Origin of the sequence: Porphyrobacter sp. ULC335, assembly GCF_025917005.1 — a bacterium.
In the GTDB taxonomy this organism is placed as follows: domain Bacteria; phylum Pseudomonadota; class Alphaproteobacteria; order Sphingomonadales; family Sphingomonadaceae; genus Erythrobacter.
This window is the reverse complement of record NZ_CP078091.1, coordinates 618514-674543: the sequence shown is the minus strand read 5'-3', so window position 1 is coordinate 674543 and position 56030 is coordinate 618514. Positions and strand designations below refer to the sequence as shown.

The window sequence follows — 56030 nt, the reverse complement described above, 5'->3', positions numbered from 1 at the left end:
TCGTTTCAAAGCAGCCGCCCTGATCGATCGCGATATCGACCAGCACCGCGCCGCGCCGCATGGCGCGGACCATGTCGCGGGTGACCAGCTTGGGCGCGGCAGCCCCCGGCACCAGCACCGCGCCGATCACCAGATCGGCCTCGCGCACCGCATCGGCAATCGCCGCAGACGAGGCAAAGGCGGTCTTGATGCCGTTGCCGAACTGCGCGTCCAGCTCGGCCAGACGGCGGTTGGAGATATCGAAGATCGTCACATCGGCGCGCAGGCCCACGGCCATCTGCGCCGCGTTCACGCCCGCAACTCCGCCGCCAAGGATCACGACCTTGCCAGGCTCCACCCCCGGCACGCCGCCCAGCAACACGCCGCGCCCGCCCTGATGCTTTTCGAGGTAATGCGCACCGCACTGCACCGACATGCGCCCGGCGACTTCCGACATCGGCTTCAGGAGCGGCAGGCTGCCATCAGGGCCGGTGACGGTTTCGTAGGCGATGCAGGTCGCGCCGCTTGCCATCAGCCCTTCGGTCTGCGGCTTGTCGGCGGCGAGGTGGAGATAGGTGAACAGCAGGTGGTCAGGGCGCAGCATGGCGATCTCGACCGCCTGCGGCTCCTTGACCTTGACGATCATCTCGGCGGCTTCGAACACCGCCGCCGCATCGGGAAGGATCGACGCGCCGGCCGCCACATAGGCGCTATCCGCGAAATCGACGCCGAGACCTGCGCCGCTCTGAACCACGACATCGTGACCCGCGCGGGTCAGTTCCGCCACCGCTGCCGGGGTCAGGCCGACGCGGTATTCGTTGTTCTTGATCTCGGTGGGAACGCCGACGCGCATGATCTCTCTCCTGCTTGTTCTCTGGCGCGCGGTTTAGCAGGAAGGGCCCGCGCATTCTTCGCAATGATCGGCTTGGGCCGGCCTCTGCGCGCGCAAATCTTGCGTGGTGCGGGCAAATGTCGCATGGATTTCGCGCATGGACCGCATCGACCGGAAAATTCTTGATCTGCTGGCGGCTGACTCGCGCCTCACCGGAGAGCAGCTGGGGGAGCGCGTCGGCCTGTCGCCCTCTGCCGCGCACCGGCGGGTGAAGGCGCTGGAGGAAAGCGGGGCGATCACCGGATACCGCGCGCGGTTGTCCAAGGCGGCGCGGGGTAATCCCTCGACCGTGTTCGTGCAGGTCACTCTCACCGACCAGCGGCAGGCGACCATGCTCGCCTTCGAAGACGCGCTGGCGGACACTCCGCAGGCGGTGGAGGCCTATCTGATGAGCGGCCAATCGGACTATCTCGTCAAGGTGCTGGTGCGCGACGACGACAGTTACGAGCGCATCCACCGCGAGATTCTGTCGGCCCTGCCCGGTGTGCAGCGGCTGGTCAGCCAGTTCACGATCCGTACATTGGAGGGCGGCGAGTAGCCGATCCCGCCCGGGCCGTTGTCGTAGGAAGTTCTGGCAAAACGTTCGTCGCACGGTGGCCATGCCCGACCGCACGCATCCTTGTTTTCGCGCGCGGAAACCCGATGTGGCCCCGATGTCGAGGCGCCGAAGCGTTACAGTTCCGGGTCAAGATTGCGGTAGAAAGTTAGTTTTCCGACACGTATAGGACGAGCATGGCCACCCCGATCTATGAATTTGCGCAAATCCCGCGGGTCGATCCCGCAGGCAAAACGCGTGTCCGCCGGGTGCGCGATGCGGGGCAGGCGCCGACCGTGGGTGTGATCTACAATCCGCGCAGCCACCGCAATCTGGGGGCCGATTTCGACTGCGGCTTGTGCCCGCACGTGCACATCGCCCAGCCCCGCGCCCGCGCGCAACTGCCCGAAGCGCTGGCCGAATTCGCCGCCAAGGGCATCGACCTGCTCGTCATCAACGGCGGGGATGGCACTGTGCGCGACGTGCTGACCTGCGGACAGGCGATCTTCGGCGATGACTGGCCGACCGTCGCCGTGCTCCCCAAGGGCAAGACCAATGCGCTGACCGTCGACCTCGGCGTGCCCGACGACTGGAGCCTGCAGGACGCGATCGACGCGCTTGATCACGGCACCCGCGTGTACCGCCGCCCGATTGCGGTCTCCCCCGCCGACGAACCCGGCAAGCGCGTGGCAGGCTTCATCATGGGCGCAGGAGCCTTCACCAAATCGATCCAGGCGGGGCAGAGCGCGCACAAGCTTGGCGCTTTCAACAGCATGGTCGTGGGCGTCACCGGCATGTGGGCGCTGCTGCAATCGCTGTTCGCAGGACGCAACAATCCATGGCGTCGGGGCGCGCGGATGCGGATCGGCCTCGGCGCGTCGGATGCGCCGATGGCGCATAGCGGGTCGGGCGATCCGGAACGGCGCCAGCTCTTGTTCGCTTCGACGCTCGAACGGCTTCCGGCCGGGATCAAGCCTTTCGGCGCGCTCAAGAGCGGGTTGAAGCTGGTGGCGGTTGACCAGATCTCGCGCCGCACCACAGCGCTGGTGCCGCTCGTGCTGATCGGCAAGATCAGGAACGGGCTGCGCGAGCGCGGCATCCACCAGGTCGCGGCGACCCATTTCAACCTGTCGATCGACGACCAGTTCATCCTTGATGGCGAGGCCTTCCCGCCGGGTGATTACCGCATCGAACAGGGACCGGAGCTCGCCTTCGTCGCACCATGACCGGTGAACCTTCGGCGCTCGGCGAACGGATTGCCGCGCGCCTCACTGTCCCCGTCGATCCTGCCGTTGCCACCTTTGCCCGCGCCCTGGCGGATGCCGCAGGCGCGCGCGCGGTGCTGTTCTACGGATCGAACCTGCGCACCGGATCGCTCGAAGGTGTGCTCGATTTCTACATCCTACTGCCCGGCCAGCGGGAGAGCGCGATCTGGCCCACGGTCAGCTATCACGAGCGCGAGCATGAGGGCACGACCCTGCGCGCCAAGGTGGCGACCATGACGCTCTCCACCTTCGCCAAGGCGGCCAGCGGCGATCTGACCGACACCACCATCTGGGCGCGCTTCGTCCAGCCGAGCGCATTGATCTGGGCGGCGGATGATGCCGCCCGCGGCGAGGTGATTGCCGCCATCGCCTCGGCCGCCACCACCGCCGCGCGGCTTGCCGCCGCCTTGGGCCCGGTCAGCGGCACGGCGGAGGAATATTGGCGCACGCTGTTCCGCGCCACTTACAGCGCGGAGTTCCGCGTCGAGAAAGGCGGGCGGGAGAATGATATCCTCAGCGTCAATGCCGATCACTTCGCGGGCTTGCTGCCGCTGGCGCTGGAGGCGGGGGGCATTCCGCCCGGCCAGCACGGCACGATCCTGACACCGCGCCTGATGCCGGCCGAACGCGCGCGCATCTTGAGCTGGTGGAGCCGCCGTCGCCGTCTCGGCAAGCCGCTCAACCTGCTGCGACTGGTCAAGGCCAGCACCACTTTCGAGGGTGCGGCCCGCTACGCCGCGTGGAAGATCGAGCGGCATACCGGGATGCCGGTCGCCGTCACCCCGTTCCGCGAGCGCTTTCCGCTGCTGGCGGCACCGCAGGTGCTGCTCGACCTGAGGCGTCACCGCCGCCGCCAACGCAGCGGCGGCTAACCGCCTTACATATACTGTATGGCGATCGTCATGCTGGTGACCCCGGCGCCTGCGCTGAAGCGCACCTTCTCAAGCCCCGGCGGACGCGGAACCAGGCCGAGGATCTTCTTGATCTTCGGATTGTTCGACATGCCCGCCCCGTCGGTCGAGAAATCGGTCTTGCGGTTGCCATTGGCGTCGTGCTGCACCGCGATGGCATAATCGCCAGCCGCGGGCAGCGGCACGCACACTGTCGTGCTGCCCTTCTGCGGCCGTGCATCCACGCGAATTGTGTAACGCTTGCTCACCAGCCAATCGCCGCTCCGGGCGTAGTAGGTGCGCACGAACAGATGGCCGTCCGAAGACTTCAGGCCCGTCACCGTGATCCGCACCGCCGGACCCTTGCCCGCGGCGCATTGGCCAAGGTCATTGGTCACGATGCGTCCATAGCTGGCACCCTGCGCTGCCAGCGGCGCGGTGATCGCACCTGCCAGCGCAATACCCGCCACCACACCTGCCACCGCCGGGCGGCGGGCAAGGTCGGACAGGCGGGAGTTAAGCGGTAAACCGGTCATGGGCGTCTCATGGTTAAGCGGAAGAGGGGTGGCGCGCAAGCAGGGCAGCAATGTCGCAGCCATCGGGATATCGCCTGCGCAATGGCGCAGTGCGCCTGAATTGCGGCTTAATTGGCAACGCACCTGCCATTCACGGTGGAAAAGACTGCGGTTACGCCTTGTTTGCTGATTCGCGGCTCCCGTATGGCTGGCAGAGCGTCACAGAGAGGCTTCCTGCCAACGCCATGCCTGCACCCTTGATTTCCCCTTCGATCCTGTCGGCCGATTTCGCTCGGTTGGGGGAAGAGGTGCGCGCAGTCGATGCGGCGGGGGCAGACTGGATCCATATCGACGTGATGGACGGGCATTTCGTGCCGAACATCACCATCGGCTCTGACGTCGTGAAGGCGCTGCGTCCGCACACGACCAAGCCGTTCGACGTCCATCTGATGATCGCACCAGTCGATCCCTACCTTCAGGCCTTCGCCGATGCCGGGGCCGACATCATCACCGTCCACCCCGAGGCCGGACCGCACATCCACCGCACGCTGCAGGCGATCAAGGCGCTGGGCAAGAAGGCGGGCGTGGTGATCAATCCGGGTACGCCGGTTGAGGTGCTCGACAATCTGATGGACCTTGCCGACCTTATCCTGGTGATGAGCGTCAACCCCGGCTTCGGCGGGCAGAGCTTCATCGCTTCGCAGCTGGAGAAGGTCGCGCGCATCCGCTCGATGATCACGCGCTCGGGCCGCGGCATCCATCTCGAGGTTGATGGCGGCGTGAATGCCGAAACCGCGCGCATGTGTGTCGAGGCGGGGGCCGATGTGCTGGTCGCAGGCTCGGCCACCTTCAAGGGCGGGCCGGATGCCTATGCCGCCAATATCGCGGCGCTGAAGGGCGCGAGGTAATGGCGACGCTGCTGCGCACCCCGGCCGGCACCCGCGCCGATGCGCTGGTGGAGCGGGTCGGAGAGGCGCCGCTGCTGACACTGGCTGCCGGGGCCGAACCGGGCGCCGAACCTGCCCCGCCCCCGCCGCCCGAAGAACCGTCGCGCGCGCTGGCCCTGTCCGATGTCATCGCGGTCAAGTCCGGCCCGGGCGAGGCGCTGATCCGCTTCGCCTATCGCATCGGCATTCCTGGTCATGCCATCGCCGCCCCGTTCCGCCGTCCGCAGGCCTTGCGCGTGCTGGCGACGGTCGAAAGCCCCAATCGCGGCGACCGGGCTGCCGGCACCGCGCTGCGCGCCGGACATTTTCTGATCCACGGTGCGCGCCTGCCGATTGCGAGCTTCGATTTCTCGCCCTCGGCCCACCATGCGCCGGGCGTGGAGCGGGTGGTGCACGCCTTCAGCTGGCTCGCCGATCTGGCGGCCAGCGCTCCGCGTGCCGATGGCGCTGCTGTGGCCGAGCGGATCGCCAAGCAGTGGCTCCACGCGCACTCCACCCCCGGCAAGGGCCCGGCGTGGGAAGCGGAGCTGGCAGGCTTGCGGCTGGTCGCATGGCTGGTCCATGCTCCGCTGATGCTGGGAGGCACGGACAAGGCGCTCAAATCCCGTCTCCTGTCGGCGATTGGCGAGACTGCAAGCTGGCTCGACAAGCGCGCCGCGCGCGAAGCTCCCGGGTTCGGGCAGGTCGCCGCTTGGGCAGGCGTGGTGGCGGCCGGATTGCTGCTCCCGCACGGAAAGCCGCGGCGGATCTTTGGCGAGGCGGGCCTCGTCAAGGCGCTGGGCGATATGGTGGGCGAGGATGGCGGCGTGCTGTCGCGCTGCCCCGCCGCGCAGCTCGATGCGATCCGCCTGCTGACCGATCTGATCGCCTGTTACGAAGCGGCAGAGACTGCCCCGCCCGACGCGCTGGCGGTGATGCGCGAACTGCTGGTGCCGCCGCTGCTGGCGCTGCGCCATGGCGATGGATCGCTGGGCAGCTGGCAGGGACAGGGTGCGATTTCCGCCGACCGGGTGAACGCCGTGATCGAAGCGAGCGGCGTGCGCACCCGTCCGCTCGGTGCGGCGGCGGGCTGGGGCTACCAGCGCATCAAGGCGGGCGAGACCCTGCTGCAATTCGACACCGCTCCGCCGCCGCGCGCCAAGCATGCGCGGGTCGGCTGCGCTTCCACGCTTGCCTTCGAGCTGTCCGATGGGCCGCAGCGGATCATCGTCAATTGCGGCGGCGCGGCGCTGGCGGGCGGTCAGGTTCCCGCACGCATCGGGCAGGGGCTGCGGGCGACCGCCGCGTTTTCGACGATGGTGCTCGACAATGCCAATTCCACCGCCGTCCTGCTCCACGGGCAACTCGGCAAGGGGGTCGAGACGGTGGAGTTTGATCGCCGCGCAATCGCCCGGCCCGGCACGCGCGACGCGACCCGGATCGAGGCCGCGCATGATGGCTATGCCGGGCGCTTCGGCCTGACCCACCAGCGCATTCTGACGCTGTCGGGCGACGGCACCGAATTGGCGGGCGAGGACATCCTTGTCCCCTCGTCCAAGAACGGCAAGCGCGGCAAGATCGCCTTCGCCATCCGCTTCCATCTGGGGCGCGGGGTGGAGGTGCAGATGTCGGGTGACAAGCGCGGCGCAAGCCTGCTGCTTCCCGACGGTCGGCTCTGGCAATTCCGGCTGGGCGGCGATAGGGCGGGCGCCGGCGAGATCACCCTGTCTGCCGAGGACAGCCTGTGGGTCGACGGCGACGGCCGGCCCCATGCCACCGAACAGCTGGTGATCGAGGGACTGGCATTGCGCAGCGGGGGGCAATTCTCCTGGCGCTTACGGAAAACAGGATAGATTTCAGCCATGAGCGACAATGTGATCCGGCGGGCGCTGCTGTCAGTGTCCGACAAGAGCGGTTTGGCTGAACTGGGCGCGGCGCTCGCCGCGAAGGGTGTCGAACTGGTCAGCACCGGCGGCACCGCCAAGGCGCTGCGCGACGCGGGGCTGGCGGTGAAGGACGTTTCCGACCTCACCGGTTTTCCCGAGATGATGGACGGGCGGGTCAAGACGCTCCACCCCACGGTGCATGGTGGCCTACTCGCCCTGCGCGACAATCCCGAGCATGTCGCGGCGATGGAAGCCCACGGGATCGGCGCGATCGATCTGGTGGTGGTCAACCTCTACCCCTTCGAAGCGACCGTGGCCAAGGGCGCGAGCCGCGAAGAAGTGATCGAAAACATCGACATAGGCGGGCCTTCGATGGTGCGCTCTGCCGCGAAGAACCACGGTTTCGTCACCATCCTCACCGATCCCGCCGACTATGCCACGCTGGTCGCAGAAATGGACGCCAATGGCGGCGCGACGACGCAGGCCTTCCGCACCCGCATGGCGGGCAAGGCCTATGCCCGTACCGCGGCCTATGATTCTGCGATTGCCAGCTGGTTCGCCTTCTCGCCCGCCGCGAGTGACACGCCGACGCTGTTTCCCGAGACTCTCCCCCTCGCCTTCAAGCGCGCCGACACGCTGCGCTATGGCGAAAACCCGCACCAGTCGGCGGCGATCTATGTGCCGCAAGTGGTCGGCACCAAGGGCGTTCCGCAGGCGGCACAGCTGCAGGGCAAGGAGCTGAGCTACAACAATTTGAACGACGCCGATGCCGCGCTGGAACTGGCGGCGGAGTTTGCCGGGCAGGAACCCGCTGTCGTGATCGTCAAGCACGCCAACCCCTGCGGTGTCGCACAATCAGGCTCGCTGCTGGAAGCGTGGGAAGCTGCCTTAGCTTGCGACTCCGTGTCGGCCTTCGGCGGGATTGTTGCGGTGAATACCGAACTCGACGCCGCGACTGCCGAAGCCATCTCGGCGATCTTCACCGAGGTGGTGATCGCCCCCTCCGTCTCCGCCGAGGCGCGCGAGATCTTCGCCAGAAAGAAGAACCTTCGCTTGCTCGAATGCGGCCAGCTTCCCGATCCGCGCCGGGGCGGCCTGACGATGAAGACCATCGCGGGGGGCGTGTTGATCCAGTCGCGCGATGCCGGAGCGATCCTGCCTGAAGATCTGAAGGTCGTCACCAAGCGTGCACCCACCGATCAGGAGCTGAAGGACTGCCTGTTCGCCTGGACCGTGGCGCGGCACGTGAAGTCCAACGCGATCGTCTATGCCAAGGACGGCGCGACTGCCGGGATCGGCGCGGGCCAGATGAACCGCCGCGATTCGGCGCGCATTGCCGCGATCAAGGCCAAGGAAGCCGCCGAGACCTATGGCTGGCCCGCCCCCCGCACCGTGGGCAGCGCGGTCGCTTCCGACGCCTTCTTCCCCTTCGCCGACGGGTTGATCTCGGCTGCCGAGGCGGGGGCGACGGCGGTGATCCAACCGGGCGGCTCGATCCGCGACGACGAAGTGATCGCCGCCGCTGATAGTGCCGGGCTGGCAATGGTGTTCACCGGAATGCGGCATTTCAGGCACTGACTTGGTTGCGAGGGCGCCTCCGCGCCCTCGTCCTCGGTGCTGTTCCTCCGCTACGCTCCGGGCACCTGCGGGCGGCCGGTCGGCCTTGCGGCCCTTGGGCCGATGATCCTCCCCTCTAGGGGAGGGGGACCATCCGCAGGATGGTGGAGGGGCGAGCGGCGGTGCATTTTGCCATCCTACATTGGCGGGGGTCATGTCAGGCTTGGGCTGAGGCGTCAGAATGTGACCCTAACGGTGGTCTGGAGGGGATCTAACCGGGGTCTAGGTCGCTCTAGGTGGGGTCTGGAAAGCCGCCGCCTTCAGCCTTTGTTACTGTAACTCCTCTGCTTTCATCACTTTTGCAACGGTTCTCACCCAAAATGCCGCGGAGACCGGCTTTTCGCCGCCTGTGCACCCTATCCGCACCCCGCAAATGTAGGAAAGCCCCGGTCGTCTGAGCGCCGATGCCCGCTGACGAACGCTTTGCCGCAACCGCCGCACGGCCCGTCCGGTGTCATGCTGCATTGCAACTTTTTCTCAGCCGATCCGTAACCAGTATAGGGCCACGAACCTAATACGGCCTTGCTGCCAGTTCATCCCGCCGCAATCCGGCGCCGGGCAAAGGACTTGCGGAAACCCACGCGAATCACGAGTCCTCCGATGCGTCTCTTTGCTCCTGACCTGTTCCGCAATTTCGGCATCGGCTTCGTTCTCGGAGCCGTGCTGATCGTCGGCGCGAATGCGGAAAGCTGGAGCGGCGCGGTGGCCTCGCCCGCACAGGCGGCCGAATTGCGCGACCCCGCGCAGACCGTCCCTGCCCCTTCGGACGAGTTCGTGATCGCGCCTGTCAAAGGCTGATCCCATGCACAAATTCGCCTCTTTGCTCGCCGCCGGTTCGCTGGCGCTGAGCGCTTGTGCCGGCCCCGCCATCGCCGCCGAGGAACCGGTGGATGCTCCCGCTGCCACCCGCGTCGCCAAGGAGGCAAAAGGCCTGAAGACCGCTGTCTTCGCAGGCGGGTGCTTCTGGGGGGTCGAAGGCGTGTTCAGCCACGTCAAGGGCGTCAAATCGGCAGTCTCGGGCTTCCACGGCGGCACCAAGGCCAGCGCGAAGTACGATATCGTCACCTCCGGCATCACCGATCACGCCGAGTCCGTGAAGATCACCTATGATCCGGCGGTGGTGCGGTATGACCAGCTGCTGCGCATCTTCTTCTCGGTGGTCGCCGATCCCACACTCAAGAACCGGCAGGGCCCCGATGTTGGCGCGCATTACCGCAGCGCGATCGTGCCCACCAACGCCGAACAGACTGCCGTGGCCAAGGCGTATATCGCCCAGCTCGGCAAGTCGGGCCTCTGGAAGAAACCGATCGCAACGAAGATCGAGCCCTACAAGGCGTTCTACCCGGCCGAGGGCTATCATCAGGACTTCATGGCGAACAACCCGAAGCACGGATACATTGTCCGCTGGGACGCGCCCAAGGTGGCGGCACTGAAGGCGATGTTCCCGACGATGTACCGGGCGAGCTTCCTGAAGGATGCCTGATCGGCCGGATCGCGGAAGCGAACCTAGAGCGCTCTAACATATGCCAGCTTTGCGATTGCCGCAAGGACGCTTATATAACGCCCATGGGACAGCACGCGCACAGCCACCACGAACATTCCGGCCCCGATCTCGTTGCCGAGGCGGCGCGGGCGCTTGTCTCGGCCGGAGAGCAATGGACGTCGATGCGCGAATCGGTGTTTGCCGAACTCGCGCGGCATGATCGCCCGGTGTCCGCCTATGACATTGCCGACAACCTTTCGGCAGCGCGCGGCAAGCGGGTGGCGCCCAATTCGGTGTACCGCATCCTCGATGTGTTCGTGACGAACAACCTCGCGCTGCGCGTGGAAAGCGCCAACGCCTATCTCGCCAACACCCATCCGGGCTGCGCGCATGACTGCATCTTCCTGGTCTGCGACGAATGCGGCGAAACCGTGCACATTGATGACGAGGACGTAAGCCGCGCCGTCCGCGCCATCGCCGCCGCACGCAGCTTCAAGGCGGAGCGCCCGGTGCTGGAGATCCGCGGGCTGTGCAAGGGTTGCGCGTGAGGGCCTAGATCGCCAGCTTGACCACCGCGACGAACAGGCGCTTGCCTTCCTCGTAGTGGTTGACTTTGAGGTCTTCCGAGCGTGCGCCGGTCATCTCCATGAAGCCGACGTGAGTGTATTCCTCCACTCTGTCGCCAGCGCTGTAGCTGGCATAGAGTACCTGCCCGCCAACGGCCTGAACCTGCTCGCGCACCTGGGCTTCGCTTGTCCCGACATAGGTTGCGATGCGTGATTCCATGATCAGCTGTCCTCTTCGAGTAAAAGGAGAATCCGCTCCTGTGCAGATGGGATCAGTTGTCTGAATGCAGCGATGGACACAGCCTGGGCCGGATCACACACGGCGCGCAATTCCGACGGTGTGAGATTTTGATCCTTTAAAGTGGTTGTGCAATTCGCCGCGAGCTTGCCGCGAGCGGCAGCGAACCGATCGACCCGCTCAACCCTGATCGCTTCGAGCGTGACGATATCGGCCTGCAAACCGGCCGCTTCGAAATCGGCTGACCGGGCGAGAAGCTTGAGGCAACTTTGTCCGAGCGAATCGTCCGAACTCTCGCCGCGCGCGAAGCGTTCGATACAATACAGCTTCATGTCATCGGTCTCGATAACTTTGAGCGCGATTCGTTCGACCGCCCCTGCAACCACTGCCATCTCGCTCGGCGAAGGCTTTTCCGTGCCCCCGCCGCCCTGATTGGTCCCCGCCGTGGTGCTGGCGAGCGCGCTCGTGCCCTGCCCGACATTGCCCGACAGCTTGACGATCTCGGCGACACGCGCGTTCGCCGTATCAAGCTCGGCCTTGGCGTCGGTCGCCTTTTTCTTCTTGTCGTCGCACGCCTTTTTCTCGTCTTCGGTGCCCTTGGTGCAATCCGCCGTCAAATCGGCTTCCTTGCCCTTGAAGCCGGCCTCCGCCGCATCACGTCGCTTGGCGGCGGCGGCGTAGAGCGTCACCAGCTCGCTCGACAATTGCGCGTTGGCGGTGACTGCGGGGCCGCTTATAATGGTTGCAGGGGGCTTCACGGCGCCGGTCAGTTGCTCGATCGCCAGCACCGCGACCATCGCGCGCGCATCGCGCCCGGCCTGAACGATGAAGGATTCCTTCGATATCGCCCCGTTGAGATAGCGCTCGCAAGTGCGGAAAAAGCTTTCGCGCAGCAGGTTAATCGTTTGGGTGCGTTCGATCGAGGCCGCGGTTTCCGAGGCCGAAAGGCCAAAGGCGCCTTCGCCCGATTGCGATTTCGCATCCACTCCTAACGAACCCGAACCGCCGGTGGCGATGGCGGCGAAGACATCCGGCGCAGGTTCCGCGCACATCCGCAGCTTGACGAAGCGCGGCTCCTCGCCGGGATTGGGGGAGGGCTCGAACTCGGGCTGGATCAGGACATGGCGCTGCTTGGCGTCAACGGTGATGACCGATGGCCCTGCCGGAATCGGACGGTCGCGAAATGCGGTGTTCCACTTGGCACTGCAACCCGCGAGCGTAACCGCCGCCAATCCCAGCAGGCAGACGCCGCGCAAACGTAATCCCGTTCGTATTGTCATGAAGCGTCCCCCCTCTTCACGTTCAAAATCTCATATCTCTTCGTATTTGCAAGGGAAAACTGGCCGGTGCGGGCAAGCCTGGTCCGGAACTGCTCTCTTGATCTCCCTCAAGCCTTCAATCGACACGCCGGATTTCCGTGTGTAAGGCTGGAGGGATGACTCAATCGCCTCACACGCCCCTGCTTGATCTGGTCAACACGCCCGACGATCTGCGCCGCCTCAAGCCTGAACAGCTCCGCCAACTCGCCGATGAACTGCGCACCGAGATGATCGATGCGGTCAGCACGTCGGGCGGGCATCTGGGGTCGGGCCTTGGCGTGGTCGAACTGACGGTCGCGATCCACTATGTGTTCAACACGCCCGACGACAAGCTGGTCTGGGACGTGGGGCACCAGTGTTACCCGCACAAGATCATCACCGGCCGGCGGGACCGTATCCGCACCCTGCGTCAGGGCGGCGGGCTGAGCGGCTTCACCAAGCGTTCGGAGAGCGAGTACGATCCCTTCGGCGCGGCGCACTCGTCGACCTCGATTTCGGCGGCGCTGGGCTTTGCCATGGCCAACAAGATGCAGGGCAAGTCCGGGCGCGGCATTGCGGTGATCGGCGATGGTTCGATGAGCGCAGGGATGGCCTACGAGGCGATGAACAACGCCGCGCAGGCGGGCAATCGCCTGATCGTGATCCTCAATGATAACGACATGTCGATCGCGCCGCCGGTGGGGGGCCTGTCCGCCTATCTCGCGCGGATGGTGTCATCGAGCGAATATCTCGGCATCCGCAGCCTCGCATCGCGCGTCATCCAGAAGATGAGCCGCCGGATGCACGACACCATCGGCAAGGCGGAAGAATTCACCCGCGGCATGGTGACCGGCGGGACGCTGTTCGAGGAACTGGGCTTCTACTATGTCGGCCCGATCGACGGGCACAATCTCGATCACCTGCTGCCGGTGCTGGAGAATGTGCGCGACACATCCGAAGGCCCGGTGCTGATCCATGTCGTGACCGAGAAGGGCAAGGGCTATGCCCCGGCTGAAAACTCTGCCGACAAGTATCACGGCGTGCCCAAGTTCAACGTCGTCACCGGCGAGAAGGCCAAGAGCGCGCCGAGCGCGCCGGCCTATCAGGACGTGTTCGGGTTGACGCTGGCGAAGCTCGCCGAGACGGACGACCGGATCTGTGCGATCACCGCCGCCATGCCTTCAGGCACCGGGGTGGACAAGTTCGCCAAGGCGCACCCCACCCGCACCTTCGATGTCGGCATTGCCGAACAGCACGCGGTGACTTTCGCGGCGGGCCTGGCTGCCGAGGGGATGCGGCCTTTCGCGGCGATTTACTCCACCTTCCTCCAGCGCGCTTACGATCAGGTGGTGCACGATGTGTGCATCCAGAACCTGCCCGTGCGCTTCGCCATCGACCGCGCAGGGCTAGTCGGCGCGGACGGGGCCACGCACGCCGGGTCGTTCGACATCACCTATCTCGCCACGCTGCCCAACATGGTGGTGATGGCCGCCGCCGACGAGGCGGAGCTGGTCCACATGACCTACACCGCCGCCGAGTATGACGCCGGCCCGATCGCCTTCCGCTACCCGCGCGGCAACGGCACCGGTGTCCCGCTGCCGGAGGTTCCAGTGAAGCTGGAAATCGGCAAGGGCCGGTTGGTGCGTGAAGGCACCAAGGTGGCGATCCTCTCGATCGGCTCGCGCCTGACCGAAGCGCTCAAGGCCGCCGACACGCTGGAGGCCAAGGGGCTTTCCACCACGGTTGCCGACCTGCGCTTTGCCAAGCCGCTCGATGAAGACCTGATCGCCAAGCTGATGCGCACCCACGAGGTTATCGTCACGGTCGAGGAAGGCTCGATCGGCGGTCTTGGCGCGCATGTGCTGACCTTCGCCAGCGATGAAGGCCTGACCGATAACGGGCTGAAGGTCCGTACGCTGCGCCTGCCCGATACCTTCATCGATCACGACGATCCGATGAAGCAGTATGACGAGGCCGGGCTGAACGCGCCGCAGATCGTGGACACGGTGCTGAAGGCGCTGAAGCACAACAGCACCGGGATCACGGGCGAAGAGGCGCGTGCCTGACGCGGTTGCGGAAAGCGCGCCCGAGCCTTTCGCGGCGTGCTTTTCAATTCCCAAACTGATTGCCTGGGTCGCCGTTTCCGGTGGCATGGCCGTTTTGGCCCTGCTGTTCCTGCTGGGCGGCGCAAGCGGCGGGCAGCTTTTTGTACTGGTGCTCGGCGGGCTGGGCGTGCTGTTCTTCGGCGGGATCGCCGCCGTCCACGCCATGCGCCTGTTTGACCGCCGCCCGCAAGTGGTGCTCCACGACAGGAGCATCTACGTCCGCGCACATGGCGAAGCGCTGATTCCGTTGCGCTCGATCAAGAGCGTCCGGACGGATGGCCTCGGCCAGATCAGCCTCATCCTCAACAAGCCTGCGAAGTACCCGATCGAAACCCGCCACCGCCGCTTCCTCTATCGCCTCAACGGCAGCGCGGCGCGGGGCTTCTTCGGCGATGTATGGATCAGGACGAACGTACTAGACTGCTCGCGAGGCGCGCTGCTCGACGCAATGGCGGAACACCGCCCGATGACCGAGTTCGAGAAGCGGTTGGCGGAACGGATCGCCGCCAACAGCTAGGCGCCCGGCCTAGCGCGGCTGGGTGATCAGCAGCGCTTCGGGGTTGGCGGGCGGTTCGACCGGGGTGGTATCTGCCTGATCCGGTACCGGAGCCGTTTCCGCAGGCACCGGAGCCTGAGCCGCTTTCAGCTCTTCCAGCTCCTCCAGCCACTGCCGGTCCCGTTCCGACATCGGCTCGCCCTTGAGCGCGGCGATATCGCGGCGGCGCTGGGCGAGGTAGGTCTCGCGGCGCAGGCGATAGGGATCGTCCGAGGCAGCGATGCTGGCGATCTCCTCGTCGAAGGTCAGCCGCTGGTCGAGGCCGTTGACCACGAAATAGCCGACCGCATAGGCGGGCTTGTTGAACGGCTTGCCCACCACGAAGGGCAGCAGCGACTGATCCAGCGTGTTGCCGATCAGATCGCGCACCGAAGTCGCGCCCGTGACCGGCAGATAGAGATAGGCCCCCGGCCCGACGCCGTAAAAGCCCAGCGTGTTGGCAAAGCCGTTGCGGCGGTAGGGCAGACCGACGCCCGGCTTCTTCGCCACATCGAACAGCCCGCCCACGCCGATGGTGGTGTTGATCGCCATCCGCCCCAGCGTCTCGAATGCCTTGCCGACCTTGCCTTGCAGCAGGAAGTTCAGCGCATTGCTCGGCTCGCCGAGGTTGCGCACGACATTGCCGAGGCCATCGCGGACCGGTTCGGGCAGGCCGTCGCGATAGGCGTAGGCGAGCGGTTCAACCAGCGCCTGGTCGACCGCCTGGGTGACGCGGTAGCTGTCTTCGTTGATGCGCTCCATCGGATCGCTTTTGGGCGGGCCGATCTGGCCTTCGACCACGATCTCGTTGCCTGCTGGAGGCTCCTCGCCCTCGGCAGGCGCGGGCGGCAGCGCGGGGTCTTGCCCTGCGGCGTCCTGCACGGCGGCAAGGCTCCATTCGATCGGGACAATCACGGGCGGCGGCGGCGGCACGGCCGGAACAGCCGCAGCCAGCGCGGCGCTCATCAGCGGGGGAGATGTCGCAAGCATCGCAAAGCCCGGCATGAATTTCCTATCTAAAAACGGGTCGTACGGTTGCACGACCCCGCCTGCGCGATTCTTGCCCTTTACCTGCGCCCCCTATACGCAAGCTGAATTATCGATCCACAAAGGCAAATGAAATTCGATGTCCCTGATCCAGATCACCCGCGAAGGCCCTGTCACCATCCTCACACTCGACCGGGCGGAAAGCATGAACCCGCTCGGCGCGCCGGGCGACGGGGACGAGTTTGTCCGTGTCGCGAATGCGATCAACCGCGATATGGAATGCCGGGTGGTGATCCTGACCGGCGCCGGGCGGGCCTTCAGCGCGGGCGGCGATATCAAGGCGATGCGCGACAAGACCGGCACCTTCGGCGGCACGACCCCCGCGATTTCCGATGGATACCGCGACAATATCCACCAGATGCTGCGTGCGCTGTACGGGTTGCGCGTGCCGGTGATCGCAGCGGTCAACGGCCCGGCGATCGGTCTGGGCTGCGATGTAGCCTGCCTCGCCGATATCCGCATCGCATCGGAAAGCGCCAAGTTCGGCGTGACCTTCCTCAAGCTGGGCATCATCCCCGGCGATGGCGGCACGTGGATCCTGCCCCGCGTGATCGGCATGAGCCGCGCGGCGGAATTGTTCTACACCGGGGATGTGATCGACGCCGCGACGGCGAAGGACTGGGGCCTTGTCAGCCGCGTGGTCGCGCCCGAAGCGCTGATGGACGAAGCGCGCGCGCTGGCGGCCAGGATCGCGCTGCTCCCGCCGCATTCGCTGCGCCACACCAAGAACCTGCTGCGGCAGGGCCAGCAGACGAGTTATGACACCGCGCTGGAACTTGCGGCCAACACGCAAGCTATGATGCACACCACGGCCGACCATGCCGAGGGCGTCGCGGCACTGATCGAGAAGCGGGCGGCGGTGTTCACCGGGGAATAGACCGCCTTCCCCGGAGCGGTTGGGACGGCTTGCCAAAGGGGAGAAATGCCTGTGTCGGTGGAAATGTGGCTCGCCCTCGGCGCCAATCTCACCAGCCTTGTGGTTGCCGCGGGCGGATGGCTGTTCGCGTGGAAGCTCCAGAAGGAGAAGAGGCGGCAGGACCGGCGCGACAAGCTGCTCGACCGCGCCTTGCGGGAAGTGCACGCGCGCATCGTGCTGGAGGAGAAATCGGTCGATTACTTCGTCGATGAACAACCGCTTGGCAGGCAGGCGCTGAAGGTGGAGCTTCGCGATCTGGTCGAGCAGGAGATCGGCTATCGGCCCGCCATGTCGCGCAGCGAGATAAAGCGCCTTATCGAGCAGAACGCGCGGTAATTAGAACCACTTCCACACCCCCGCCGGGATGCCCGCCTGCCACAGGTGGAGCCAGCTTCCCGCCAGCCACAGCACCGTGCCCGCCACCAGCGGCACCGCGCCAACGCTGAACAGCTGGCCCCAGCGCGGCCAGTAGGAGGTCTTGCGCGACCATTCGCGCCAGGCATCGCCCATCAGCGTCGCCTTCTTGCCATCCTGCAATTTCGCGCCGACCAGTGCGAGCACGCCCATCGCGAAGGCGGTAATCATGGTGCGGGTGCTCCAGAACAGCACCATGTGCGACAGTGCCCACAGCCCGAAGCTCCACATCATCGGGTGGCGGGTGACGCGGAACACGCCCTTGGGCTCGGCGCGGGCCTGGGCTTCGGCCATCGGTGTGGGCAGCGCCGGATTGCCGAGGAAGGATCCCGCCAACAGGATCATCGCGGGCAAGGTGATGATTGTCGCCGCGATCCAGCCCGCCTCGCCCGAACCGGGCAGGTCAGCGGGCGGGGCGGCGATGAAGGCGAGGTAGACCCAGCCCAGCGTGGCGAAGCTCACCAGCGTATAGGCGATCTGGAAGCCGTTTGCCCCCAAGGCCCGCACCAGCGGCGCGCGCAAGGGATGCGACATGGCAAAATGCGTGCCGACGAATGCGGCATTCGCCGCGATGAGTGTGATGATGTCCCCGTTCATGGGCGGCAGATTAACCGCTGCGCGGCGCTTCGCCTAGCGGGGAGGCTGTCATGGTACAACGCCGGTGGGGACAATCGTTGCCTGCGCCGCGGCGACATGCACCGGCGGCTCGCCGTCACTTTCAGCCCAGACATCGGCGCGCACCACCACCTGCCGCTTGCCCGCCTTGATGACGGTGCCCTTGGCGCGCAGCCGTTCGCCCTTGGCCGGGCGCAGGAAATCGATGGTGTAGCCCCCCGTCACCACATCGCCGACCACCGATGCTCCCGCCCAAGCGCAGGCATTGTCCGCCATCAGCCCGACAATCGCGCCGTGGGCATAGCCGTGGTGCTGGGTCATCTCGGGCCGCATGACGAGCAGCAACTCGCTCTCCCCCTCCCACACCTTCACCGGCTCGACATCGAGCCACGAGGAGAACCCCGAACGGGCGACCGCGACCTTCTTCATGTAGGCGATGGAGGCTTCAGGCGAGTCAAATCGGGAGGCGGTGGAGGTCGACATGGGGGAGGCTCCTTAAGTCTGAATTATAGACTTTATGGCGCTTGCCTTGTGCGCTTGCAAGTCTGATAATCAGACGATGAAGACCTACCGCCCCTCACGCGCGCCCTGCCCGGTGGGCCGCGCCGCCCGCTTGCTCGGCGACCGCTGGGTGCTGCTGATCCTGCGTGATGCCTTTCTGGGGGCGGAGCGATTCGAGGAATTCGTCGAGCGCCTCGGCATCAACCGCGCGGCGCTGACCTCGCGGCTGGCGATCTTGCAGGAGGCGGGGCTGATGCTGCGCGACCCGCCGGAGGGCAAGCGCGCGCGCTACGTCCTCACGGACAAGGCCCGCGCACTGGTGCCGACCTTCACCGAACTCGCCGGATGGAGCAGCGCGCACCTGTTCGGCGAGGGCGAACGCGCGGATGGTTGGCCGCAGGCGCCTACGGATAGCTCTCGATCGCGATCAGCTCGACCTTGAAGACCAGCGTCGCGTTGCCGGGGATCGGACCGCGCCCGACCGGGCCATAGGCAGAGTCTGCCGGGATCGCGATCTCGATGATCTCGTCCATGCCCATGTTCGGAATGGCAATCTGCCAGCCCTTGACCAACCGGCCCAGCGGGAAGGTTGCCGGCATACCGCGCGCGTAGGAACTGTCGAACACCGTCCCGTCGAGCAATCGCCCCTCGTAATGGACGGTGACATTGTCGGCGACAGTCGGCTTGCGGTCCGATGCCAGATACTTGATCCAGCGCCAGCGCACCCCGCCTTCGGCGAAATGCCAGCCATCTTCCGGCGTCAGGCCGAGCAGATAGAGCTGCTGCTGCGCATGCCACGCGGAGTTTTGCGCGTTGGGATCGGCCTTGGCTTCGCTCGGGCTCTCCTGCGCATGGGCGGGGTGGAGCGCGAGCAGCAGCGAGCCCGCCAAAGCGGCGGCGGCGAGAGTCTTCATCGGCAGGCCTTTCACCAGTCGTAGGCCTTGGGCCGGTCGCTTTCATCGAGATCGATGTAGCGATCCCGCAGGCGGGTCTGGTGGTTGGTGAGGTCCTGCTCGCGTCCGTCGATGAACACCCGTGTCGGCACCGAGCCGACTTCGAGCGGATCGCCGGTCCAGATCACCACATCGCCCAGCGCGCCGGGCTTCAAGACGCCCGCCTTGCCGCCCATGCCGCTGATCTCGGCCGGGACCGAGCTGATCGCGGCGAAGGCCTTGCCCCAGTCCATCCCGCTCGCCCCGGGCATCCGGGTCAGCGCGACGAGGTTGCCCGCCACCTGCTGCAAGCGGCGCGGGTTCTGCAAGCTTTCGGCATTGATTGCGACCTTGACGCCCGCCTTGGCCATCCGTCCGGCATTGGACTGGGTGGCGCCCAGTTGCTCGAAGGTTTCGGGCAGGTCGTTGAGGCCATTGGCGATCACCGGCACGCCCGCCGCGGCGATTTCGCTCGCCACTAGCCAGCCCTCGGTCGCGCCGACCAGCACCAGATCGAGCTTCGGATATTCCGTCTTCAGCGCCAGCACGGCGCGGATGTCGGCCATCCGTTCGACCGCGACATAAAGCTTCTGCTTGCCCGTCACCACCGGCACCAGCGCCTCGGCATCGAAGCGGCTGAGGAACACTTCGTCGTCCTTGCCGATCTCGGTCGTCTCGGGGATGCCGGGCTTGCCGACCAGCGCCTGCGCCTCGCGCAAGGCCGAACGCAGCAGCACATGGGCCGCAGCGCGGCTGCCGCCCGCGCGGTCTGCCCCGCCTTCGCCCAGATTGATCATCTGGAAAGCGCGCGCCTGCATCACCGGCCGGGCATCGCCATCAAGGTCGATGATCGCACCTTGCCCCGCAAAGATCGAGCCTGCCGGCACCATCGAGGTCGCGGCGCGGGTGATCCCGGCGGCCTTGTGGACGAGGATGTGCTGCGAGGTCGGATTGATCGCGGTTGCCGCATCCAGCGCCGCGCTGAACGGCGTTTCACGGGCGGTGATGTCGTTGCTTTCGTCCACCGCCGACACATCGGCGAGGCCCAGCGTCGTCACCGTGGCGAACAGGCCGGGGGTGACCCACGCCCCGCCCGCGTCGATGACGGTGTCGGTGGAAAAGGTCTGGCCCGGGGTGGGCACTCCCGCGAACACCACCTTGCCATCGTCCACGATCACCACGCCGCCTTCGATCGGGGCGCCGCCATCGCCGATCACCAGCCTGGCATTGGTGACGACCATGTCCTGCGCGAAAGCAGGGGTGGCGGTGAGGGCCAGAACGCTGGCCGCTGTGATCAGGAGGCGCTTCACTTCACATCTCCTTCACCGGGCTGGCCAAGCTCGAAATCGCTGACGGGCCTTGTCTTGGGGTTCATCGCATCGAACATCAGCGCGCCGTCGATCCACACCTTTTCGGGCCGCGAATAGACGCTCAGCGGATCGCCGTTCCACAGCACCACATCGGCCATTTTGCCGGTTTCGAGGCTGCCGGTCATGTCGGCAATGCCCATTGCCTTGGCGGCGTTGTAGGTGAGCCACTGGATCACGGTCGCATCGGGAATGTCGATCCCGACCCGCGCACCGGCAGCCTGCGCCTTGGCGGCTTCCTGATTGAGCCTCTGGATATCGTTCTGGTCGTCCGAGTGGATCACCACGCAGGCGCCCTCGCGCTGGAGGAAGGCCGCGTTTTCGAGGATCCCGTCGTAGCTTTCCATCTTGAAGCCGTACCAATCGGCCCAGATCGCGCTGCACACGTCATTCTCGCGCAGCAGATCGCCGATCTTGTAGGCTTCGACCGCGTGGTGGAAGGCGGCGACCTTGTAGCCCATCTCCTTGGCCATATCGAGCACCAGCGCCATTTCATCGGCGCGGTAGCAGTGGTTCTGGATCAGGATTTCGCCCTTCAACACGCCGACCAGCGTCTCCTTGCCGAGATCGCGCTTGGCCTTCGGATCGTTCGCGTAATCAATCGCGGCGAGCCATGTTTCGCGGTTGACGGCAAGGTTGCCCATGCGGGTCGAAGGCATCCGCCCGCGCGCGCCATAGACGCGCTTGGGGTTCTCGCCGCAGGCCATCTTCATCGAATAGGGCGCGCCGGGGAACTTCATCCCCTGCATGGTGCGCGCAGGCACGTTCTTGAGCGTGACCGAGCGGCCGCCCATCAGGTTGGCCGATCCGGGGAGGATCTGCAGCGCCGTCACCCCGCCATTGGCGAGCGCGCGGCTGAAGCCGGGGTCCTGCGGCCAGACCGAATGTTCGGCCCAGACTTCGGGCGTGGTCGGGCTGGTCGCCTCGTTCCCGTCGGAATGCGCCTCGACACCGGGCGAGGGGTAGTCGCCCAGGTGCGAGTGAATGTCGATGATGCCGGGGGTGACGAATTTGCCCGTGCCGTCGAACACCGCGATGTCGGCGGGGATAGGCGTATCGGGGCCGCCCACCGCAGTGATCTTGCCGCCGGACATGAAGACGACGCCGTTCTGGATCGTCCCGCCCTTGCCGTCATAGACCGTCGCGCCGCGGATCGCCGTGGCGACATTGGGGTAGGGCTTGTAGGTCGAGGCGAACACCGGATCGCCCGCCTTGGTGGCGGCGAATTTCTTTTCGTCGGATTTGGCGGAGGCGGAGGCGCTGGCGGTTTCGCCCGATCCTCCGGTGGTCGCGCAGGCGGAGAGCGCAAGCGCGCTGGCGAGTGTGGCAAGCACGGCAATGCGCCCGCGCGCGCTTTTATCTGCAAACATTCAAACCTCGCGTTGTTCCGGTCCTGCATGTTGGAACGGAAAACGCGAGGTTTGTCCATGGCGTTGGACGATTTTGGTGTCCGAAGTTTCTTACCCCGCCGCGCGTGCCGCGAGGCGCATGCTGCCGCGCCTTACAGCTCGCCGCAGGTGTTCTTCAGCCCGAAGACCCACCAACCGATGAGACAGCCAAGGGCGTAACCGGATTCGCCATCCTTGCCTGCGTAAGCCGGTGCAGCTGTTCCGACCGACACCGCAACCATCGACACAACAGCCACCTTGATAAGCTTTTTCATGATCCTCTCCTCACATTTCCGGCGCAGCTTTGCGCAAGGCGAGGCTAGGTCATAGGCATGCAACGTCAATCAATTGATGGCTAAAATATGTTATATTTTCAGTTAGTTAACACTTCCTGCGGCCGGACCGATGCCCCACGGCGAAGGTCCGGCCTGCAAGGTGTCATGCCTATGGCGTCGGGCGGGTCGCGGGTTGGATGCCTGCCTGCTGCGGCTCCATTCCAGCTTCGGACTGCCCTTCGAGGCCGCTACCCGCATCGTCCTTGAGCGTGTCGAGGTGCATCCACTTCTTCACTACGGGGCTGACCAGCAGCACGGCCACCGCCGCGCCGATCGCGATCCAGCCGAACACCTCGTAAATGTCGAGCAGGCCTTGTTTGGTCATCTCGCCATCGTGACCGCCGGTCGCTTCGCCGATCTTGCCGGCAACGAAATTGCCGACCGCGGTCATGTAGAACCACGCGCCCATGATAAGCGAGGCGAGGTGCTTGGGTGCCAGCCGGTTCATCGCTGACAGACCGACCGGCGAAAGGCACAGTTCAGCCGTGGTGGCGAAGAAGTAATAGGCGAAGACGAGGATGACCGGAGTCATCGCCGCAATGCCATAGGCTTCCGCGCCCCACACCAGCACGAGATTGGCAAGGCCCATCTGCGCCAGCGCCAATCCGAACTTGGCCGGAGCCGAGGGTTCCTTGCCCTTGGTGCCAAGCCATTGCCAAAGGCCCGCGAACAGCGGGGCGAGCAGGATGATGTAGATCGGATTGATCGACTGGAAGATGCCCGCCGGGACACCGCCGCGATCCACGAACTTGTCGGTGAACTGGTTCATCGACCCGCCCGCTTGCTCGAACAGGCCCCAGAACAACGGGTTAAGGCTGATCAGGAACAGGATCGCGAACATGCGTTCACGCGGTTCCTTTTCGAGCTTGAAGCTTTCGAAAAGGACGTAGCCGAGCAGCGACAGGCCCGAGATGATCAGCAGCGTCTGGATCACGTCCTGATACTGCACCAGCCCCCAGATCACGGCAACCGCAGCGACGCCGATACCATAGAGGCTGTATTCCGTCCCCTTGGCGAGCGGCCGGGGAGCCTCACCCGCGCCGCCCAGCGTTGACTTGCCGAGCACGAAGACAACGAGGCCCAGCAGCATCCCGATGCCGGCAAGACCGAAGCCAAAGCCCCAGCCAACCGTCTGGCCGAGATAGGCGACCAAGATCGTCCCGATCGCCGCGCCGACGTTGATGCCCATGTAGAAGATCGTATAGGCACCGTCGCGGCGGATATCGGTCATCGGGTAAAGCTGGCCGACCATCACCGAGATGTTGGCCTTCAGGAAACCCGAGCCGACGATGATGAAGGCCAGCGCCGCCCAGAATATGTTGATCGTGGGATCGTCCTGCCCGCCAGTGCCTTCCACCGCCATCAGCGAATGGCCCACCGCCAGCAGCAAGCCGCCGAACAGGACCGCCTTTCGCTGGCCGAGATAGCGGTCAGCCAGCCAGCCACCCAGCACCGGAGTGATGTAGACGAGGCTGGCATATGCGCCGAGGATCAGGTTCGACTTGCCCTCGGTGAAGTCCCAATGCTGGGCCAGATAGAACACCAGAATTGCGCGCATGCCGTAGTAGGAAAAGCGTTCCCACATCTCGGCGAAGAACAGCATGTAGAGGCCCTTGGGGTGCCCGGCGAATTCAGGCTCCTTCTGCACCGCGATCTTGCTTCCAATCGCAAGAAACACGATCAGCACGGCCACGGCGATGGCCGCAATCCAATCGGCCTCCGCCCACAGCGAAATATCTTTCATGAATTCGATCCCCATCGAATGGTTAAGCGGTGCCTCACCACACCGCCGCAATGGGGGCGCACCCTAACGCCTCTTGCGTCCGTGTGAAGCTTTTGTTGCGTAGCTATGTTCGTGTTGCGCTGACCTATCGCCTGCCATCAGGTTGCCGCACAAACTTGACCGCATGGCTGTATTATGGCACTGACGCACCTCGCAAGGGACACTGCTGACATGAACCCCAATCGCCCCAATCCCAACCGGCCCGTCTATCTCAAGCTGCGCGACCAGATCGCCGCTGCGATCATCGATGGGGCTTATCCCGAAGGCGCGATGCTGCCTTCGGTGCGGGCGTTGGCGGCAGAGCAGGGCGCGAACCCGCTGACCGTGGCCAAGGCCTACCAGCAGTTCCAGAACGACGGGCTTGTCGAAGTCCAGCGCGGCGTCGGCATGTATGTGGTGCGCGGCGCGGCCGAACGTCTGCGCAGCGCCGAGCGCGAGGCCTTCCTGCGCGAGGAATGGCCCGAGATCCGCAGCCGGATGCAGCGCCTCGGCCTCAGTCCATCGGACCTTGCTCTCGTTTCCTGACCAACATACGACTGATACTTGTGTAACTTGCGGAATTTCCCGCTTTGTGACACATTGTATACAATTGCATGGGCCGGGATTGCATCTGCGCCCACCCTGCGATTAAAGGGGGCGCCTCACGGGTCGGAGGCGAGTATATAAACGACGGGGTAACCCGCAAATGCGGCGTGACAGGACGGCTTGACCGTGCCGGGCGTCGGGAGATCGGTATGATCAGATCCGAGCTGTTGCAGGAACTGCACAAAGACAATCCAGACCTTCGCGCCGACGAGATCGAGCAGGTGGTCGATATCTTCTTTGACGAAATCGCCCAGCGGCTGGCCGAAGGCGGCCGGGTCGAACTGCGCGGCTTCGGCGCGTTTTCGACCCGCGAGCGTGATGCCCGCAGCGGTCGCAATCCGCGCACCGGCGAAACGGTGGACGTGCCTGAAAAGCGCGTTCCCTATTTCAAGGCCGGCAAGGAAATCCGCGAGCGTCTGAACAAGTAAGGCGTTCTTGAGTTGCGTGCCCGCCTCCGCGGGCACGTCCTCGGCGCTGATCCTTCACTTCGCTACGCTACGTTCCGGGCACCTGCGGCTCGCGCGCGTGCGCTCGCGGCCCCTGCGGGGCCGATCTTCGCGCGCAAATCAAACTTAGGCGGTGATCCGGCCCGCAAACGGACGGGCCGCAAGGGCGACCGCCCTCCCGCAGCGACGCGACCTTCAGGTCGCATGAGCGAGGATTTCGCATCGCGGAGGCGATGCGGAACAAAAAACCGCGCGGAGGCGCCTTCGCAAACAAGCTACGCCGCGCGCGGCATCGGTTCGTCATGGGCGAGGCTGGGCACCGGCAGCGCGCGTTCGCGGCCGAGCGCTGCGAAAACCAGTTCGATAAGGCGTTCGGCCCCGCCGCTCATGCTCATGTCGACCGGAATCATGCCCAGTTCGGCGATCTCGTCGATCTCGTCGGCGCCCGGCACCGCGATGATGCGGGACAGCCCGGGCATCCGGTCCTGCACCAGCGGCGTCAGCTCGCGCGAAACATCGGTCACGCCGGTCGTCACCGCCAGCACTTGCCGCCGGTCGATCCCGATCGCAGCCCAGCTGCGCGGATCGGCGGGGTTGGCGCTGTGGACGTGGTAGCCATCGGCCAGCGCGATCTGGAAGCGGTCGTGATCGGCATCGATCGCGAGATAGTCGATGGCGTTGAAGGTCAGCGCATCGGCCAAGGCCCGCCCCGCAGCGGTCATGCCGATAATCAGCACCGGCGCATCGTCACCCGCCAGCTTGGCATCGGGCGGACCGGCGCGCAGGCGGCCTGCCAGCTTGCGCCCGACATTCGAGACGAAGGGCGTCACCGCCAGGCTGATCGCGATGGCGGTGACCATCGCGGAAACCAGCCGCGGCTCGGCCAGCCCCGCCACCGCAGGCAGCGCCAGCAACACCAGCGTGAACTCGCTCCCCTGCCCGAGCAGAAAGCCGAGCTGGATCGAACCCGGCACCGACCAGCGGTTGAGCAGGGCCGCGGCGACGTTGAAGGCGCATTTCAGCGCGATCACGCCCACGGTCATGGCCACCACCAGCTGCCAGTCAGCGACCAACAGGGCAGGGTCGATGCTGAGACCGACCGAAATGAAGAAGAAGCTCAGAAACAGGCCGCGAAACGCGTCGATCTCGGTCTGTACCAGAATGCGGTAGCGCGAATCCGCCACTGCCATGCCGCCAAGGAAGGCTCCCAGCGTCAGCGAGAGACCCGCCATCCCCGTCGCCCACCCGGCGGCGAGCGCGATGAACAGTGCGGTCGCGGTATAGACCTCGGTCGTGCCCGCGCGGGCGATCAGGCCGAATAGCGGCTCTGTGAGAAAGCGCGCAAACAGCACGGCAATGGCAAAGGCGGCGAGCGCTTTGGCTCCGGCGATGCCCAGCGCAGGCGCAAGCGCCCCGCCGCTGGCGAGCGCGCCTGCCGTGACCAGCAGCAGGATCGCGGCAATATCCTGAAAGATCAGGATCGATTGCGCGGCGCGGCCCACGGGGCAATCCTCCTGCCCGCGCTCGCGGATCAGGCCGATGACGACGGCGGTCGACGAAAGCCCCATCCCGAAGCCCGCGATCACCGCAAAGGCCGGTGGTAGGCCCAGCGCCCAGAACAGCGCGGCGAAGCCTCCGCCCGCGACCAGCATTTGCAAGCTGCCGAACCCGAAGATATTGCCCGCCTCGGCCCGGATACGCCCCAGCGAGAAATGCAGGCCGAGGTTGAACAGCAGGAACATCACCCCGGCTTCGGCCATCGCCGCCACCACCGGCCCGCTGAAATCCTGCGCCATGCCGAGGCTGGCGAGGCCCAACCCCAGACCGAGATAGCCGACGATCGGGTTCAATCGCAGCGCCCGGCTCGCCAGTGCCGCACCGATCCCGAGCCCCAGCAGCGTGATCGCCGGCTGGATCGTCGCGACCACCGAATGCGCGTCTGATGCTTCGCCCGCCATGCTGCGCCCCGCTCGAGAAAATGCCGAGCCCCGCAAATGGGCGATCCCGCCTGCGCTGACAAGCTTTCGGGGCGGGCTCTGGCATTCCCCCGGCAATCTGTGGCAAGGGCCGGATCATGCGGGCGTGGCGGAATGGTAGACGCCGGGGACTTAAAATCCCCTGAGCTTTGCTCGTGCGGGTTCGAGTCCCGCCGCCCGTACATCATCGGCCGTTTCAAAAGCCGACAACCTCGCGTCAAATAATATGGCGGCGCGAGGAAAACCGCTTCACCCTGTTATCTCGCTCTTAATTCCTTGCGCCTTAACGTTGAGTCGGAAGCATGGGACATAGCGTCCCGTAAGCGCGTCCCGCCAGTGCCAGGACCAGGGGCTGTCGGGTTGGGACACGAAACATGGATATTGCGAGTAATCCGGCACGTCTTGAGCCGGCACCCGAACAGCCCGGCGCAGACCTGCGCTCAGCCCCGCGTTTCACGCTGCTGATTCGCGCGGCCAAGCTCGTTTCGGCGCAGGGCGAATTCGTCTGCGTAATCCGTGACGTATCGGAAACCGGCGTCAGCGTCCGCCTGTTCCACACGCTGCCTGCTTGCAAGGAATTCGCGCTGCACATGCCTGCGGGCGCCATCTACGAAGTCACCAGCGTGTGGCAGCGGGAGAACGAGGCCGGCTTTACCTTTACCGACCCCGTCGAAGTCGAAAAGCTGGTCAACGAATCGGGTGAATATCCCAAGCGCGGCCTGCGGCTCGGCCTGTGTTTCCCGGTGACATTGCACGGCCTGACCGGCAGCTGCGATGCGGTGGTCGAAAATCTTTCACAGCAGGGCGCGCGGATTACCTGCGAAACCATGCTCGCTATCGACCAGAACCTGCGCATCGCTGTGCCCGGTCCGCGCGGCAAGCAGCGCGAAGTGCGCGCCAAGGTGCGCTGGCGGCGGGATCACCAATATGGCGTGGTGTTCGACGATACCTTCACGCTCGGCGAATTCGCGCGGTTGGCGGCGCAGCTTCAGGCCCCGGCGCTGCTGACCGAATAGGCCGCGCGCCCGTTCAGGCGGGGACGAACTTCATCGCCACGCCGTTGATGCAGTGGCGCTTGCCTGTCGGCTTGGGTCCATCGCCGAAGATATGCCCCAGATGCCCGCCGCAATCGGCGCAGTGCACTTCGGTGCGGGGATAGCCGATCACATAATCGGTGCTGGTGCCCACCGCGCCCTTGTCGATCGCCTGCCAGAAGCTCGGCCAGCCGGTGCCGCTGTCATACTTGTGCGCCGAGGCGTAAAGCGCATTGCCGCAGCCCGCGCACACAAAGGTGCCCTTGCCCTTTTCCTTGTCGAGCGGCGAGGTGAAGGCGCGCTCGGTACCGGCCTGACGCAGCACGTAATACTGGTCCTTGGTCAGGGCCTTGCGCCATTGGGCGTCGGTTCTGCCCTTGGGATAGGTCTTGGCCTCGGCCGGGGCAGCGCTGCACGCCCCCAGAAAGGGCAGCGCGGCGCTGGCGGCAATCAGGCGGCGGCGGCTTATCAGAGGCAGGCGCATTGATGGCTCCGGCGGACGGGGGTGAACAGGCTCACCCCCTATATACGTCCAACACCGCTGCGAAGTTTCACGCCGCCCGCCTTGCGCGTCAGAACCCGGCCCCGCCTGGTCAAAACGAGGTAATCTCCACCTCGAGCTTGCGGAAGCCGTGGACGAAGTTTGCCCGCACCCGTTCGACATCACCTGCGACATGCACGCGCATCCGGCGCTTGTGCATCTCTTCGAGCAGCACCTTCAATTGCAGTTCGGCCAGACGCGCGCCGACGCAGCGGTGGATGCCGTAGCCGAAGGAGAGATGGCGGCGGGCGTTGTCGCGCGTGATGTCGAGCTTGTCGGGGTTGTCGAACACTTCGGCATCGCGGTTGGCGCTGAGATACCACAGCACCACCTTATCGCCCTTCTTGATGGTCTGCCCGAACACCTCGGTATCCTCGGTGCAGGTGCGGCGCATGTGGGCGAGCGGGGTCTGCATCCGCAGGCATTCCTGCACTGCGTTGGGGATCAGTTCGGGATGCTCCTCGAAGGCCTTGCGCTGGTCGGGGAACTTGTCGAGCCCGTGGATGATGCCGCTCATGGTGTTGCGGGTGGTGTCGTTCCCGCCAACGATCAGCAGCACCAGATTGCCCATGAATTCCTCGGGCCGCATCTGGTTCATCGCTTCGGAATGGATCATCATCGAGATGAGATCGCTGCCCGGCTCCTTGTCCATCGTGCGCTCGATCCACAGCGACTGGAAATAGGCTCCCATTTCCTGAAGGAAGCTCCAGCGCATCTGATCGAGATCCCGCACCGTGGCGAGCTCGGTATCGCCCGCCCAGTCCGACCACAGGGTCAGCAGGCGGCGGTCTTCCCAAGGGAAGCCGAACAGGATCGCCAGCATCCCCGTCGTCAGCTCGATCGAGACCTTTTCAACCCAATCGAACACCTCGCCGCGCGGGAGCGAATCGAGCACCTCGCCGGTGCGGGCGCGGATTTCGGCTTCCATGTCCACGACCGCGCTCGGCGTGAATTTGGGCGCGACGGTGCGGCGCTGGCCGGTGTGCTGCGGGCGGTCCATCGCGATGAACATCGGCAGTTCGCGCGGAGCATCCAGGCCAGCGGCGGCGGCCTCTTCCTCGGTCAACCGGTTGAGGATCGTGATGCCGCCATATTCCCAGCTCGACGAGAAGGTTTCGGGCAGGGCCTCGATATGCTGGATCGCCTTGTGGCCGACCACCGCCCAATAGGGCCCGAGCGGGCTGTCGGGGATCCAGTGCAGCTGACCGGCAGCGCGCATTTCAGCAAAGATCGGCTGCCAGGTGTCTTCGAAATAGATGTCCGAGCGGCTGACGTCCCACGGATGGGTGTGCTGGAGGCGCTCTTCCGGATGCGCCGCAAAATGGGCCTTCAGCGCATCATAGGCAGTCGGCTCGCGCCGCACTTGCGGACGTTGCATCGGGGTCGGCGGGGCGATGGTGGCCATGTCTGTCTCCCGTCAGGCAGCCTCTGGCGCGGGCCGCTCCGTACGAGTCGCAATCTGCCTTAACTGACAGCCATGTCAATAGTCGGTTGCGATTCGGGACTGATCCGCCCGCCTCATGCGGTGAGGCGGCGGCCCTTCTTCGATGTGTCGCGCCCGGCGCCGCCCGATTTCATCACCCGCTTGCGGAACAGCATCGATCCGCCCTTGACGATCAGCAGCACCGCCAGCCCCTGCCACGCCAGCGCCACAGCATGGGTCCACAATTCGGGCTCCATCGCGGCGCGCGCCAGCATCGCAAAGGGCGAGGACAGCGGGAAAGCGATCGCCGCCATCTCCAGCCCGGATCCCGGCTGCTTGATCGTGTATGCGGCGAGGAAGAACACCATCAGTTGCAGCATGGTGACCGGCATCGAAAGCGTCTGCACCTCGCGCACCGAAGTCGCCATCGACCCGATGGTCAGGAACAGCGCGCCCAGCAGCAGGTAGGCCATCGCGAAATAGACGATCCCCAGCACCACGAACAGCGGCCAGCCCACGGCAGGCGCGGGGAGGTTGGCGGGGTCGAAACCGGTGACCTGCGTGATCGCATCGCCGCCAGCGGCCCACAGCAACCACGCTGCCGAACCCCACACCGCAATGCCGACAAAGGACACCGCCAGCATCGCGAACAGCTTGCCCATGAACACCGCGTCCATCGGGATTGCCGCGGCAAGGATTTCGATGATCTTGTTGGCCTTTTCCTCGACCAGGTTGGACAGCACCATGCCGGCCAGCAGCATCGTCAGCAGGAACAACAGCATCTGCGCGATCTGCGCGGTCTGGATGCGGCTCGACCGTTCGGAAGCCGCACTGGTGGTGACGGGTTCTGCCTGAATGGCGGGGAAAGCGGTCGGCTCGGCCGCGCGCGCATGGCCCGCAACCAGCCCGACCGGGCCTTGCCAGCGGGCGATCTGGTTCGGAGTGCCGACCAGCGTGGGCGATGCCAGCGATCCGGTCATGATCGCAGCGTAATTCCCGCGCCGCGCCTCCATGAAGGCGCGCGCATCGAAGGCGGGATCGCCCGCCGCTTCCGGAATGGGACGCAGCAGCGGCAGGGCGGGGCCAAGCTGGCCCCTCAGCCGGTCGCCAGCGGTCACCATCGCGGCGTTATCTTCCGCGCTCATGGCGAGACCGACTTCAAGGCTCACCGCATCGCGCTGCACTTCGCCGCCGATGCTGCCGGCCAGCGCGCCGACGATCACCGGGAACAGCGGGCCGAGCAGGAAGAATAGGAAAGCGCGGCTGAACAGCACCGCGACGAAATCGCGCCGGGCGATCACCCATGCCGCTTCGAGCGCCGAAAGGCGCGGGCGCAGCGTGGCTTCGGTCTGGCTCATGCGCCGGCTCCTTCATTATCGGCCTGAAGCTGGCGCGCGGCGGCCTCGCCCGCGATGGCGACGAAGGCATCGTGCAGCCCGGCGCGCTCGATCGAGAGCGAGAGGATACCCGCCTCGCCTTCGATCAGCTGGCGCAGCAGCGGCTCGACTCCGGATTCAGGGAGCGGGAACTGGAAGAAATCACCATTGCGGCGGGCTTCGGCAGGCAGGGCAGAAAGCCATGCGCCTTCGCGCGCCCGCGTTTCCAGCCGCACCTGCGCCGGGATCCGGTCACGCGCGGCCTCGACACTCCCGGCGTAAGGCACCTTGCCCCCGGCGATGATCGCCACGCCTTCGCACAGGCGTTCGGCATGGTGGATCACGTGGGTGGAGAAGATAACGGTGACGCCGTCATCCGCCAGCGCGCGGATCATCAGTTCGAGCTTGCCCTGGTTGATCGCGTCGAGGCCGGAGAACGGCTCGTCAAGTACCACCAGCCGGGGCTTGTGCACCAGCGTGCCGAGCAGCTGGACGGTCTGCGCCATACCCTTCGAAAGCTGGCGGATCTGGCGGTCCGCCGCGTGGGTCAGGCCGTGGCGTTCGAGCAGTTCCACCGCCCGCGTCCGCCCTTCTTTCAGCGAAAGTCCCCGCAGCGCGCCCATGAAGGCAATCGCCTCGACGCACTTCATCGCGGGGTAAAGTCCGCGCTCTTCGGGCAGGTAGCCGATCAACCGGCCGATATCATGCGGGCGGTCATGCCCGAACACGCGGCGCACGCCTTCGTCAGGATCGATGATGCCGAGCAGCATCCGCAGCGTCGTGGTTTTCCCTGCGCCGTTCGGGCCGAGAATCCCGTAGATCGCGCCTTCGGGAACGGAAATGTCCACCCCGTCGACCGCGCGCGTGCCGTCAAAGCTTTTGACCAGCCCGCGGGCCTCGATTGCCAGAGGGCGTGCATCGGCGGGAATGGCGCTGAAGCCGTCCGCTTGATTGCCCGACAGGTTTTGTTCGCTTACCGCCATGTCCATAGCCTACGCGGTTAGCGGGCAGGATTAAACGGGAGCCTCTCCGAACATGGTTAACACCCCGGCAAGAGATGATCTTGCGGCCCGGATTTCCGGGGAGGCGGCAGCGTTGGGCTTTGCCGTCTGCGGGTTTACCGGCGCGGGCGAAGACCCCTTGCGCAGCCAGCGGCTCGAAACGTGGCTGGGCGAGGGACATCACGCCAGCATGGAGTGGATGGAGGCGCGCGCCGAGCATCGCCGCTCGCCCCAGGGCCTGTGGCCCGCCGCACGCAGCGTCATCGCGCTGGGGATGAGCTATGCCCCCGCGCATGATCCGCTGGCGCTGGAAGGCGCGCCCGATCACGCCCGCATCTCGGTTTACGCGCAGGGCAAGGACTATCACGATGTGGTGAAAAAGCGCCTCAAGGCGCTCGCCCGCTGGCTGGTCGCCACGGCGCCGGAGGCTGAGGTGAAGGTGTTCGTCGACACCGCTCCGGTGATGGAAAAGCCGCTGGGCGAAGCGGCGGGGATCGGGTGGCAGGGCAAGCACACCAACATGGTCAGCCCCACCCACGGCAGCTGGCTGTTTCTGGGCGCGATCTACACGACGCTCGACCTCGCCCCGGCAGAGCCGCACCGCGACCAATGCGGAAGCTGCCGCGCCTGCCTGGACGCCTGCCCCACGGACGCCTTCCCCGCGCCCTACAGGCTCGATGCGCGGCGCTGCATTTCCTACCTCACCATCGAGCACAAAGGCCCGATTGCGGAGGAATTCCGCGAGGCACTGGGCAACCGCATCTACGGCTGCGACGATTGCCTTGCGGTCTGCCCGTGGAACAAGTTCGCGAGCGAAGCGCAGGCGATCCGCGAATTCCTCCCCCGCGCCGAACTGGTCGCGCCGCGCCTTTCCGAACTGCTGGCGCTGGATGATGCGGGGTTCCGCGCGCTGTTCTCCGGCTCGCCGATCAAGCGAATCGGGCGGGACAGGTTCGTGCGCAACTGCCTCTATGCCGCGGGCAATAGCGGCAACCCGGCGCTAACCGCGCCGGTGCGCGCGTTAACCGCAGACCCCGATCCGGTGGTCGCCGAGGCGGCCGGGTGGGCTTTGGAGAAGCTTGGGAAGTGACGGCCGCGCTCCCCCTCCCCTTGCGGGAGGGGTTGGGGGGAGGGGGCTCCACGCCAGCGGCCACGTGCGAGGCCAGTGGCCTCGTCCCCTCCCCCAGCCCCTCCCGCAAGGGGAGGGGAGATTCAGATCAGGTCCTTCAACGCCACCTCGGGATCGGCCAGCAGCGCCGGATCGATCTTCCCCGCCCCGCTTTCCAGCAGCTTTCGCGCCTGCACATAGTCCTTCATCGTTCCCACGCAGTCGAAGGCAATCGGCACCCCGCCCTTGAGGTACACCACGGTAAACTTGCGCGTGTCCGGATCGCCGCGCAGCACGGTCGCATCGAAGCCGAGGCTCAATCCTGCCGTTTGCAGCTTCAGATCATACTGGTTCGACCAGAACCACGGCAGCGCATGGTAAGGCTCCTTCTCGCCCATGATCGCCTTGGCGACGGTGTTGGCCATGTCATGCGCGTTCTGCACGGATTCGAGCCGGATCACCGCACCATCGGCAAAGTCGTTGGCGTGCGCGGCGCAGTCCCCGATGGCGTAGACATCATCCAGCGTGGTGCGGCAGCAGAAGTCGACATCGACCCCGTTCGATCCCGCCGCCCCGGCCGCGATCAGCGGCGCGACTGCGGGGACCACGCCGATGCCGACGATCACCATGTCGCAGGCCACTTCCTCGCCATTGTCGAGCCTGACGCCGGTGACGCGCCCAGCCTCCTCACCCAGCACGGCTTGAACGCCGGTGCTCAGCCGCACATCGACGCCCTGCCTGCGGTGCTCCTCGGCATAGAAGGTCGACAGCTCCTCGCCCGCCACGCGCGCCAGCAGGCGGGGCAGCATCTCGACCAGCACGACCTCGCAGCCGAGCTTGCGCAGCACAGCCGCCGCTTCTAGCCCGATATAGCCGCCACCGATCACCAGCGCGCGCTTCGCCCCGTCGGACAGCGCCTGCATCATCGCATCGGCATCTGACTTGTCGCGGACGTAGAAGACTTGCGGCAGCACCGCGCCCGGCACCGGCAGGCGGCGCGGATCGCCCCCGCCCGACCAGATCAGCTTGCGGTAGGTCACCTGCCCGCCATCGCTGAGGGTCAGCGTGTGCCGGACAGGATCAATCCCCGTCACCGCCGCGCCGAGGCGCAAGGCAATGTCTTTTTCCGCCCAGAACTTTTCGGGCCGGATCATGATCCGTTCGAACCCCTTGTCGCCCGCGAGATACTCCTTGGAGAGCGGCGGGCGTTCATAGGGCGGTGCATCGTCGCGCCCGATCATCAGGATCGAGCCTTCGTGGCCGTGCTGGCGCAGGGCGATCGCCGCCTGCGCACCGCCGTGGCCGGTGCCGACGATCACGACGTCTGCGTGGCTTTGGTTATCTGATGTCATGCTGCGGCTATGCCCCTCCGGCTGAATGCGGCCCTTGATGTGGCGCAAACAGTCGGAGGGTCAACCCGCCAATAGGAAGAGTGCTACCGTTCGAGCAAGTTCCGCGCCTGACTGGCGATCTGCGCCAGCATTGCCGCGCCGACCGGCGGGCGGGCCTGCGCGCGGGCGATCATTGCGCGGAACTGCGCGACACCCTGCGCATTGCGCGCCGCCCATTCGGCCACGCTGCCGCGCGGATCGAAGTTGCCTGCCTTGGGCCCAGCCTTGGCCTGCATCAGCCGCCGCAGGAACTCGATTCGCATCTGCTGGAAATCGCGCGCCAGGCCGGAGACCAGCAGCCGTTCCCACACGTCGGAGGGGCTCATATGCGCCGCCGTCCCCTGCGCCCAGTCTAGGCCCAATGCCGTGCCGATATCGGTGAAGGCGTGGGTGAGCAGGCGCGGTTCGATCCCGCTGGCCTGCGCGCTCTGGGCAAGGCCGACAGCGCCGTCGAAGTCGAACAGGTTGGCCACCCGCGCGGCCAGCGCCTCGGGTGCGCCGACGGCGACAAAACCCTGCCGCAGCTCCATCGAACGGGCGCGCGGTTCAGCCGTGAGCAGATCCTCGCGGCCCGCGACCAGCTCGGTCACGCCTTGCGCCAAGGCACCGATCATCGCCCCTGCGACCACCTTGCCCGAAGCGGTGCGCAGCACATCGCTCATCAGGTTGCCGACCGCCGCCGCCAACCGCCCGAACAGCGCAAGGCGCGCGGCTTCGGGGATCGCGGCGTCATCAAGCTCGCGCCATAGCGGTTCGAGGCCGAACAGGCGTTCCGCCACAACAAAGGCCGCCGCCACCTCGGCAAGGCCGACGCCTTCCTCTTCAGCGAGTTCGAAGGGGTGGACCATGCCCAGCCGGTTGACCATGCGGTTCGACAGGCTGGTGGCGATCATCTCGCGCCGTAGCCGGTGGCCGCGAATCTCGTCGGCATAGGTCTTGCGCATCGGCGCGGGGAAGCGCGCGATCAGCACCGGTTCGAGCACCGGATCGTCGGGCAGCGTGCTGTCCTCGATGGCTTCCTGCAGCGCCAGCTTGGCCGAAGACAGCAGCACCGCGAGTTCCGGGCGGGTCAGCCCCTGCCCGTCAGCCGCGCGGCGGGTCAGCACCTCGCCATCGGCCAGACCTTCGGTGCGCCGGTCGAAATCGCTGACTTCCTCCAGCCGCTCGATCAGGCGGACATAGGCGGGCGTGGCCCCGGCCCCGCCGCTTTCGGCGACCGACAGGGCGAGCGCCTGCAAGCGGTTGTCTTCCAGGACCAGCGCGGCGACTTCGTCGGTCATGCTGGCGAGCAGCGTGTTGCGCTTTTTCCCGGACAGCTTGCCGCTCGCGGTGGCCGCCGCCAGCGCGATCTTGATGTTGACCTCGTTGTCCGAGCAATCGACGCCTGCCGAATTGTCGATGAAGTCGGTGTTGATGCGGCCCCCCGCCAGCGAGAAGGCGATGCGCCCCGCCTGCGTCACGCCGAGGTTCGCGCCCTCACCGATCACCCGCGCGCGGATTTCGGTGGCATCGACGCGCAGGCCGTCATTGGCCGGATCGCCGACCTGGATGTGGTTTTCCTGCGGCGCCTTCACATAGGTGCCGATCCCGCCGAACCACATCAGGTCCACGGGGCTGCGCAGAATTGCGGAGATCAGCGCTTCGGGCTCGATCTCCTTCACGTCGATGCCCAGCACCTCGCGCGCCTGTTTGGACAGCTTGATGACCTTGGCACTGCGCGGGAACACCCCGCCGCCCTTGGAGATCAGCGCCTTGTCGTAATCGTCCCAGCTCGACCGGGGCAGCGCGAACATCCGTGCGCGCTCGTTCCAGCTCGCCAGCGGATCGGGGGTGGGGTCGATGAAGATGTGGCGGTGGTCGAAGGCGGCGACCAGTTTCAGCGCCTTGGACAGCAGCATCCCGTTGCCGAACACATCGCCCGACATATCGCCGCAGCCCGCGACGGTGACGGAATCGCTCTGCACATCGACGCCCATTTCGCGGAAGTGGCGCTGCACGCTCACCCACGCGCCGCGCGCGGTGATGCCCATCGCCTTGTGGTCGTATCCGTTCGATCCGCCGCTGGCGAAGGCGTCATCCAGCCAGAAATCGCGGCCCTGCGCGATGCCGTTGGCGATGTCGGAGAAGGTTGCGGTGCCCTTGTCCGCGGCGACCACGAAATAGGGGTCTTCGCCGTCGAGCACGGTCACGCCCTTGGGGTGGACGACCTTGCCGTCTTCGATGTTGTCGGTGACCGACAGCAGCGTGCGGATGAAGATTTCGTAGGATGCACGGCCCTCGGCTGCCCAGCCTTCGCGGTCGATGGCAGGGGAAGGAAGCTGCTTGGGATAGAACCCGCCCTTCGCCCCGGTCGGCACGATCACCGCGTTCTTGACCCGCTGTGCCTTCATCAGGCCGAGGATTTCGGTGCGGAAGTCGTCGCGCCGGTCGGACCAGCGCAGGCCCCCGCGCGCTACCGCGCCCGAGCGCAGGTGGATGCCCTCCACCCGCGGGCTGTAAACGAAGATCTCGCGCCATGGCACGGGCTTGGGCAGGCCGGGGACGAGGTGGCTGTCGAGCTTGAAGGCCAGTGCCTCGGTGGAAGCAGGGGCAAAGGCATTGGTGCGCAGCACCGCATCGATCACCGCGCGGTAGAGCCGCAGCAACCGGTCGTCGTTGATCGCGGTGACTTTCGACAGGCCCCGCGTGAAGGCGGCCCCGGCGGCGGCGATGGCGTCATCGCGGTCACCCGTGAAGGCCGGATCATGGCGCGCTTCGAACAGCGCGATCATCGCCCGCGTCACTTGCGGCGCGGCGACCAGCGCATCGACCACGGTGTAGATCGTGTAGCTCACCCCGGTCTGGCGCAGGTAGCGGTAGATCGCGCGCATCCAGTTCGCGTCACGCGGCAGCAGCCCGGCGGCGGGGACGAGGCGGTTGAACGGATCATCCTCCGCCGCGCCATTCAGCACATCGGCGAGCGCATTCTCGATCAGCGCAGCACGCTCCAGCAGCGCGCCAGCCTCGCGCCCGGCGGGCAGGGTCAGGATGAAGTCGTGGATCGACCCGAGCGCCGCATCGGTCAGGAAGGTCGGCACTTCGGCGAGCACGCGGAACCCGAAATTTTCCAGTGCCGGCACCGCATCGGACAACGCCAGCGCGCCGCGGGTGAGGTAAATCTTCAGCCGCAGCGTCTCGGCCCCGTCGCCGTTCAGGCGGTAGAGCCGCACCGCACGGTCGGTGTGGGTTGCTTCGCCCTCGGCCACGGCGAGCGTGCGCAGCTTGGCGATATCGCGTGCTGCCTCATGCGCGCCATAGGTCAGGCGGTAGCCGGTCGGGAAGGCGGGGGCATAGCGCGCGGCGAGCGCGGCGGCGCGGCCTTCTTCCTCGGTATCGGCGAGGTGGTTCGCCACCGCCTCGTTCCAGCCGCGCAGCAGATCGACCAGCTGCGCTTCGATCGCTGCATCGTTTGGCAGGTCATCGCAGCCGCGCACATCAATCAGAAAACGCAGCAGCGCGAGCGAGCTGCTTTCGACCTCAAGGCTCCAGTCGAGCAGCGCCGCGCCCGGCGTGCCGAGCAGCATCGCCTGGATCTGCAAGCGCACATCGGTGGAAAGCTGGTCGCGCGGCAGCCAGACGAAGGCGAAGATGTGCCGCTCCAGCGTGGCGCGCACCATGATCAGGCGCGGGCGCGGACGGTCGATCAGCGCCATCTTGGCGGTCACCAGATCGATCACGCGATCCGGCTCGAAGGCGGTGAGCAGATCATTGGGCAGCGAGGTGAAGGCGTGCACCAGCGCCTTGCCATTATGCCCCGCCGGATCGAAGCCGAGCCGCACGGTCATATCCGCCACCATCGCGCGCAGCACAGGCACCTCAAGCGGGCGCTCGTTCAGCGCGGCGCTGGTCCACAGCCCGGCGTGGATCGAAAGCGCGGTGACCCGTCCGCCCTCCCGTACCGGCACGATGAACAGATCGAGCGGGCTGGCGCGGTGGACGCGCGCCTGCACGTTGGACTTGATCGCCAGCAGCGCGCGGGGCTTGTCCGCCTTGTCGTGGCTGTCGAACCATTCGAAAGCGCGATCATAGGACACCTCGGCCAGCAACTCGCTGGCAGACGCCGCGCAGATGCCGAGCCGTTCGGCGGTGGTGCCATCACGGCGGCGGGTCATGTGGCCGAGCTGGGTCAGCATTCCGCCGCCCAGCCATGCGAGCAAAGCGCCCGCTTCGGGGTCGATCGCTTCTGCGAGAGCGGCATCGGCCTTGATCGCGGCCTGCATTTTCAGCCAGTCGCTCACCGCCGCCTGCACATCGGCCAGAGTGGTTTGCAGCGCTTCGAGAAGATCGCGGCGCTGGCGCGCGTCGACGCGCGGGGTTTCGATATAGATCAGCGATTCGCGACCGCCCGTCTTGCCCAGTGCGGTGATCGCGCCCGATGCGTCGCGCTCCACGGGGACGACCGGGTGCAGCAGCCGGTCGATCCCGACCCCTTGCGTGGCGATGGCCGCAGCCACCGAATCGACGAGGAAGGGCTTGTCGTCATTGATCACCGCGATGCGCAGGTGGCGCCGCGCGCCGGTGGCGGATTCGACCTGCACGAGTGATTGGCCGGGGGCGCGGTTTGCGGCGGAAGTGAGGAGATAGCTGGCGGCTTCATCCAGCGCCGCCTTGTCGATCGGGGCGTCGCCGGGCAGCAGCGAGGCTTCCAGCTGGTGACGAAGGGCTTTGATCAGCGCGCGCTCGGGCGCTTTGGGTGTCGCGGTGGCGACGGTCTTCGACCCCATGTTCGGCTCCTGCTCATCCTGCGTATCCGGCTTCGCCTTCAAGCAATATTATTGTGCCGGATTGTTGTTATCGTGTCTGACCGCGATACGCCTTTACCCCCGCCCTGCGCAAGTGAGATGATTGCTGACCTAAGCGTCAACCATCGCGCGGCACGCATCCAGCGTCATTTCAAGGCTGCGGGTGCGGGCGGCGGGATCGTAGGTCGCGCCGCACAGCAGGATCTCGTCCGCTCCGGTGCGCGCGGTGAAGGCGGCGATGCCATCGCGCACCTGCGCCGGCGTGCCGACAGCGGCGGCCTGCCCGATATGCGCGAGCATCGCCTGCGCGCTGGCGGGGAGCGTGTCGGTATAGCCTTCGATCGGCGGCGGCAGCTTGCCCGGCTGGCCGGTGCGTAGCCGCACGAAGCTTTGCTGCTGGCTGGAGGCAAGCAGGCGGGCCCCGGCCTCGGTCTCGGCGGCGAAGACGTTCATCGCCACCATCACATGGGGCTTGTCCAGCGCCTCGGATGGCTGGAAATCGCGGCGATAGACCGCCAGCGCGGCATCAAGGTGATCGGGCGCGAAATGGGCGGCGAAGGCGTAAGGCATCCCCAGCTTGGCGGCGAGCTGCGCGCCGAACAGGCTCGATCCGAGCATCCACAGCTCGACCTTGGCACCAAGACCCGGCGTGGCGGTGATCGGCAGATCGTAATCGCCCGTCAGCAACGCGCGCAGTTCGACCACGTCCTGCGGGAAATATTCGGCGGCCTGGTTGAGGTTCTTGCGCAAGGCCCGCTGCAATTCCGGCCCGGCCCCCGGCGCGCGGCCCAGCCCGAGGTCAATCCGCCCCGGGAACAGCGCGTCCAGCGTGCCGAACTGCTCGGCGATCTGGAACGGGGTGTGGTTGGGCAGCATGATCCCGCCCGATCCGATGCGGATGCGGCTGGTCGCGTTGCCGATATGGGCGAGCACCACTGAAGTTGCCCCGCCTGCGATCCCGTCCATCGCGTGATGTTCGGCTACCCAGAAACGGTCGCAACCGAAAGCTTCGGCAGCACGGGCGAGATCGGCAGCGTCGGCGAAGGCTTCGGACAGCGTCCCGCCCTCGCGCACCGGCACCAGATCGAGCACGGAAAATCGGGTCATGGCTGCGGCGTCTCCTGAGGGGCGTTGGCAGTCTCGCCCGCATTGCCGAGCTGCGCAAGGTAGTCCTTGGCGATAGTGGCGACGGGGCTTTCCGGGGCGAGGTCGATCACCGACTGCCAGCTGGCCCGCGCGGCATCGTCCCGCCCGGCCAGCACAGCGATCACGCCTGCTTCGAGGCCGATCTCGGGATTGGTCGGGGCCAGCGCGGCGGCGCGTTCGATGGTGGTCTGCGCTTCGCCCAGCCGGTCGAGGCGGCGCAGCAGCGTCGCCTTGAGCAGCCAGCCCTCGGCGCGGTCGGGCGCAAGCGTGGTGGCGTTCTCCAGCAACGGCAGCGCCTCCTCGCCGCGCCCCAGCATTACCAACACGCGGGCGCGGTCGGTCGCGGCGATGGCTTCGAGCGGCGCGGACTTGGCGGAGCGCGCTTCGCCTTCTGCAAGCGTCAGCAGTTCAAGCGCACCGGCCTGATCCCCGCCCGCCAGTGCGGCATTGCCAGCCAGCGCGGCAAAGCGGGCGCGGGTGCGGGCTTCATCCTCGGGGGTTTCGGCGCGGGCGGCGGTAAAGGCCGTGCGGGCATCGTCCCACAGACCCAGCTCGCTCGCCGCAAGGCCGATGCAGTGGTTGGCCATCACCCGGTCAGCGCCCTTGGTCTCGGCGCGGCGGATTTGCGCCATGGAATGGGCGCGCGCCGGATCCTCGGCCAGTTGGGCAAGGCAGCCTTCGAGCCACGCGCTGGTGGCGTTCAGCTCCCCCTGCTCGGCTTCCGGACGCGGCGGGCGGTCGCGGAACAGATCATCCTGCGGCATGGCCCCGCCCAGCGGATTGGGGCCGACTTGCAGCAGCAGCGCGAGGAGCAGTGACACTGGGCGTCCTATCGGTAGAATTCGGCCACGATGGCTTTGAGAGCGGCGATATCGCTATCCCGCGACAGGCGGTGATCGCCGTCTTCTACCAGCGTCACCTGAATATCGTCCGACCGGAGCACCGCTTTCAGACGAAGCGAAGTCTCCCAAGGCACATCGGCGTCGGCCTTGCCGTGCAGCAGGCGCACCGGGCAGGTGAGGTCGATCGCACTGTCCAGCCGCAGATGGCATTCGGCATCGGCGAAGAATTTCGCGTAAGTTGGCGTGGGTTCGGGGCCATAGGGATTGGGCTCGGTGATCGTCTCCCCCGCCGCCAGCGCTGCACGCTGTTCCTCGCCATAGCCCCAGCGGGTGAAATCGGGCGCGGGGGCGATGCCGATCATTCCGGCGAGGCGGTCCTTGAGATGCTCCGCCACCAGCAGCATCAGCCACCCGCCCATCGACGATCCGACCAGCAGCACCGGCCCGCTGACATAGGAGGCCACCAGCGCCTGCACTTCATCGCGCCAACGGCTCAGCATTCCGTCCGCAAAATCGCCGGCACTCTGCCCGCAGCCCGAATAGTCGAGCAGCAGGCAGGCGCGGCCTTTTTCCTGCGCCTCGGCGAACAGCGCGGTCGCCTTGCTGCCGCTCATGTCGGACATGTAGCCGGGCAGGAAGACGAGGCACGGGCCGCTGCCGTGGGTGTAGCGGAAGGCCACGCGGCGGCCGTCATAAAGGGTGTGGTGCATGATCTCGCTCATGCGCCCCTCCATGCCTTGCGCGCCCCTGAAAAGGCAACCATTGTGACACCTCACGACTGTCACAGCAGCGCAACGGGAGAGGGATAAGCGAAGGCCCATGTTCAAGACCGACACCGCCGCCCAGCCGGCCGCTTCACCCACGGCGCTGACCCGCCGCAGCCTGTTCACCCTCGCCGGCGCTGGCGCCGCGCTGGCCGCAGCGCCGCTCGCTGCGCGCAGTTTCGGCACCGGCTTCACCCATAATGTCGCAAGCGGCGAGCCTTCGGCCAAGTCGGTGCTGCTGTGGACCCGCTATGTCGCCGAGGCGGAGACGACGCTGACCTGGCAGGTGAGCGAGAGCGAGGATTTCACCCGTCCCGTGGCCGAAGGCAGCGTCACCGCCGTACCGGAGCGCGACTGGTGCGCCAAGGGTGTCGCCACCGGCCTTTCACCCGATCGCTGGTATTTCTTCCGCTTTGTCGCGCCGGGCGGCGCGATCTCGCCGGTCGGGCGCACTCGCACGCTCCCGGAAGGGCCTTCGACCAGTTTCCGCATGGCGGTGTTTTCCTGCTCCAACTTCGGGTTTGGCTGGTTCAACGCCTATGGCCATGCGGTCGAGGCGAATGACGCCGACCTCGCGGTGCATCTGGGCGATTACATCTACGAATATGGCGTAGATACTTTCCCCTCCACCGGACAAGCGCACCCGGACCGCGTGATCGCGCCGACGAGCGAGATCGTCGCCCTGACCGATTACCGCCTGCGCTACGCCACCTACCGCGCCGATCCCGATTGCCAGCGCCTGCATCAGGTGCTGCCGATGATCGCTGTGTGGGACGATCACGAAAGCGCGAACGACAGCTACAAGGACGGCGCACAGAACCACCAGCCCGCAGAGGGCGACTGGGCCGTGCGCAAGGCGGCGGCCAAGCAGGCCTACCGCGAATGGATGCCCGTCTCCGATGCGCCCTATGCCGCCTATCAGGTCGGCGATCTGGCGACTCTGTTCCGGCTCGACACCCGCCTGGAAGGGCGCGACAAGCAGCTTGATCTGGCGGCAGTGCTGCGGGGGAAGACCGATCCCAAGGCGATCAATGACGCGCTGACCACTTTCAGGGATGGCGATTGGGCCGCGCCTGGCCGGCAATTGCTGGGTGCCTCGCAGGAGACGTGGCTTGCCGAGGGGCTTGCCGCCTCCACCGCCAGCGGTACGGCATGGCAGGTGCTGGTGCAGCAGGTGCTGATCGGCAATCTCAAGACCCCCGCCAGTCTCGCCGCCGAACTGGGCGCGGAATTGCCGGACTTTATCCGCGAACGGCTCGCCACGGCGATCGCGGCGAGCGGGGTGGGCCTGCCTTCCAACCTTGATGCGTGGGACGGATACCCCGCCGCGCGCGAACGGGTGTTCAAATCCGCGCTCAACGCCGATGCCAACCTGCTGGTGCTGGCGGGCGACACCCACAATGGCTGGGGCTTCGAACTGGCGCACGAAGGCGCGGCGGTGGGCGTCGAACTCGGCGTCTGCTCGGTCAGCTCGCCGGGGTTTGAAAGCTACCTGTCCTTCATCAAGCCCGACGCGCTGGCCGCATCGCTCGTCAAGGAAAACGACCAGCTTGTCTGGGCCGACACCGCGCAGCGCGGCTACATGGTGGTGGAGCTGACCCCGGCGCGCGCGGTGACCGAATACCGCTTCAGCACCGGTGTAAAGCAGCGTTCGACAAAGCTGGCAGGCACGAAGCGGATTGCGACCGAGAAGGGTTCGGGCAAGCTGGCGGTTTAATTGCGGGTGAAAATCGCCTCGATGGGCAGGCCGAATACGTCGGCAATGGTGAAGGCGAGCGGGAGCGAGGGATCGTAGCGACCCTTCTCGATGGCGTTGACGCTTTGGCGCGACACGCCCAGCCGGTCGGCGAGGTCTTGCTGGCTCCAGCCATGCTCGGCGCGCAACACACGCAGGCGGTTGTTCATGGGCAATTCCCCGCGTCGTCGTCACCAAAGGCGAAGCGGTTGACCAGCTGGCCGACGAACAGCCCCCCGCACCAGATCGGGAAGACGTAGAACACCGGCAGGCGCGGCAGACTGTCGGAATAGAGCTCGAGCAGCCCCCACACGCTCGTGATCGCGAGGGTGACGCCGGTCGCGACAATGATCTTCCGCACCTCGAGCATTCGCAGATACTCGTCCGGGATCTCCGCCACGAAGCGCCCGATCGCGCCGATGGCGGCGAGCATGGCGAGGCCGGGGATCAGGGCGAGGCCGATGGTGAGAGGCCCGAGCGGCGCGGCGCGGTCGATCGTCAGGCTCGCAACCACGATCCCGGCGACATAGACCGCGGCGATCAGCACCATGCGCCTGGTGTAGCGGGCCGCGGCGGGGTTTCTGGCCATGGCTCAGGCCCTTCCCGTCGCGCAGGCGGGGTTGCGGCGGATGATCCACGGCACCACCGCGAGCGGCGCGAACCGGGCGACCTGTTCAGGGATCACATCGAACACCGCCAGAACGGCGATGGCGAGGAGGACAGTCGCGAGACAAAGCGCCTCTTGGATGCGGGTCATGGAAAGCTCCTTTTGCACAATGACAAGGACACTTTACATTTGAGTCGCCTCATGTGTCAAGGTCGCTTTCCATCGACTTGCAGGTGACTTTTAACCCTTGGCAGCCTATATCGTCTGCCATGGCCATGCTGCTGACCACAACCCGCACCACGACGACCCGGACTACCATCCGGGGGCGGCGGCGCGCGGGCTAAGTCCCAAGCACTCGCCGCCCGGTTCGGGGCGGCGCGGTGTTCTCCCCAGACCGGTTCTTCGTTCAACACCGCTCTTCCGGTGCGTTCCCCTTTGCCCTAAGGCGCGCCCAAACGAGACGGAACCGCGACGATGACCGAACTGCTCAAGATCAGCCTGCCCGATGGATCGGTGCGCGAAGTGCCTGCCGGGTCGACCCCGGCGGACATCGCCGCGGCGATCGGCCCGGGCCTCGCCAAGGCGGCGATTGCCGCGCGGGTGGACGGCGAGTTGCGCGATCTGACCCGGCCTTTCGATGGCGACGCGAACCTCGCGCTGGTCACGGCGCGGGACGAGGCTGATGCGCTCGAACTCGCGCGCCATGACTTTGCCCACGTGCTGGCCGAAGCGGTGCAGGCGCTGTTCCCCGGCACGCAGATCACCTTCGGCCCCTCGACCGAAGACGGGTTCTATTATGATGTGAAAGCCCCCGACAGCCGCGAGCCGTTCAGCATGGACGATCTTCCCGCCATCGAGGAGGAAATGCGCCGCATCATCCGCGCCGACAAGCCGCTGCGCCGTGAAGTGTGGAGCCGCGAAGCGCTGATCGCCAAGTGGGCGGGCGAGGGCGAGTCCTTCAAGGCCGAATGGGCCAAGGAACTGCCAGAGGGCGAGGAACTGACCGTCTATTGGAGCGGCAACGACTGGCTCGACATGTGCCGCGGGCCGCACCTGCCCTCCACCGGCAAGCTTGATCCCGACGCCTTCAAGCTGATGCGCGTCGCGGGCGCTTACTGGCGCGGCGACCAGAACAATGCGCAGCTGACGCGCATCTACGGCACCGGCTGGCTCAACAAGAAGCAGCTTCAGGCGCACCTCACGCGGCTGGAGGAAGCCGCCAAGCGCGATCACCGCAAGCTGGGGCGCGAGATGGACCTGTTCCATTTGCAGGAAGAGGCCCACGGGAGCGTCTTCTGGCACCCCAAGGGCTACCGCATCTGGCGCGAGCTCGAAGCCTATATGCGGCGCAAGATGGACGGTTCAGGCTACCGCGAGATCAAGACCCCGCAGCTGATGGACGTGCGCCAGTGGACGCAGTCAGGCCACTGGGGGAAGTATGCGCAGAACATGTTCGCGGTGCCGGACATGGTGCCCGATGTCGACGAGGATAGCGGTGCAGCTTCGCCGAAGGTGGCGGACGATGCCGAATGGCTGGCGATCAAGCCGATGAACTGCCCGGCGCATGTGATGGTGTTCAAGCAGGGCATCACGTCCTACCGCGATCTGCCGATCCGGCTGGGCGAGATGGGCTGCTGCCACCGCAACGAACCCCACGGCGCGCTCCACGGGCTGATGCGGGTGCGCCAGTTCACGCAGGACGATGCGCATATCTTCTGCACCGAGGCACAGGTCGTGGCCGAGGTTCAGGCCTTCATCGCGCTGGCCGATAGCGTCTACCGCGATTTCGGCTTCACCTATGACATCAAGCTCGCCCTGCGCCCCGAAAAGCGCTTCGGCAGTGAAGCCGATTGGGACAAGGCCGAGCAGGAATTGCGCGACGCGCTCACCGCCAACGGCCTCGAATGGGAGGAACTCCCCGGTGAGGGCGCGTTCTATGCTCCCAAGCTGGAGTGGCACCTGACCGACGCGATCGGGCGCACCTGGCAGGTCGGGACGATCCAGTCCGACCGCGTGCTGCCCGAGCGGCTCGACGCGCACTACATCGGCGAGGACGGCGAGAAGCACCGCCCGGTGATGCTCCACCGCGCGATCTTCGGGAGCTACGAGCGCTTCATCGGCATCCTGATCGAGCATTTTGCGGGCAAGCTGCCGACATGGCTCGCCCCGGTGCAGGCGGTTGTCGCGACCATCGTCTCGGACGCGGACGGCTATGCCGAAGACGTCGCCGCCCAGCTTCGCGCGGCGGGCATCCGCGTGGAGACCGACACCCGCAACGAGAAGATCAACTACAAGGTCCGCGAACACTCGCTCGCCAAGGTCCCGCACCTGCTGGTGGTCGGCAAGCGCGAGGCCGAGGAAGGCACCGTCGCGGTCCGCACGCTGGGCGCGGAACATCAGAAGGTGATGAGCCTCGCCGATGCGATCGCAATGTTGAAGGCAGAGGGAACGCCGCCCGATCTGGCGGCTTGAGCGGAGGCTCTCAGGCGAGCCAGCGCGCGGCCAACACCTTGCCGCCGTCCGGCTGGCGGAGCACCAGCGCATAGCGGTCAGCGCCCTGCACCTTCAATTGCGAGGGGCTGATCGCAATGCTCGCCTTGCCACCCTGCCAACCGGCGAGCCTGGTCTCGGCGCGCAATACGTTGGTGTAGCTGACCTTGCGCCCGCCATTCTCGCCGCTGCCGATGCCGACTTCGACCTTGCGGGTGACCGCGACCAGCACAAGCTCGGCCGCGCCCTTCACTGTGCCGTCGATCCGGGCGGTATAGCCCTTGGCCGCGCCGCCCGTCACCGCGATCGCCGCACCGCCCTTGCCGCCAAAGCGCTTGACCCCGGCAGCTACGTCCTCGCCGCGCGAGCCGACCGCACCGAAGGTTCCGTCGATCACCAGTTGCGGGGTGTAGACACCGTTGCGTCCCTCAAGTCCGCGGCGCGCATAATCTCGCTGAAGCTCGGTATTGCTCTCGCGCGCCAGCGTGTCCTTCCACCCGAGCCGGTCCCAATAGGTCACCGGCCGGGCGATCACCACGAGCCCCGGCTGCCGGACGAGCGTCTCCGCCAGCTTGTCGGCCGGGGGGCAGGATGAGCAGCCCTGACTGGTGAACAGTTCGAGCAGCACCGGCTCGCCCGAAGCGGCGATGTCCGGGGTCTTGGACTTGGGGGCAGCGGGCGCGCCCTGCGGCAGGCCAAGGGTGGCAGCGCCGAGCACGGCAATAATGCCGAGCATCGCAAGTGTCGGGCGATTGAAGGTCATCGGGGGCATCCTCGCACTCTGTGTCGAGGATAGGTTCGCGCTGACCGGACGTCCGGTTACGCGGCTATGGTCAGAACGGCAGGGCCTTGCCCGCAAGGATCAGCGCAGCGGCACAGCCGAGTACGATCACGCGGCGCGCGAGATCAAGCGAATCGATGCGGGTCGCGGTGGCGAGCGGCAGGGCGAGAGCAAGAGCGCGGTTCATGGGCCGCACTCTGCTCCCAAATCCCTAACGAAGCGTTAATTTACCTGTAGGGCGGATGGCATCTGCTGGCTGGCGCAGTGGAACCCGCCGCCCCCTGCCAGCACCGCCTCGCCCGGCAGGCCGATGGTGTCACGGTCGGGGAACAGGGCTGCGATGGCAGCGACCCCGTCGGCATCATGGGGCGAGCCGAAGGTCGGCACCACCACCAGATGCGATGTGATCGCGAAGTTCACATAGCTGGCCGGTTCCACCACCCCGTCGCGGGTAAGCAGACCGGGCGAGGGTATGCGCACCACCTCGACACCGAAAGCCTCGGCGCGCGCGGCGGCATCGACATAGATCTCGGCGTTGGGATCATCCGCGCCGGTCGCTTCCGGCACCACCAGCCGATTCGGGCCGACGAACCGCGCAAGGTTATCGACATGGCCATCGGTATGGTCGTTGATGAGGCCATCGCCGAGCCACAGCACGCGGTTGAAGCCGAGCTGCGCGGCAAGCTCTGCTTCGATGTCTGCGCGGGACAGGTGCGGGTTGCGATTGGGATTGAGCAGGCATTGCTCGGTCGTCGCCACCAGCCCGGTGCCGTCACCGTCCACCGCGCCGCCTTCAAGGATCATCGGCGTGGCGGTGATCTCCAGCCCCGCATCGCGCGCGAGCTGCGCACCGATCTCCTGATCGCCGGGCATCAGATATTTGCCACCCCAGCCATTGAAGCCGAACCGCCGCGCGGTGCGCGTCCCGTTCTCGAAGACCACCAGCGGGCCAGTGTCGCGCAGCCAGACATCGCCATAGACGCGCCGCTCCAGCGTCACCTTGCTGCTCACCAGCGCGCGGGCGCGGGCCTCGTTGGCTTCGTCGCGCACCAGCAGGCGCACCGCCTGCCCGCTCTCGGCCACGGCAGAGGCGAAGGCCGCAATCTGCTCCTGCGCGGGTTCAAGCCAGCCGGGCCATTCCTCGGCGAGGTGCGGGAAGCCGATCCACAGCCAGTCCTGCGGGGCCCATTCGGGAGGCATGATCATGGTCATCGCGGCCCCATCGCAGACGCTTGAGCGACGCGCAAGGACGCCCTCAAGTAGCGTAGCGGTAGGGCGCAAAGGACTCCCCTTGCAGCATCGGCGCGGCGCGGCCAGAGAGGCGGTGATGGGAGATAACCGGCAAGCAGACTGGGGCAGCGCGCTCCACCGTGCGCGCAATCACGCACCCTTTCTGGCGCGCGCGCTTGATCGCCAGCCGGAACTCGCCGCTCTGCTGGCCGCCGGGGATGGCGCGGCGGCGCTGGCTTGGGCCAAAGCGCAAGGGAAGGAGCCCGACGCCGAAGTGGCGCTGCGCCGCGAGCGGCTGGCACTGGCAGCGGCGCTGGCGGTGGGCGATCTGGCAGGCGCCTTTCCGCTGCCGCAGGTGGTGGGCGAGCTGACCGGTTTCGCCGACCGCGCATTGGACCGCGCGATCCGCACCGCCATCGCCGAACGCACCGGAGAGGACAGCGCCGACGGTTTCATCGCGCTGGCCCTGGGCAAGCAGGGGGCAGGCGAGCTCAACTATTCATCAGACATTGATCCGATCCTGCTGTTCGACCGCGAGCACCTGCCGCGCCGCGCCAGCGACGATCCGGGCGAGGCAGCGCAGCGTTATGCGCGGCGGATCGTCGCGCTGCTCGCCGGCAACACCGCCGATGGTTACGCGCTGCGGGTCGACCTCAGGCTGCGCCCCGCCAGCGAGGTCAGCCCGCTCTGCGTACCGGTGGGTGCGGCGCTGACCCATTATCAGGGCGCGGCGCTGGCGTGGGAGCGCGCCGCCTTCACCCGCGCGCGGGCAGCGGCCGGGGACATTGCCGCGGGCGAGGATTTCCTCGCCGCGATCCGTCCCTTCGTGTGGCGCGGCCAGCTCGATTTCGGCGCGATCGAGGAGATCAGCGCGCTCACCCACCGCATCCGTGACAGCCACGAGGGCCCACCCGCCCCCGGCCCCGGCTTCGACGTCAAGCGCGGGCGCGGCGGCATCCGTGAAATCGAGTTCTACGCGCAGACCCACCAGCTGATCCACGGTGGGCGCGATGCCTCGCTGCGGGTGCGCGGCACCCGCGCGGCGCTGGATGCCTTGGCGCAAGCGGGGTGGATCACCGCCGATAACGCGGCAGTGCTCGGGGAAGGTTACGACCGGCTGCGCCAGATCGAGCACCGCTTGCAGATGGTCCACGACCGCCAGACCCATGCGCTTCCCGAAGGCGCAGCGCTCGACAATGTCGCGCAGCTCGACGGGTTGGCGGACGGCGCGGCGCTGGTCGCGGAGCTGACCGCGCTGACCGAGCGCACTGGGAGCATCTACGAAGAGCTGATCGGTCGCCGCGACACCGCACCCGCGCCGGTCGCCATGCCGGTGAGCGCGCTCACCCACCAGCTGGCTGAATGGGGTTTTGCCGAGCCCGACACCCTTGCCGAACGCATCGAAAGCTGGCGCGACGGGCGGCATGCCGCGATCCGGTCCCCGCAGGCGGTCGCGGCTTGGGACAGGCTGGCCCCGGCGCTGCTCGAAGCAATGGCGGCGAGCGATGATCCGACACGCGCGATCACCCGCTGGGAACGCATCATCGAGAGCGTCCCCAGCCTCATCACCACCTTCCGCCTGCTCGATGCCAGGCCCGATCTCATCGCACGGCTGGTCGCCGCCCTGACCCTCGCCCCGGCGCTGTCGGACGAGCTGGCGCGCAAGCCCGAACTGCTTGACACGCTGATCGATCGCGATGCGCTGGATCTGCCCGGCGCAACGCCAGCGATCATGGCGCGGATGCGCGGCGCGGCGGCGCGCGACGATTACGAGGCGCTGCTCGACGCGATCCGCATCATCACCGGCGAAATCCGCTTTGCGCTGGGCATCCAGCTGATCGAGGGGCTGGCCGATCCGCTCGATATCGCCCGCGCCCTGTCCCGCACAGCCGAAGCTGCGCTCCAGCTGGCGGCAGAGGCGACGGTGGCAGAGTTCGCCGCCAAGCACGGGCGGATTGCGGATAGCGAATTGCTGATCCTCGGCCTCGGGCGGTTGGGCGGCGGGGCGCTGACCCATGCCTCGGACCTCGACATCGTCTACCTGTTCACCGGCGATTTCGCCGCGCAGTCGGACGGGGATCGACCGCTGGGGGCGACGATCTACTACAACCGTCTCGCCAGCCGGGTCAGTGCGGCACTGTCAGTACCGACGGCACAGGGCGCGCTTTACGAGGTCGACACCCGCCTCAGGCCGCAGGGCAATCAGGGCCCGATGGCGGTAAGCTGCGAGGCTTTCGGCAAGTACCAGCGCGAAGCGGCGTGGACGTGGGAGCACATGGCGCTGGCCCGCGCGCGGGTGCTCTATGGCTCGCCTGACGCCCGCGCCGGGCTGGAAGCGGTGCTCGCCGAAGTGCTGCACGCGCCGCGCGACCGCGACTCGTTGCGCGATGCGGTGCTGGGGATGCGCGGCGAGATGGCGAAGCACAAACCGGCGACCGGCCCGGTCGATGCCAAACTGGCGCGCGGCGGGTTGGTCGATATCGAGTTCCTCGTCCACTATCTGCAACTGCGGGGGGAAGCAGCGGATGGCACGTCCCTCGCCGAGGCCGCGCCCCACGCGCTCGATCCCGATCTGGCGATAGCGCTGGCTGGGCTGGCGGAGGCGGGCCTGATCCCTGCCGATCTTGCCGCGCCTCATGCCTTGATGAGCCGGATGCTGGTCGCCGGACGCCTGCTCGCCCCCGACGGGCGCGAGCCGCCGCCGTCAGGCGCACGGGCGCTGGCGCGGGCCTGCGGGTGCGATAGCTATGACGCGCTGCTCGAAGCCTTCACCGCCGCACGGCTGCGCGTGGCGGCGGTGTGGAAACAAATCCTCGGGCCAGACATTCTCGCAATCGAACAGGAGAACCCCGCATGACAACTTTTCCCGGCGTCGGTGACGCCATTCCCGATATCGCCATGGAAACCCCCGAAGGCGGCACCGTGAAGCCATCGGATTTCGCCGGCTCCAAACTGGTAATCTTCTTCTACCCGAAAGATGACACCCCCGGCTGCACCACCGAGAACAAGGATTTCTCCGCACTCAAGGATCAGTTCGAAGCGGCTGGCACGAAACTGCTCGGCGTCAGCAAGGACCCGGCCAAGAAGCACGCCAAGTTCATCGCCAAGCACGGCCTCACCGCTCCGTTGGCGACTGACGCCGAAGAAGGCGGGCTGTCCGATGCGCTCGGCGTGTGGGCGGAGAAGCAGATGTACGGCAAGACCTACATGGGCATGGTCCGCGCGACCTATCTGGTCGATGCCTCGGGCAAGATCGCGCGCATCTGGGACAAGGTGAAGGTCGCCGGCCACGCCGAGGACGTCCTCGCCGCCGCCAAAGCGCTCTGACACCCATCCCATGACCACCCTTGCCCGCGCCATCCGCGCCGCGCTGCTGACCGCCGATCCGCGCGCCAAGTGCTTTGCCACCCGTCAGGTCGCGCGCGACTGGCGGTCGGGGAAGCTGGCCTGGGACTTCGACGTGGCGATGCCGGATCAGCCCGCCTGGCCCGATTCGCCCGAACTGCTTGCACCCGGCCAGATGCCCAAGCGGCGCAAGGGCGGCAGCGAGCGCGGGCGAATCGCGCTGTGGCATTCGCTCGCGCATATCGAGTTTGTCGCCATCGACCTCGCGCTCGACATGGCCGGGCGGTTCGGCGCGGAGATGGGCGAGGACTTCGTCACCGACTTTCTCGCCGTGGCGGCGGACGAGGCGATGCACTTCGCCTTGCTGGCGCGGAAGCTGGAACAGCTCGGCAGCCATTACGGCGCGCTCCCCGCCCATGCCGGATTGTGGGAGGCAGCGCACGCCACCCGCCATGATGTCGCCGCGCGGCTCGCCGTGGTGCCGATGGTGCTGGAAGCGCGCGGGCTCGACGTCACGCCCGCAACGCTCGACCGGGTGCGCGCGGCGGGTGACGAGGGCGGCGCAAAAATTCTCGCGCGGATACTTGACGACGAAATCCGCCACGTCGCGGCAGGCACCAAACACTTTTTGCGCTGCGCCGAAATTGCGCAGTCCGAACCCGAATCCCTTTGGCAGAGCCTCGTAAAACAGCACTTCAGGGGGCACGTTAAGCCGCCGTTCAACGACTCAGCGCGTCTTGCAGCCGGTTTGTCGCGTGGTTTCTATGCAGAGATTGCGCATTAACGACTCACCCGGATAACCACACTTCAGCAAAGGCGCGCATCAGACGTGCCGGAACATTCCTACGGCGCTCTTATCAAGTGGGGCCGCAATCGGGACCGGGTCAGTTATGAAATTTGCCGTGCGCCAAGTGTTCAAGCTCGCTGTGTCGGGCTGCGCCGCTTTCCTGGTTTCTGCCGCCGCTCCGGCCTTTGCCAACACCGCCAATTCCGCCGCCACCACCAGCGCCGACATGGTCGAGCCGGTTCGTGAAGCGCAGGGCGAAGTCGTCGACAACGGCGATACCCGTTTCAAGTCGCTGTTCGCCAGCTGGACCGCGATCGAGCGTACCAGCCCCACCGTCGGCACCGGCGAAGTCGTCACCGCCTATTCCTCGCCCGTCCCGCAGCGCGCCGTCTCGGTGCCTTCGCGCATGCCGCTTGAAGGCGCATCGCTCACCAGCGGGTTCGGAATGCGCACCCACCCCGTTCTCGGCGGACGTCGCCAGCACGCCGGCATTGACCTTGCCGCGCCGACCGGCACACCGGTTTATGCCACGGCTGACGGCGTGATCGGCCGCGCTGACTGGTATTCGAGCTACGGCCTCTACATCAGCATCAACCACGGCGCTTCGATGGAAACGCGCTACGCTCACCTGTCGCGCCTCGCGGTTGCTGCGGGCGACAATGTGAAGAAGGGCGACCTCATCGGCTACGTCGGATCGACGGGCCGTTCGACCGGTCCGCACCTCCATTATGAAGTTCGCGTCGAGGGTCTTGCAGTCAATCCGATTCCGTATATGGTAGAGAGCGAAGCACAGCTGGCCTACGCCCGCGATGCTCGTCTGACCGGCCAAGGTGGCGAATAACGGTCGGCGAGTAAGGCTTCACGAGCTTGCCCGCGAAAGCGGGCCGGACATTGGAGAGGGTGTCCGAACATGGGCGGCGGGTTTACCCGCCGCCTTTTTTTATGTTCGCAGGGCTAACGCCTCACCATGACCCCGCGATGACACCGGCTGCAATGGCCTGCATCAATGGGTAGCATTTTCCATACTGTTTTTGCTTGCGGGGCGGCGCGCCTCGCGTAATTTCCTCCCCAAGCCGCAGCAGCGGCAAGGGAGAGAGAACATGTCCATGCACCCCATCGCGCACGCCGCGCGCCGCCCTGATCATCCCGCCGTCATCATGACCGGATCGGGCAAGCAAATGACCTATGGCGAAATGGACGCGGAATCGAACCGCTTCGCCCACCTGCTGCGCGCGCACGGGATCAAGGCGGGCGATGCCTTCGCGGTGCTGCTGGAAAACAGGATCGAGTATTTCACCCTGATCTGGGGCTCGCAGCGCGCAGGGACCATGCTGGTGCCGATCTCCTCGCGGCTGACCGCGCCGGAGGCTGCCTATATCATCCGCGATGCGCAGGCGAAGCTGCTGATTACCAGCGGCTACTTTACTGGCGTGCTGGACGATATCCGCAAGGAATGCCCCGGCCTCACTGTGCTCGTCATGGATGCGGGCGATGCAGAAGATTTCGCCGCCGCACTCGCCGCCCAGCCGAGCGATCCCATCCCGGACCAGAGCGCCGGGTTGCTGATGCTCTATTCAAGCGGCACCACCGGGCGTCCAAAGGGCATTCGCCCCGCCCCGCCCGAAGATCCCGATCCCGCCGCGCCGGTCCCGCTGCTCGGTCTGGCGACGATGGGCATGGGGATGCCGGCCGATGGCTCGATGATCTATCTCTCCCCCGCGCCGCTGTATCACGCCGCACCGATCGGCTGGTGCTCGGTGGTCCACCGCCTCGGCGGGACGGTTGTGATGATGGAGAAGTTCGAACCCGAGGAAGCCCTCAAGGCGATCGAGCGCTACAAGGTGACCGACAGCCAGTGGGTGCCGACCCACTTTGTGCGCTTCCTCAAGCTCGATCCCGCAGTGCGCAGCCGCTATGACCTGTCGAGCCACCAGCGCGCGATCCACGCAGCGGCGCCCTGTCCGGTGCCGATCAAACGCGCCATGATCGAATGGTGGGGGCCGATCGTGAACGAATACTACGCCGGCAGCGAGATGATCGGCATGACGCTGGTGAAGTCCGAACACTGGCTCGCCAAGCCCGGCACGGTTGGCATCGCGGTGCACGGCAAGGTCCACGTCTGCGGGCCAGAGGGCGAGGAGCTGGGCGCCGATCAGGACGGGCTGATCTTCTTCGAAAACGTCAACCTGCCGACCTATCACAATGATCCCGCCAAGACCGCCGAGGCGATGCACCCCCAAGGCTGGATGACGCTGGGCGATATCGGCCATCTCGACAAGGATGGCTTCCTGTTCCTGACCGACCGCAAGAGCCACATGATCATCAGCGGGGGCGTAAACATCTACCCGCAGGAGATCGAGAACCTGCTTGTCACCCATCCTAAGGTGATGGACGCGGCGGTGATCGGCGCGCCTTGCCCTGATCTGGGCGAACAGGTCGTGGCTGTGGTGCAGCCCAAGGACATGGCGGATGCCGGGCCTGCGCTGGAGGCGGAGTTGCGCGATTTCCTCAGCGCCAGCCTGTCGAAGATCAAGATGCCCAAGCTGTTCGACTTCCGCCCGGAACTGCCGCGCGAGGCCAATGGCAAGCTCTACAAGCGCGAGCTGCGCGATG

At 66.3% G+C, this 56030-nt stretch carries 53 protein-coding genes and 1 tRNA gene (2 of these 54 only partly in view); 26 read left to right on the top strand and 28 right to left on the bottom strand.

Features of this window, described 5'->3' with window-relative positions; all coding sequences use genetic code 11:
* Positions 1-832, bottom strand: the 5' portion of a protein-coding gene (gene ald, locus KVF90_RS03265) for an alanine dehydrogenase (protein WP_264393419.1). 263 nt of this gene lie to the left of the window's left edge; 832 of the gene's 1095 nt are visible here — the first part of the coding sequence; the start codon lies at positions 830-832; its stop codon lies beyond the left edge, outside the window.
* A 136-nt stretch (positions 833-968) separates the two neighbouring features.
* Between ald and KVF90_RS03260 the strand changes: the two genes are divergently transcribed.
* From KVF90_RS03260 to KVF90_RS03250, 3 genes are all read left to right on the top strand, one after another.
* Positions 969-1409 carry an Lrp/AsnC family transcriptional regulator gene (locus KVF90_RS03260; protein WP_264393418.1) on the top strand — a complete coding sequence of 147 codons (441 nt, stop codon included), beginning with the start codon at positions 969-971 and terminating at the stop codon, positions 1407-1409.
* Between the two features lie 194 nt (positions 1410-1603).
* Entirely contained in the window at positions 1604-2632 is a 1029-nt protein-coding gene (locus tag KVF90_RS03255; RefSeq protein ID WP_264393417.1) for a diacylglycerol/lipid kinase family protein, read from the top strand.
* Positions 2629-3543 (top strand): hypothetical protein, encoded by a 915-nt coding sequence (locus KVF90_RS03250; RefSeq protein WP_264393416.1) that lies wholly within the window; start codon positions 2629-2631, stop codon positions 3541-3543. The genes KVF90_RS03255 and KVF90_RS03250 overlap by 4 nt, the downstream gene beginning before the upstream one ends.
* A 5-nt stretch (positions 3544-3548) precedes the next feature.
* On the opposite strand, the gene KVF90_RS03245 is transcribed toward KVF90_RS03250, so the two are convergent.
* Positions 3549-4097 carry a DUF2141 domain-containing protein gene (locus KVF90_RS03245; protein WP_264393415.1) on the bottom strand — a complete coding sequence of 183 codons (549 nt, stop codon included), beginning with the start codon at positions 4095-4097 and terminating at the stop codon, positions 3549-3551.
* Between the two features lie 224 nt (positions 4098-4321).
* Here KVF90_RS03245 and rpe point away from each other — a divergent pair, with 224 nt between their 5' ends.
* From rpe to KVF90_RS03215, 6 genes are all read left to right on the top strand, one after another.
* Entirely contained in the window at positions 4322-4984 is a 663-nt protein-coding gene (gene rpe, locus KVF90_RS03240) for a ribulose-phosphate 3-epimerase (RefSeq protein WP_264393414.1), read from the top strand.
* Positions 4984-6855 carry a heparinase II/III family protein gene (locus tag KVF90_RS03235; protein WP_264393413.1) on the top strand — a complete coding sequence of 624 codons (1872 nt, stop codon included), beginning with the start codon at positions 4984-4986 and terminating at the stop codon, positions 6853-6855. Before rpe ends, KVF90_RS03235 begins: the two co-directional genes overlap by 1 nt.
* 9 nt (positions 6856-6864) lie before the next feature.
* Positions 6865-8466 (top strand): bifunctional phosphoribosylaminoimidazolecarboxamide formyltransferase/IMP cyclohydrolase, encoded by a 1602-nt coding sequence (purH, locus tag KVF90_RS03230; RefSeq protein WP_264393412.1) that lies wholly within the window; start codon positions 6865-6867, stop codon positions 8464-8466.
* A 639-nt stretch (positions 8467-9105) separates the two neighbouring features.
* Positions 9106-9303 carry a hypothetical protein gene (locus KVF90_RS03225; RefSeq protein ID WP_264393411.1) on the top strand — a complete coding sequence of 66 codons (198 nt, stop codon included), beginning with the start codon at positions 9106-9108 and terminating at the stop codon, positions 9301-9303.
* A gap of 4 nt (positions 9304-9307) precedes the next feature.
* Positions 9308-9988 carry a peptide-methionine (S)-S-oxide reductase MsrA gene (gene msrA / locus KVF90_RS03220; protein ID WP_264393410.1) on the top strand — a complete coding sequence of 227 codons (681 nt, stop codon included), beginning with the start codon at positions 9308-9310 and terminating at the stop codon, positions 9986-9988.
* An 83-nt stretch (positions 9989-10071) separates the two neighbouring features.
* The gene (locus tag KVF90_RS03215) at positions 10072-10536 is read left to right on the top strand and encodes a Fur family transcriptional regulator (RefSeq protein WP_264393408.1); all 465 of its coding nucleotides are present in this window, start codon (positions 10072-10074) and stop codon (positions 10534-10536) included.
* A 4-nt stretch (positions 10537-10540) separates the two neighbouring features.
* Here KVF90_RS03215 and KVF90_RS03210 read toward each other — a convergent pair whose 3' ends face one another.
* Together KVF90_RS03210 and KVF90_RS03205 are read right to left on the bottom strand one after the other, a co-directional pair.
* Positions 10541-10774 carry a hypothetical protein gene (locus KVF90_RS03210; RefSeq protein ID WP_264393407.1) on the bottom strand — a complete coding sequence of 78 codons (234 nt, stop codon included), beginning with the start codon at positions 10772-10774 and terminating at the stop codon, positions 10541-10543.
* Between the two features lie 2 nt (positions 10775-10776).
* On the bottom strand, positions 10777-12072 hold the full coding sequence (locus KVF90_RS03205) for a hypothetical protein (RefSeq protein WP_264393406.1): 1296 nt from the start codon (positions 12070-12072) through the stop codon (positions 10777-10779).
* Positions 12073-12227: 155 nt separating this feature from the next.
* Here KVF90_RS03205 and dxs point away from each other — a divergent pair, with 155 nt between their 5' ends.
* Together dxs and KVF90_RS03195 are read left to right on the top strand one after the other, a co-directional pair.
* On the top strand, positions 12228-14156 hold the full coding sequence (gene dxs, locus KVF90_RS03200) for a 1-deoxy-D-xylulose-5-phosphate synthase (RefSeq protein WP_264393405.1): 1929 nt from the start codon (positions 12228-12230) through the stop codon (positions 14154-14156).
* Entirely contained in the window at positions 14149-14712 is a 564-nt protein-coding gene (locus KVF90_RS03195; RefSeq protein ID WP_264393404.1) for an STM3941 family protein, read from the top strand. The genes dxs and KVF90_RS03195 overlap by 8 nt, the downstream gene beginning before the upstream one ends.
* 9 nt (positions 14713-14721) lie before the next feature.
* Here the strand turns inward: KVF90_RS03195 and KVF90_RS03190 are convergent, their stop codons facing one another.
* On the bottom strand, positions 14722-15735 hold the full coding sequence (locus tag KVF90_RS03190; protein ID WP_264393403.1) for a VacJ family lipoprotein: 1014 nt from the start codon (positions 15733-15735) through the stop codon (positions 14722-14724).
* Between the two features lie 121 nt (positions 15736-15856).
* On the opposite strand from KVF90_RS03190, the gene KVF90_RS03185 reads away from it, so the two are divergent.
* On the top strand, positions 15857-16654 hold the full coding sequence (locus tag KVF90_RS03185; RefSeq protein WP_264393402.1) for a crotonase/enoyl-CoA hydratase family protein: 798 nt from the start codon (positions 15857-15859) through the stop codon (positions 16652-16654).
* A 45-nt stretch (positions 16655-16699) separates the two neighbouring features.
* Positions 16700-17029 carry a hypothetical protein gene (locus KVF90_RS03180; RefSeq protein ID WP_264393401.1) on the top strand — a complete coding sequence of 110 codons (330 nt, stop codon included), beginning with the start codon at positions 16700-16702 and terminating at the stop codon, positions 17027-17029.
* Here KVF90_RS03180 and KVF90_RS03175 read toward each other — a convergent pair whose 3' ends face one another.
* Both KVF90_RS03175 and KVF90_RS03170 read right to left on the bottom strand, forming a co-directional pair.
* Positions 17030-17704, bottom strand: coding sequence for an NnrU family protein (locus tag KVF90_RS03175; RefSeq protein ID WP_264393400.1), 675 nt, complete (start codon positions 17702-17704; stop codon positions 17030-17032).
* Positions 17705-17752: 48 nt separating this feature from the next.
* Positions 17753-18205: a PaaI family thioesterase gene (locus KVF90_RS03170; protein WP_264393399.1), complete on the bottom strand. Its 453-nt coding sequence runs from the start codon at positions 18203-18205 to the stop codon at positions 17753-17755.
* A 76-nt stretch (positions 18206-18281) separates the two neighbouring features.
* Here KVF90_RS03170 and KVF90_RS03165 point away from each other — a divergent pair, with 76 nt between their 5' ends.
* The gene (locus KVF90_RS03165) at positions 18282-18665 is read left to right on the top strand and encodes a winged helix-turn-helix transcriptional regulator (RefSeq protein WP_264393398.1); all 384 of its coding nucleotides are present in this window, start codon (positions 18282-18284) and stop codon (positions 18663-18665) included.
* Here KVF90_RS03165 and KVF90_RS03160 read toward each other — a convergent pair.
* From KVF90_RS03160 to KVF90_RS03140, 5 genes are all read right to left on the bottom strand, one after another.
* Complete coding sequence (locus tag KVF90_RS03160; protein ID WP_264393396.1) at positions 18628-19137, bottom strand: FKBP-type peptidyl-prolyl cis-trans isomerase; 510 nt, start codon at positions 19135-19137, stop codon at positions 18628-18630. The two genes, KVF90_RS03165 and KVF90_RS03160, sit on opposite strands and share 38 nt — an antisense overlap.
* Positions 19138-19148: 11 nt before the next feature.
* Positions 19149-20465: an amidohydrolase family protein gene (locus KVF90_RS03155; protein WP_264393394.1), complete on the bottom strand. Its 1317-nt coding sequence runs from the start codon at positions 20463-20465 to the stop codon at positions 19149-19151.
* The gene (locus KVF90_RS03150) at positions 20462-21892 is read right to left on the bottom strand and encodes an amidohydrolase (protein WP_264393393.1); all 1431 of its coding nucleotides are present in this window, start codon (positions 21890-21892) and stop codon (positions 20462-20464) included. Before KVF90_RS03150 ends, KVF90_RS03155 begins: the two co-directional genes overlap by 4 nt.
* Positions 21893-22023: 131 nt before the next feature.
* Positions 22024-22185: a hypothetical protein gene (locus KVF90_RS03145; protein ID WP_264393391.1), complete on the bottom strand. Its 162-nt coding sequence runs from the start codon at positions 22183-22185 to the stop codon at positions 22024-22026.
* A 169-nt stretch (positions 22186-22354) separates the two neighbouring features.
* Positions 22355-23989 (bottom strand): peptide MFS transporter, encoded by a 1635-nt coding sequence (locus tag KVF90_RS03140; protein WP_264393390.1) that lies wholly within the window; start codon positions 23987-23989, stop codon positions 22355-22357.
* Positions 23990-24199: 210 nt separating this feature from the next.
* Here KVF90_RS03140 and KVF90_RS03135 point away from each other — a divergent pair, with 210 nt between their 5' ends.
* Entirely contained in the window at positions 24200-24553 is a 354-nt protein-coding gene (locus KVF90_RS03135) for a GntR family transcriptional regulator (RefSeq protein ID WP_264393389.1), read from the top strand.
* Positions 24554-24762: 209 nt separating this feature from the next.
* Positions 24763-25041 carry an integration host factor subunit beta gene (locus tag KVF90_RS03130; RefSeq protein ID WP_264393388.1) on the top strand — a complete coding sequence of 93 codons (279 nt, stop codon included), beginning with the start codon at positions 24763-24765 and terminating at the stop codon, positions 25039-25041.
* A 293-nt stretch (positions 25042-25334) separates the two neighbouring features.
* Here KVF90_RS03130 and KVF90_RS03125 read toward each other — a convergent pair whose 3' ends face one another.
* Positions 25335-27017 (bottom strand): cation:proton antiporter, encoded by a 1683-nt coding sequence (locus KVF90_RS03125; RefSeq protein WP_264393387.1) that lies wholly within the window; start codon positions 27015-27017, stop codon positions 25335-25337.
* A 118-nt stretch (positions 27018-27135) separates the two neighbouring features.
* On the opposite strand from KVF90_RS03125, the gene KVF90_RS03120 reads away from it, so the two are divergent.
* Both KVF90_RS03120 and KVF90_RS03115 read left to right on the top strand, forming a co-directional pair.
* A tRNA-Leu gene (locus KVF90_RS03120) sits at positions 27136-27217 on the top strand.
* A gap of 192 nt (positions 27218-27409) precedes the next feature.
* Positions 27410-28051: a PilZ domain-containing protein gene (locus KVF90_RS03115; protein WP_264393386.1), complete on the top strand. Its 642-nt coding sequence runs from the start codon at positions 27410-27412 to the stop codon at positions 28049-28051.
* Between the two features lie 13 nt (positions 28052-28064).
* Here KVF90_RS03115 and msrB read toward each other — a convergent pair whose 3' ends face one another.
* The 4 genes from msrB to KVF90_RS03095 form a co-directional block, all read right to left on the bottom strand.
* Positions 28065-28553, bottom strand: a complete 489-nt coding sequence (gene msrB, locus KVF90_RS03110; RefSeq protein WP_264393385.1) for a peptide-methionine (R)-S-oxide reductase MsrB — start codon at positions 28551-28553, stop codon at positions 28065-28067.
* 109 nt (positions 28554-28662) lie between these two features.
* Entirely contained in the window at positions 28663-30015 is a 1353-nt protein-coding gene (locus KVF90_RS03105) for a cytochrome P450 (RefSeq protein WP_264393384.1), read from the bottom strand.
* A gap of 113 nt (positions 30016-30128) precedes the next feature.
* Positions 30129-31391: an ABC transporter permease gene (locus tag KVF90_RS03100; RefSeq protein WP_264393383.1), complete on the bottom strand. Its 1263-nt coding sequence runs from the start codon at positions 31389-31391 to the stop codon at positions 30129-30131.
* Entirely contained in the window at positions 31388-32398 is a 1011-nt protein-coding gene (locus KVF90_RS03095; RefSeq protein ID WP_264393382.1) for an ABC transporter ATP-binding protein, read from the bottom strand. The genes KVF90_RS03100 and KVF90_RS03095 overlap by 4 nt, the downstream gene beginning before the upstream one ends.
* A 46-nt stretch (positions 32399-32444) precedes the next feature.
* Here KVF90_RS03095 and queG point away from each other — a divergent pair, with 46 nt between their 5' ends.
* A complete protein-coding gene (gene queG, locus KVF90_RS03090) occupies positions 32445-33500 on the top strand; it encodes a tRNA epoxyqueuosine(34) reductase QueG (protein ID WP_264393380.1) in 1056 nt (351 codons plus the stop codon).
* Positions 33501-33622: 122 nt separating this feature from the next.
* Here queG and KVF90_RS03085 read toward each other — a convergent pair whose 3' ends face one another.
* The 5 genes from KVF90_RS03085 to KVF90_RS03065 form a co-directional block, all read right to left on the bottom strand.
* Positions 33623-34870: an NAD(P)/FAD-dependent oxidoreductase gene (locus KVF90_RS03085; RefSeq protein WP_264393379.1), complete on the bottom strand. Its 1248-nt coding sequence runs from the start codon at positions 34868-34870 to the stop codon at positions 33623-33625.
* An 83-nt stretch (positions 34871-34953) separates the two neighbouring features.
* Complete coding sequence (locus KVF90_RS03080) at positions 34954-39672, bottom strand: NAD-glutamate dehydrogenase (RefSeq protein WP_264393378.1); 4719 nt, start codon at positions 39670-39672, stop codon at positions 34954-34956.
* Positions 39673-39801: 129 nt separating this feature from the next.
* Positions 39802-40797 (bottom strand): LLM class flavin-dependent oxidoreductase, encoded by a 996-nt coding sequence (locus tag KVF90_RS03075; protein WP_264393377.1) that lies wholly within the window; start codon positions 40795-40797, stop codon positions 39802-39804.
* A complete protein-coding gene (locus KVF90_RS03070) occupies positions 40794-41657 on the bottom strand; it encodes a tetratricopeptide repeat protein (RefSeq protein ID WP_264393376.1) in 864 nt (287 codons plus the stop codon). Before KVF90_RS03070 ends, KVF90_RS03075 begins: the two co-directional genes overlap by 4 nt.
* Before the next feature lie 8 nt (positions 41658-41665).
* Complete coding sequence (locus KVF90_RS03065) at positions 41666-42400, bottom strand: alpha/beta fold hydrolase (protein ID WP_264393375.1); 735 nt, start codon at positions 42398-42400, stop codon at positions 41666-41668.
* Between the two features lie 97 nt (positions 42401-42497).
* Between KVF90_RS03065 and KVF90_RS03060 the strand changes: the two genes are divergently transcribed.
* Complete coding sequence (locus KVF90_RS03060; RefSeq protein ID WP_264393374.1) at positions 42498-44159, top strand: alkaline phosphatase D family protein; 1662 nt, start codon at positions 42498-42500, stop codon at positions 44157-44159.
* Here the strand turns inward: KVF90_RS03060 and KVF90_RS03055 are convergent.
* Genes KVF90_RS03055 through KVF90_RS03045 form a run of 3 tightly spaced genes read right to left on the bottom strand, consistent with a single transcriptional unit; the run spans position 44156 to position 44934 of the window.
* Complete coding sequence (locus KVF90_RS03055; protein WP_264393373.1) at positions 44156-44347, bottom strand: helix-turn-helix transcriptional regulator; 192 nt, start codon at positions 44345-44347, stop codon at positions 44156-44158. The genes KVF90_RS03060 and KVF90_RS03055 overlap by 4 nt on opposite strands.
* Positions 44344-44766 carry a hypothetical protein gene (locus KVF90_RS03050; protein WP_264393372.1) on the bottom strand — a complete coding sequence of 141 codons (423 nt, stop codon included), beginning with the start codon at positions 44764-44766 and terminating at the stop codon, positions 44344-44346. The genes KVF90_RS03055 and KVF90_RS03050 overlap by 4 nt, the downstream gene beginning before the upstream one ends.
* A gap of 3 nt (positions 44767-44769) precedes the next feature.
* A complete protein-coding gene (locus KVF90_RS03045) occupies positions 44770-44934 on the bottom strand; it encodes a hypothetical protein (RefSeq protein WP_264393371.1) in 165 nt (54 codons plus the stop codon).
* A gap of 324 nt (positions 44935-45258) precedes the next feature.
* On the opposite strand from KVF90_RS03045, the gene thrS reads away from it, so the two are divergent.
* A complete protein-coding gene (gene thrS / locus KVF90_RS03040; RefSeq protein ID WP_264393370.1) occupies positions 45259-47256 on the top strand; it encodes a threonine--tRNA ligase in 1998 nt (665 codons plus the stop codon).
* A 10-nt stretch (positions 47257-47266) separates the two neighbouring features.
* On the opposite strand, the gene KVF90_RS03035 is transcribed toward thrS, so the two are convergent.
* From KVF90_RS03035 to KVF90_RS03025, 3 genes are all read right to left on the bottom strand, one after another.
* Entirely contained in the window at positions 47267-48037 is a 771-nt protein-coding gene (locus KVF90_RS03035; RefSeq protein WP_264393369.1) for a DUF1223 domain-containing protein, read from the bottom strand.
* A gap of 70 nt (positions 48038-48107) precedes the next feature.
* Positions 48108-48242 (bottom strand): hypothetical protein, encoded by a 135-nt coding sequence (locus KVF90_RS03030; RefSeq protein WP_264393368.1) that lies wholly within the window; start codon positions 48240-48242, stop codon positions 48108-48110.
* Between the two features lie 35 nt (positions 48243-48277).
* Complete coding sequence (locus tag KVF90_RS03025) at positions 48278-49267, bottom strand: agmatine deiminase family protein (protein ID WP_264393367.1); 990 nt, start codon at positions 49265-49267, stop codon at positions 48278-48280.
* Between the two features lie 115 nt (positions 49268-49382).
* Here KVF90_RS03025 and glnE point away from each other — a divergent pair, with 115 nt between their 5' ends.
* The 5 genes from glnE to KVF90_RS03000 form a co-directional block, all read left to right on the top strand.
* Positions 49383-52142, top strand: coding sequence for a bifunctional [glutamate--ammonia ligase]-adenylyl-L-tyrosine phosphorylase/[glutamate--ammonia-ligase] adenylyltransferase (gene glnE, locus KVF90_RS03020; RefSeq protein WP_264394646.1), 2760 nt, complete (start codon positions 49383-49385; stop codon positions 52140-52142).
* The gene (locus KVF90_RS03015; protein ID WP_264393366.1) at positions 52139-52612 is read left to right on the top strand and encodes a peroxiredoxin; all 474 of its coding nucleotides are present in this window, start codon (positions 52139-52141) and stop codon (positions 52610-52612) included. Before glnE ends, KVF90_RS03015 begins: the two co-directional genes overlap by 4 nt.
* A gap of 10 nt (positions 52613-52622) precedes the next feature.
* Positions 52623-53414, top strand: a complete 792-nt coding sequence (locus KVF90_RS03010) for a ferritin-like domain-containing protein (RefSeq protein WP_264393365.1) — start codon at positions 52623-52625, stop codon at positions 53412-53414.
* Positions 53415-53520: 106 nt separating this feature from the next.
* On the top strand, positions 53521-54258 hold the full coding sequence (locus KVF90_RS03005; protein ID WP_264393364.1) for a M23 family metallopeptidase: 738 nt from the start codon (positions 53521-53523) through the stop codon (positions 54256-54258).
* Between the two features lie 265 nt (positions 54259-54523).
* Positions 54524-56030, top strand: partial view of an acyl-CoA synthetase gene (locus tag KVF90_RS03000; RefSeq protein ID WP_264394644.1) — the 5' portion only. The gene runs 35 nt beyond the window's last position; 1507 of the gene's 1542 nt are visible here — the first part of the coding sequence; its start codon is at positions 54524-54526; its stop codon lies beyond the right edge, outside the window.

Excerpts from the sequence above, each read along its gene's own strand:
- KVF90_RS03260 (WP_264393418.1), top strand. The coding sequence starts at position 969 with ATGGACCGCATCGACCGGAAAATTCTTGATCTGCTGGCGGCTGACTCG.
- KVF90_RS03255 (WP_264393417.1), top strand. The coding sequence starts at position 1,604 with ATGGCCACCCCGATCTATGAATTTGCGCAAATCCCGCGGGTCGATCCC.
- KVF90_RS03250 (WP_264393416.1), top strand. The coding sequence starts at position 2,629 with ATGACCGGTGAACCTTCGGCGCTCGGCGAACGGATTGCCGCGCGCCTC.
- KVF90_RS03245 (WP_264393415.1), bottom strand. The coding sequence starts at position 4,097 with ATGACCGGTTTACCGCTTAACTCCCGCCTGTCCGACCTTGCCCGCCGC.
- rpe (WP_264393414.1), top strand. The coding sequence starts at position 4,322 with ATGCCTGCACCCTTGATTTCCCCTTCGATCCTGTCGGCCGATTTCGCT.
- KVF90_RS03235 (WP_264393413.1), top strand. The coding sequence starts at position 4,984 with ATGGCGACGCTGCTGCGCACCCCGGCCGGCACCCGCGCCGATGCGCTG.
- purH (WP_264393412.1), top strand. The coding sequence starts at position 6,865 with ATGAGCGACAATGTGATCCGGCGGGCGCTGCTGTCAGTGTCCGACAAG.
- KVF90_RS03225 (WP_264393411.1), top strand. The coding sequence starts at position 9,106 with ATGCGTCTCTTTGCTCCTGACCTGTTCCGCAATTTCGGCATCGGCTTC.
- msrA (WP_264393410.1), top strand. The coding sequence starts at position 9,308 with ATGCACAAATTCGCCTCTTTGCTCGCCGCCGGTTCGCTGGCGCTGAGC.
- KVF90_RS03215 (WP_264393408.1), top strand. The coding sequence starts at position 10,072 with ATGGGACAGCACGCGCACAGCCACCACGAACATTCCGGCCCCGATCTC.
- KVF90_RS03210 (WP_264393407.1), bottom strand. The coding sequence starts at position 10,774 with ATGGAATCACGCATCGCAACCTATGTCGGGACAAGCGAAGCCCAGGTG.
- KVF90_RS03205 (WP_264393406.1), bottom strand. The coding sequence starts at position 12,072 with ATGACAATACGAACGGGATTACGTTTGCGCGGCGTCTGCCTGCTGGGA.
- dxs (WP_264393405.1), top strand. The coding sequence starts at position 12,228 with ATGACTCAATCGCCTCACACGCCCCTGCTTGATCTGGTCAACACGCCC.
- KVF90_RS03190 (WP_264393403.1), bottom strand. The coding sequence starts at position 15,735 with ATGCCGGGCTTTGCGATGCTTGCGACATCTCCCCCGCTGATGAGCGCC.
- KVF90_RS03185 (WP_264393402.1), top strand. The coding sequence starts at position 15,857 with ATGTCCCTGATCCAGATCACCCGCGAAGGCCCTGTCACCATCCTCACA.
- KVF90_RS03180 (WP_264393401.1), top strand. The coding sequence starts at position 16,700 with ATGCCTGTGTCGGTGGAAATGTGGCTCGCCCTCGGCGCCAATCTCACC.
- KVF90_RS03175 (WP_264393400.1), bottom strand. The coding sequence starts at position 17,704 with ATGAACGGGGACATCATCACACTCATCGCGGCGAATGCCGCATTCGTC.
- KVF90_RS03170 (WP_264393399.1), bottom strand. The coding sequence starts at position 18,205 with ATGTCGACCTCCACCGCCTCCCGATTTGACTCGCCTGAAGCCTCCATC.
- KVF90_RS03165 (WP_264393398.1), top strand. The coding sequence starts at position 18,282 with ATGAAGACCTACCGCCCCTCACGCGCGCCCTGCCCGGTGGGCCGCGCC.
- KVF90_RS03160 (WP_264393396.1), bottom strand. The coding sequence starts at position 19,137 with ATGAAGACTCTCGCCGCCGCCGCTTTGGCGGGCTCGCTGCTGCTCGCG.
- KVF90_RS03150 (WP_264393393.1), bottom strand. The coding sequence starts at position 21,892 with ATGTTTGCAGATAAAAGCGCGCGCGGGCGCATTGCCGTGCTTGCCACA.
- KVF90_RS03145 (WP_264393391.1), bottom strand. The coding sequence starts at position 22,185 with ATGAAAAAGCTTATCAAGGTGGCTGTTGTGTCGATGGTTGCGGTGTCG.
- KVF90_RS03140 (WP_264393390.1), bottom strand. The coding sequence starts at position 23,989 with ATGAAAGATATTTCGCTGTGGGCGGAGGCCGATTGGATTGCGGCCATC.
- KVF90_RS03135 (WP_264393389.1), top strand. The coding sequence starts at position 24,200 with ATGAACCCCAATCGCCCCAATCCCAACCGGCCCGTCTATCTCAAGCTG.
- KVF90_RS03130 (WP_264393388.1), top strand. The coding sequence starts at position 24,763 with ATGATCAGATCCGAGCTGTTGCAGGAACTGCACAAAGACAATCCAGAC.
- KVF90_RS03125 (WP_264393387.1), bottom strand. The coding sequence starts at position 27,017 with ATGGCGGGCGAAGCATCAGACGCGCATTCGGTGGTCGCGACGATCCAG.
- KVF90_RS03115 (WP_264393386.1), top strand. The coding sequence starts at position 27,410 with ATGGATATTGCGAGTAATCCGGCACGTCTTGAGCCGGCACCCGAACAG.
- msrB (WP_264393385.1), bottom strand. The coding sequence starts at position 28,553 with ATGCGCCTGCCTCTGATAAGCCGCCGCCGCCTGATTGCCGCCAGCGCC.
- KVF90_RS03105 (WP_264393384.1), bottom strand. The coding sequence starts at position 30,015 with ATGGCCACCATCGCCCCGCCGACCCCGATGCAACGTCCGCAAGTGCGG.
- KVF90_RS03100 (WP_264393383.1), bottom strand. The coding sequence starts at position 31,391 with ATGAGCCAGACCGAAGCCACGCTGCGCCCGCGCCTTTCGGCGCTCGAA.
- KVF90_RS03095 (WP_264393382.1), bottom strand. The coding sequence starts at position 32,398 with ATGGACATGGCGGTAAGCGAACAAAACCTGTCGGGCAATCAAGCGGAC.
- queG (WP_264393380.1), top strand. The coding sequence starts at position 32,445 with ATGGTTAACACCCCGGCAAGAGATGATCTTGCGGCCCGGATTTCCGGG.
- KVF90_RS03085 (WP_264393379.1), bottom strand. The coding sequence starts at position 34,870 with ATGACATCAGATAACCAAAGCCACGCAGACGTCGTGATCGTCGGCACC.
- KVF90_RS03080 (WP_264393378.1), bottom strand. The coding sequence starts at position 39,672 with ATGGGGTCGAAGACCGTCGCCACCGCGACACCCAAAGCGCCCGAGCGC.
- KVF90_RS03075 (WP_264393377.1), bottom strand. The coding sequence starts at position 40,797 with ATGACCCGATTTTCCGTGCTCGATCTGGTGCCGGTGCGCGAGGGCGGG.
- KVF90_RS03065 (WP_264393375.1), bottom strand. The coding sequence starts at position 42,400 with ATGAGCGAGATCATGCACCACACCCTTTATGACGGCCGCCGCGTGGCC.
- KVF90_RS03060 (WP_264393374.1), top strand. The coding sequence starts at position 42,498 with ATGTTCAAGACCGACACCGCCGCCCAGCCGGCCGCTTCACCCACGGCG.
- KVF90_RS03055 (WP_264393373.1), bottom strand. The coding sequence starts at position 44,347 with ATGAACAACCGCCTGCGTGTGTTGCGCGCCGAGCATGGCTGGAGCCAG.
- KVF90_RS03050 (WP_264393372.1), bottom strand. The coding sequence starts at position 44,766 with ATGGCCAGAAACCCCGCCGCGGCCCGCTACACCAGGCGCATGGTGCTG.
- KVF90_RS03045 (WP_264393371.1), bottom strand. The coding sequence starts at position 44,934 with ATGACCCGCATCCAAGAGGCGCTTTGTCTCGCGACTGTCCTCCTCGCC.
- thrS (WP_264393370.1), top strand. The coding sequence starts at position 45,259 with ATGACCGAACTGCTCAAGATCAGCCTGCCCGATGGATCGGTGCGCGAA.
- KVF90_RS03035 (WP_264393369.1), bottom strand. The coding sequence starts at position 48,037 with ATGACCTTCAATCGCCCGACACTTGCGATGCTCGGCATTATTGCCGTG.
- KVF90_RS03030 (WP_264393368.1), bottom strand. The coding sequence starts at position 48,242 with ATGAACCGCGCTCTTGCTCTCGCCCTGCCGCTCGCCACCGCGACCCGC.
- KVF90_RS03025 (WP_264393367.1), bottom strand. The coding sequence starts at position 49,267 with ATGACCATGATCATGCCTCCCGAATGGGCCCCGCAGGACTGGCTGTGG.
- glnE (WP_264394646.1), top strand. The coding sequence starts at position 49,383 with ATGGGAGATAACCGGCAAGCAGACTGGGGCAGCGCGCTCCACCGTGCG.
- KVF90_RS03015 (WP_264393366.1), top strand. The coding sequence starts at position 52,139 with ATGACAACTTTTCCCGGCGTCGGTGACGCCATTCCCGATATCGCCATG.
- KVF90_RS03010 (WP_264393365.1), top strand. The coding sequence starts at position 52,623 with ATGACCACCCTTGCCCGCGCCATCCGCGCCGCGCTGCTGACCGCCGAT.
- KVF90_RS03005 (WP_264393364.1), top strand. The coding sequence starts at position 53,521 with ATGAAATTTGCCGTGCGCCAAGTGTTCAAGCTCGCTGTGTCGGGCTGC.